Below are 56,845 nucleotides of genomic sequence, written 5' to 3'. Positions count from 1 at the left end.
GCTGCGATCATGCGATCAAAGGCATTTCTGAATACAGAGCGTGTCATCGGAGTTTCCTTTCGATAGCTGAATTGCATTCATTGCTCGAATCCGATCTGGGTTCGAAATGCGGCAATGTCAGGCGCGAAAGTGCAGGCCAGCCGTGCTTGTGTCGCATGGCCGACGGGATCCGAATGTGAAAGGGAAAAAGAAAACGGCGCCTGAACGGCGCCGCAGCAGGTCAGGCTCTGGCCTGACGGAAGGTCGTCTTGCAGTAAGCCTCAGAACGGAAACGGCGTCTTGGCCGAGCGCATCAGCTCTTCCCGGCTGTGGCCGAGCGATTTCAGCGTTGCGTCGTCGAGAGACAGGAGTGCCCCGTGGACATAACGGCGCGCTTCCTTTTCACGGGCGGCGGCAACACGATCGAAAGCATTGCGGAAAAACGACTTGGACATGGGAAAGTTCCTCTTAAATCTTGTTTTCCAATGTGCTGTTGCGGCTATATATACGCCTCGGCCATGGGGTCTGTTAGGTGGTTTTGCGCATGGTAGCCCTGCGTTTGCTGCATATGCGAAATAGTTGCTGCATATGCGGGTAACACACTGAAATTGCGAGGATCATCGATGTTCCAGAGTTTCGACGTCACGGCGCACGCCACCGCAGGCGGTGAACGGCTGGCCAAACTCAGGTCCGGCCTGGACGAAATCGGCATTGACGCGCTGCTGGTGCCCCGCTCCGACCGTTTTCAGGGCGAATATGTTCCCGGCAGCGAAGCCCGGCTCGCATGGCTGACCGGGTTCACCGGTTCGGCCGGCATTGCGTTGATCTTGCGCGACAGCGCCCATGTCTTCGTGGATGGCCGCTACACGACACAGGTCCGGCAGCAGGTCGATCTCGACCTCTACGCAACCGAAGACCTGATCAAGAACCCGCCGCGCCTGTGGATCGAGGAAAACGCGCCGCAGGGACTTCGTATCGGTGTCGACCCGTGGCTGCACACGCTCGCCGATATGCGCCTGCTCGAAAAGGCGGCGGACAGGATCGGCGGCACGATCGTGCGGCTGGATGCCAATCCGGTTGACGCGATCTGGCATGACCGGCCCGCCGAACCGCTTGGCAAGATTTCGCTGCAGCCCGAACAGTTCGCGGGGCGGCCCGCCGACGAAAAGCTTGCGCAGATTGCCGGCGCCGTAAAGGAAGCAGCGGCCGATGCCTGTGTCATCACGGACCCCTCGTCGATCGCGTGGATCTACAACATCCGCGGCAGCGACGTGCCGCATACACCGCATCCGCTGGCCTTCGCCATTGTCGACAAGGACGGGGGCAGCCGGCTGTTCCTGGATGACCGGAGGGTCGGCAAGGACACCGCCGGGCATCTTTCCGGGTTGACGGCGCTCGAGGCACCCGGCGCGTTCGAGACGGCTCTGACCGCGCTCGGGAAGGACGGCGCGAAAGTGATGCTCGATCCGAACCTGGCGCCCGCCAGGATCGCCGGCCTGATCGACGGCGCCGGCGGCAAGCTCGTTGAAAAGGCCGATCCGGCCCGACTGCCCCGGGCACAAAAGAACGCCGTCGAACTGGCCGGCAGCCGCACCGCGCATGAGCGCGACGGCGCGGCCATGGTCTCGTTCCTCGCCTGGATCGACCGGCAACAGCCCGGAACGGTCGATGAAATCGGCGCCGTGCGCCGTCTCGAGGAAGCGCGCCGTACGACCGGTGAGCGCTTGCAGATGCCGCTGCTGGATATCTCTTTCGACACGATATCCGGTGCCGGTCCGGACGGGGCGATCATACATTACCGGGTCGACACTGGCACAAACCGCTCGCTGAAGGAGGGCGAGCTCTACCTGGTCGATTCCGGCGGCCAGTACCAGGACGGCACGACGGATATCACCCGCACGGTGCCGGTCGGAACGGTCGGGAAAGAGGAAAAGCGGTTTTTCACGCTGGTGCTCAAGGGCATGATCGCGCTGACGCTCATGCGGTTCCCGGAAGGAACACGCGGCGTTGACCTCGATGCCGTGGCCCGCACGGCGTTGTGGAAGGCCGGCACCGACTATGCCCACGGAACCGGCCACGGAGTCGGCTCTTACCTATCGGTGCATGAGGGACCGCAGAGCATCTCCCGCCGCGGCCTTCAGGAACTGAAGCCCGGCATGATCCTGTCGAACGAACCCGGTTACTACCGCGAGGGCGCTTTCGGCATCCGCATCGAGAACCTCGTGGCGGTCAGCGAGCCATCGCCCATCGAGGGCGGCGACAAGCCGATGCTTGGTTTCGAAACACTAACGCTTTGTCCCATTGACCGGCGGCTGGTGATCGCGGATCTCCTGAGTCCGGAAGAACTCTCCTGGCTCAACGGCTACCACGCCCGCGTGCGCGACGTGTTGGCGCCGCTGATCGGGCTTCAGGAGGACAGGGACTGGCTGGCCGCCATGACGGCACCGATCAGCCAAGACCGGCAGCCCGCAGCGATATAATCGCCGCGGCGCCGATCAGCAGCACCACAATCAGGTTGAAGCGCAGCGCCGCCGCGGCGGCAAGGGCCAGTGTAATGGCCTCGGCCGGCCCGTTGGAAACGGCCGCCGGCGCGACCAGCGTGGTCAGAACGGCCGCCGGCACGGCGTCGAGCGCCGCGCTCACCCTTCGCGGGATGCGTTCGAAACGCGAAAGCACCAGGTGCCCGCCGATCCGCGTGGCGTAGGTCGCCAGCGCGCCGAAGATGATGATCCACGTTATGTCTGAGAGCCCGAACATGTCACACATGCTCCGGGTCGGCCTCGACGGCCTCTGGCAATGGATCGTCGCCGGCAATCAGCGCCGCCAGGAGAACCCCGGCGACGGCCCCTATGCTGATATGCCAGGGCGAGCCGATGGTGAAATAGGCGGCGACGGACGCAACCCCGCTGACGGCGACGACCGGAAGCCAGTTTCGGCGCCTTCGGAAACCCATCACGAGAACAAGGAAGTAGACCGGCAGCATGAAATCAAGACCGAAAGCGTAAGGATCTTTGATAAGCCGTCCGAAATAGCCACCGAGCGCGGCCTCCGCCACCCAGGCCGTATAGATCGGGATCGAAATGCCCATATACCAGTTGAAGCTGATCCGGTAGCCGCGTTCGTGACGTCGCTCGGATTCGGCGAATTGCGGATCGATCAGCGCGAAGAAGGCGATGGTCTTCTGCGCGACTGTGAAATGCGCGATCTTCGGTCCCAGCGACGCCGAATAGAGGATGTGGCGGAAATTCACCGCGAAGATCGAAAGCACGATGATCCACGGGGCGACCGATGTCCCGAACAGATCGATGCCGACCATCTGGCTGGCGCCGGCATAAAGTGTCGCGCTCATAAGCACGGCCTGGCCGATATCCATGCCGTATTCGACCGCGAGCGCACCAAACAGCAGGCCGAAGGGTGCCGCCCCCAGAACGATCGGCACGGAATCCCGCATACCCTGGCGAAATTCGGCATCGAACTTCAGGAACATGAGAATCCTCGTCGGTCAGGTGCTGGGTTTGTCGCGGCGGCATCCGTGGCGCGATGCCGACAAAATAGGTCAGCCATACTGACCCGTCACGCGAATAATAATGATCGTTAGTTCAATCAAACTGATCATTCCCCGATACGGGTAAACCACTCGTCCTCATCGATGACTTCGATACCGAGCTCGGATGCCTTTTTAAGCTTGGAGCCCGCGCCGGGGCCGGCAACCACCAGATCGGTCTTCTTCGATACCGATCCGGCCGTTTTCGCGCCGAGACGCTCGGCCATCGCCTTGGCCTCGTCGCGGGACATGCGTTCGAGCGAGCCGGTAAAAACGATGGTTTTTCCTGAAAAGGCCGTGTCCGTCGCCACCTGTTCGGCGTCCCGGGGCCGGACTTCGCCGAGGAGCCGTTCGACAATGGCCGCGTTGTGTTGTTCGGCAAAGAACTCGACCAGCGCCTGGGCGACGATCGGCCCGATACCGTCGATATTGACCAGATCGTTCCACGCCTCGCTGTCGTGATCGACTGCCGCCTCCATGGCATCCACGAACCCGCGCGCCGAATGGTAGACGCGGGCAAGGATCTTGGCATTGCCCTCGCCGACATGGCGGATGCCCAGCGCGTAGATGAAGCGGTGCAGATCGATTTCGCGGCGCGCCTCGATCGCGGCGAACAGATTGGCCGCGCTTTGCTCGCCCCAGCCGTCGCGGTTCTTGAGCTTGGTCATCGACGCCGCGTCGCGCGCTTCGAGCGTAAATATCTCGGCCGGGTTCTTGACGAGATCCGCGAGATAGAACGCCTCCGCCTGTTTGGCGCCGAAGCCGTCGATGTCGAAGGCGTTGCGCGACACGAAATGCTTCAGTTTCTCGACCGCCTGCGCCGGGCAGATCAGGCTGCCGGTGCAGCGGCGCACCGAATCCATGCGGCCCGTCTTCTCGTTGACCTCGCGCGTCGCCGGACTGCCGCAGACCGGACAGGTCTCGGGGAACACATAGGGCATGCTATCCTTCGGCCGCCGGCTCAGATCGACATCCATGACTTTCGGGATGACGTCGCCGGCACGGTAGATCGTCACCGTATCGCCGATGCGCAAATCCCTGCCCTCGCGGATCGGCTGGCCGTCGCTGCCGATGCCGGCGATGTAGTCCTCGTTGTGCAGTGTCGCGTTGGAGACGACGACGCCGCCGACCGTCACCGGCTCGAGCCGTGCCACGGGGCTGAGCGCGCCGGTTCGTCCGACCTGGATCTCGATGTCCTTCAGGACCGTCGTGGCCTTCTCGGCGGGAAATTTGTGGGCGATCGCCCAGCGCGGGCTGCGCGAGACGAAACCGAGGCGCTGCTGCAGCGAAAGATCGTCCACCTTGTAGACGACGCCGTCGATGTCATAGGCGAGTTCGGCGCGTTCCGACTCGATCAGCCGGTAGTGCTCAATCAGTCCTTCGACCGTATCGAAACGCTTCATCAGCGGATTGACCACCAGGCCCCATTCGGCAAAGCACTCGACAACGCCGAGCTGTGTATCGGCCGGCAGGCCGCTGGTGTCGCCCCAGGCATAGGCGAAGAACTTCAACGGCCGGCTCGCCGTGATCGCGGTATCGAGCTGGCGCAGCGAACCGGCGGCCGTGTTGCGCGGATTGACATAGGTCTGCTTGCCTTCCGCCTCCTGCCGCCGGTTGAGTTCGGCGAAATCGGACTTGGTCATGTAGACCTCGCCGCGCACCTCGATCACGTCGGGAACGGAACCCTTGAGCGTGTGGGGAATGTCGCCGATGGTCCTGGCGTTAGCGGTGACGTTTTCACCGACCGTGCCGTCGCCGCGCGTCGCCGCGGTGACCAGCCGTCCCTCTTCGTAGCGCAGTGCAAGCGACAGTCCGTCGATTTTCGGTTCCGCGGTGAAGGCCAGTGGCGCCTTTGTATCGAGTTTCAGGAACCGGCGCACGCGCTCGACGAAATCCCGCACATCCTCCTCGGAAAACGCGTTGTCGAGCGACAGCATGGCAACCTTGTGGGTCACCTTCTCGAATTTTTCCAGCACGCCGCCGCCGACGCGGTCGCTGGGTGAATCGGCGCGTTTCAGATCCGGAAACCGCGCCTCGATCGCCAGGTTGCGCCGTTTGAGCGCGTCGTATTCGGCATCGGATATGACCGGTGCGTCCTCGGTGTGATAGCGCTGGTCGTGGCCGCTGATTTCCATGGCGAGCCGCGCCAGCTCCCGTTCGGCCTGCGCGCTGCTCAACTCTTCGACCGCTGTGGTTTCGTCGGACATGCATTATCACCCGTGAATCATCGATTGAGTTTTAGAGCAAGCGGAGGCCGGCTGACAGGGGTTTGTCCGCCTCAGGCGCTTTCGGAAAGCAGGCGCCCCGCGGCTGCGCGGGCCTCGTCGGTCACCGAAGCCCCGGCCAGCATGCGGGCGATCTCTTCCTGGCGCGAGGCGTTGTCCATCGTGCTCACCCGCGTCGTCACGGTTTCGTCGCCGCCCGGCCCCTTGGCGATGAGCATATGGGTCGACGCCCTGGCCGCCACCTGCGGCGCATGCGTCACCGAAAGGACCTGAACATCCGCCGCCAGCCGCTTCAGGCGCTTGCCGATGGCGTCGGCCACCGCGCCGCCGACGCCCGTATCGATCTCGTCGAACACCAGTGTCGGCGCCGAGCCGCGATCGGCCAGTGCCACCTTCAGCGCCAGCAGAAACCGCGAAAGCTCTCCGCCGGATGCGACCTTCTGGATCGGTCCCGGCCGGGTGCCCGGATTGGTCCGTACGTGAAAGGCCACCTGGTCGATACCGTCCGGCCCGCCCTGTTCGGCATCGCTGTCGATATTGACGATGAATGCGGCGCGCTCCAGCTTCAGCGCCGGCAGTTCCGCCATCACCGCATCGGCAAGAACCTGTGCCGCCTCATGCCGGTGCCCCGACAGCAACTGCGCCGCATCGCGATAGGCGCTCTCCGCCTCGGCGGTACGCGCGTCCAGTTCCGACATCTTTTCTTCCCCGGCATCGAGTTCGGCAAGGGCCGCGACCATGCGCTCGGCGAGTGCCGGCAGTTCGGAAACGGGGACATTGTACTTGCGCGACGCGGCGCGCAGCGCAAACAGCCGCTCCTCGCAGTTTTCCAGTTCGTTGGGATCGAAATCGGCGGCGCGCATCGCCGCCTCGGTTGCCGTCTGGGCATCCGACAGCCGGTCCACGGCAACGCCCAGATGGTCGATGACCTCGTCCAGGAGTCCCGGCGCCTCGGCCGCCTTGCGCTCCAGCCGCCGCAGCAGTGAACTCAGCATCGGCAGCGGGGCACCCTGCCCCGAAAGGATGTCGTTGGTTTCGTTGATATCCGCGGCGATCTTTTCCGCCTTCATCATGAGCGCGCGCCGATCGGCAAGCTCATCCTCCTCCCCGTCGACAGGAGACAGCTGCTCAAGTTCCTCCACCGAGGACCGCAGGTAATCGGCCTCTCGGGCCGCATCCTCGACCCTGGCGCGATGATCCGCCGCTTCCTTCACGCATTGGCGCCAACCGCGATGCAGTAAGGCCACGTTGGCGGCCTCGTCCTGCAGACCGCCGAAGGCGTCGAGCAGTTGCCGGTGGGCATCGGCCTCGACCAGCGCGCGGTCGTCGTGCTGGCCGTGGATCTCGACCAGCATCCTGCCGGCCTGCCGCATCAGCGCGACGCTCGCAGGCTGATCGTTGATATAGACCTTGGTACGCCCGTCTGCGCTTTGCGTTCGCCGGAAGATCAGATCGCCTTCATCGTCGAGGTCGTTTTCGCGCAGGAACGCGCGCACCGGGTGATCGGCGGGCACATCGAAGGCGGCCGTGACCTGCCCGCGGTCGGCGCCCTGCCGCACGAGCCCGCCGTCGCCGCGCGCGCCGAGCGCCAGCGACAGGCTGTCCAGAAGGATGGATTTTCCGGCGCCCGTTTCGCCGGTCAGCACAGACAGTCCCCGTTCGAACCCGAGATCAAGCCGTTCGATCAGAACGATATCCCGGATCGAAAGGTGTGAAAGCATCCGTTTCTCTTGTCAGCTCTGGGAGCCGAGTAAGCGCGCCCCTGCCCGTGTTATCCAGGAGCCGCGGTTCTCGCGCGGCTCGAGCCCTTCGGACTGCAGGAGCTTGTAGGAATCCGCATACCACTGGCTGTCCGGGAAGTTGTGGCCGAGCACGGCCGCAGCCGCCTGCGCATCCTGGGTCAGGCCCATCGCGAAATAGACCTCGACGAGGCGCGCCAGCGCCTCTTCCACCTGGCGCGTATTGGGATACGTCTCGACAACGACACGGAAGCGGTTGACGGCCGCCGCGTATTCCTTGCGTTCCTGGTAGTAGCGCCCGATCTGCATCTCCTTGCCGGCGAGCTGATCGCGGGCAAAGCGGATCTTGGTCTCCGAATCGGTGACATATTCCGATTCGGGATAGCGCTGGATGATCTCCGAGAAGGCCGCAATGGCGCGTTGCGCCGATCCCTGGTCGCGGGTGACCTGCGGGATCTGCCGGTAGTAGGAAAGGCCGATCAGATAATAGGCGTACGCCGTGTCCTCGGATTCCGGATAGAGGCTGATATAGCGCTGCGCGCTATTGATCGAATCCGGATACTTGCCCATCCGGTAATTGGCAAAGGCGTTCATCACCATGGCCTTGCGGGCATATTCCGAATAGGGATGCTGCTTGTCGATGGCTTCGAACTTGCGCGAGGCCTCGCGCATCTTGCCGGCCTTGATGTTGGCGAGCGCCTGGTTATAGAGGACATCCGCCGGCTCGGTTTCGATATCCAGCGCCGTAATATCGATATCCCTGTCGCTCTGGCAGGCGCCAAGCGCCATCATGCCGCCGAGGCTTGCAGCCACAAGCAACCCGCGCAGGCATTTGTTCACCGGAACCAGTCCCCTATTCAACATTTCGGTCATTACCCCAATTTCCGCCGCGACTCGGGCGAAAGATCGCTCCGAACGTCGGAATACCACATTAACGCGGCGGAACGGACCAAAAATTATAACAACCCGTTTACCGGCCGCACCCGAAACAATGCACGCTGTCATAGCGCCAAACGCACAAAGACCGCAACGTCATGCGCATGTTTTGGTACATTTTTGTGGCAGCGGAGATGGCTCGCAAGCGGCTTGCGGTGCGTCGGCCGGATATGGAAAACGCTACAGCGTCCAGGGAGCGAACATGGGTCCGCTGACCGCGACCAGCTCACCGCCCCGCGGGGTCTCGCGCGGTTGCGAGGTCTCGACGACCTCATAGGCGCTGGCATCGTTCAACAGAGCCTTCAGCGCCAGTGAATTGAGCTTGTGACCGCCCCGGTAGGAGCGATAGCAGCCGATGAATTTCGCGCCTGCGAGTGCCAGGTCGCCGACCGCATCGAGTGTCTTGTGACGCACGAATTCGTTCTCGAAGCGCAGGCCCTCGAGATTGATCACCGTATCGTCGTCGCTGATGACAACCGAGTTTTCCAGCGACGAGCCCAGCGCGTGGCCCGACGCCCACAGAAACTCGACGTCGCGCATGAAACCGAATGTCCGGGCACGGGCCAGTTCCCCGCGGAAGGTTTCCGCCGAGATGTCGCCCTTCCAGGACTGCCTGCCGATCAGCTTGCAGTCGAAATCGATATCGATCTCGAAGCGCGTGCCCTCGTAAGGAACGAATTCGGCCCACGACGCACCGGCCTCGATGCGGACCGGTTTCACCACCCGCAGGTAGCGCCGCTTGGAGCTGAGAATGTCGACGCCGGCGCGGTCAAGCGCTTCGATGAAGACGATCGAGCTGCCGTCCATGATCGGCACTTCCGCACCGTCGATTTCGACGATGATATTGTCGATCTCCATGGCATAGAACGCCGCCATGAGGTGCTCGACCGTGGCGACGCTGGCGCCGCCCGCGTCACCGAGCACGGTGCAAAGGTCCGTCGCTGCAACCTGTGAGGCGATCGCCCTGATGAGATGGGTTTCGCCGTTGTCGAGTGTTCGCTGGAAAACGATGCCGGTGTCGGCATCTGCGGGCTTGAATGTGACGGAGACCTTGGAACCGCTGTGCACTCCCACCCCCGAGAGCGTCGCTTCGTTCAGAATCGTCGTCTGATAGCCAAAGTAGTTAATACTCATACATTCAAGCCTGATATCTTCAGTCAAGGCCATTGGAAAACCCCTGCGCTCACACACGGCCGTAAAACCGCGTATAATCTCAGCTTTTTCGGATGACCTTTTGTCCCGACCAAATCCCCACGGCTGAAAGATACGTGCCGTCCGGAGACAAACCAAATCACGGTTTTTTACGGAATGTTACGATGGAATAAGCATGCGCTTTCAACGGCTTAACGAATTTAATATTCGTTAATGAACCGTTAACGTGATCGCCTTTTCAGCATCTTGTAACAGAACCGGGGCAATTCTGAGATCTTTGCCCCGATTAATTGTCAAAGTGAGTCGCGCGGCACCTTCCCTACAGCGCCTGACGGCGCAGGAAAGCGGGAATCTCGAGCTGGTCGTCCTCAGACTGGGTCTTCGTCGCCGGCTGCGCGCGGCCCTGGTTGTCGAGGCTGCCCTTGCGCGGTGCATACATGCTGGCTTCCGCTGAGAGCTGCCGGCGCTGGTTCGTCGGCGCCGGCGCTGCAGGCTCCGAAGCCGCACCGTCTTCGTCCTCACGCCGGCCAAGGCTGTTCGAGATGCGCTTCAGCAGTCCCATCGGGCCGCGTTCGTCCTGGCTCGGGGCCTGACGGTGCTGACGCTCGACTTCCGCTTGCACCACCGGGGGAAAATCCTCGATGCGCGGCATCTGCGGAACCGGTGCCTCCTGCTGGGGCTCGGCGGCTGCGACGGCCGGTGCGGCGGCCGGTGCGGCCTGCGGCGCGGCCTGTGGCGCGGCCTGCGGCGTTGCCCTGCTCTGAATGACAGGCTTCTGTGCTTCGGAATTGGCGAACAGCTTGCTCTGCGGGTGGAATTCCTCACCGTTTCCCGCTTCGGCACCTTCGGGAACCGCAATGCTGAGCTCCTGCTCCAGTTCGGCCTCCGCCAGCTTGATGGTCGCCTCGACCGGATCGCCCGGAGCCTGCTGGGCGGCAACCGAGGCTGTCGCGGTCGCGGCCGGCTGAGCCGGAGCGGCGGCAGGCTGCGCCGGCTGGCTGACCGGCTTGGGCGCAAGCGTCGGGGCGGCGACAGGTTCCTCCGCGGCACCGTCCTTGTCGATGCCGGTCGCGACGACAGAGACGCGGATGAGTCCCTCGAGGTCCTCGTCGAAGGTGGCGCCGAGGATAATGTTGGCGTCGGTATCGACTTCCTCGCGGATGCGGGTCGCCGCCTCGTCGACTTCAAAGAGCGTCATGTCGCGGCCGCCGGTGATCGAGATCAGCAGGCCCTGCGCGCCCTTCATCGACGTCTCGTCGAGCAACGGATTGGAGATCGCCGCCTCGGCTGCCGCCATGGCGCGGCCGTCGCCGGAGGCCTCGCCGGTGCCCATCATCGCCTTGCCCATTTCCCGCATGACCGAGCGTACGTCGGCGAAATCGAGATTGATGAGGCCTTCCTTGACCATCAGGTCGGTGATGCAGGCAACGCCCGAATAGAGCACCTGGTCGGCCATCCCGAAGGCGTCGGCGAAGGTGGTCTTGTCGTTGGCGATACGGAAGAGGTTCTGGTTCGGAATGACGATCAGCGTGTCGACCGCCTGCTGCAGTTCCGTGATTCCATCCTCGGCGATACGCATGCGGCGCTGGCCTTCGAAATGGAACGGCTTGGTGACGACACCGACGGTCAGGATCCCCCGCTCGCGGGCCGCCTGTGCGACGACCGGCGCTGCACCGGTACCGGTTCCGCCGCCCATCCCGGCAGTCACGAAACACATGTGCGTTCCGTTGAGATGGTCATTGATCTCGTCGATGCATTCGCGGGCCGCTGCGCAACCGACCTCCGGCTGCGAGCCGGCGCCGAGGCCCTCGGTGACGGCGACACCCATCTGGATGACCCGGTCGGCCTTTGTCATCGTCAGCGCCTGGGCGTCCGTGTTGGCGACCACGAAGTCTACCCCCTGGAGCCCGGCATTGATCATGTTGTTGACGGCGTTGCCGCCACCACCGCCGACACCGAACACGGTGATCCGCGGCTTGAGCTCGGTGATGTCCGGCTTCTGCAGATTGATAGTCATGGCACCTCGTTCCCTTTTTCACTCTGGCCGCCTGCCGCGCCGGCCAACACAATTAAAAACTTTCTTTCAACCACTGTCCTACACGGGCAAATCGTCCGCCGCCGCCCACGGCCCGGTAGCGCCCGGCCCGTTCCACGCCACGGCTCTCGAGCGCGGCGATCTGCGGATAGATCATCAGTCCCACGGCGGTGGAAAAGGCCGGCCCCTTGGCCGCGGCCGGCAACCCGGCAACGCCGAGCGGTCGGCCGATGCGCACGTTTCGGGCCAGGATTCGCCGCGCTGCGTCGGCGATGCCGGTCAGCTGGCTGGCCCCGCCCGTCAGCACGATGCGCCGCCCCACCAGGGGCGCATAGCCGGACCGCTGTATGCGGTCGCGGATCATCTCGAGTGTCTCGTCGATGCGCGCCCTCACGATCCGCCCGAGCAGCGCCTTCGGCATCTGCACCGGCAGATCCGACTCGCCGTCGCCGATCGGCGGAACGGAAACCGTGTCGTGCTCGTCGCCGGTCATCGGCAGCGCCGATCCGTGAACGACCTTGAGTCGCTCGGCGTCCTCGAGGCGCGTGGAAAGCCCGCGCGCAAGATCCATCGTCACGTGGTGCCCGCCGAGCGCGATCGCGTCCGTGTGGACCATGCGCCCTTCTGCAAACACCGAAATCGTCGTCGTGCCGCCGCCCATGTCGATGCAGGCACATCCGATTTCCGCCTCGTCGTCGACCAGCGCCGAAAGACCGCTTGCATAGGGCGTCGCAACCATCGCCTCGACCGTCAGATGGGCCCGGTTCACGCACAGTTCGAGATTGCGCAGCGGCGCCTGTTCGGCGGTGACCACATGCATGTTGACGCCGAGATGGTCGCCGAACATGCCGAGCGGATCGCGGATCGACCGCTCGCCGTCGAGGCTGAACCCGGTCGGCAGCGCGTGCACGGTCGAACGGTCCGCCCTGTCGATCTGGGCGGCCGCCGCGGCCAGGACCTTGCGCAGGTCCGAACGCTCGACCTCGTGGCCGCCGAGGTCGATTTCGGCCGAATGGACATCGCTGCGCAGGCGTCCGGCGGAGACGTTGACGATCAGGGACTCGACCGTCAAACCGGCTCTCTTCTCCGCTGTATGGACAGCCATGCGCACCGAGCTCTCGACCGCGTCGAGATCCGCAATCACACCCGCCTTGACGCCGCGCGACTTGTGGTGGCCAACGCCGATGATCTCGACATCGTGCGTGCGACCGGGCAGAAGGCGGCTTTCGGCCCGCGGCTCAAGCTTGCCGATCAGGCACACGACCTTGGTCGACCCGATATCGAGGACGGTCACCACGCTGGACCGCTTGGCCGGCAGGGCCCTCAGATGGGGAACGGTAAAGGAGGCGGACCGGAAGACGTTCATGAATTGCGGCCCCGCTTCTTCAGCAGGCGTTCCCGTGCCTCCATTGCGTTCTGACGTCGCACGACGGCATTGTCCGACAGTCCGATGGTCACCCGATCGTCGAGCCGCAGGTCGACACTCATGATGTCGCGCGCCAGAAGGTCCTGTTCGACGTCCATGCGGCGCAGCCTGTCGAGTGCGTCGGCCGCACCGGTCTCGGGAAGGCGTACCGTGACACCGTTTTCCAGGCGAATGTCCCAGCGGCGGTCGGCGACCCGGATGCGGGCCCTGATGCGCGGCTTGAGCTCCGGCCAAATGTCCAGCAAGGCATCGAACGCCTCCGCATGGGCATCCGCGCCAAGGCCCACGAACAGGGGCAACCGGGTGAATTTTTCGTCGGCCAGCGGCGCAATCACGCTGCCGTTGCGCTCGATCAGCGACAGTTCCCGGCCGTGCTGCCAGATTCCGAATGCGCGTTTCTCGGCGAGTTTGACGTCGATCGCGTCCGGATAGATCTTGCGGACATCCGCGTCCAGCACCCACGGCAGCGCCATGACGGCAGCCCTTGCCTCGTCCACATCCATGGTGATCAGAGAGGTGTGCCCGTCAAGCCCGAGTTGCTGAAAGATATCGATCGGCGATGTTTCGACATTGCCGGCGATGTTGACCGACTCGACCGCGAAGCCGGCCGCCGACGTCGTGCTCTCCGCGAGCGCGCGCAGATGCCCGCCCTCGACGACGCCGTAAAGGCCGGTGATTGCGAACAAGGCTGCCGTGGCCAGGGTCCCCGTGTGCGGCGGGATGACGGCGCGCCCGTCGATGAGCGCGGAAAACAGCCGCATGGGGCGGCGCAGGATGCGCGGCAGGACAACAGAGGAATCGGGCACGGCGCTATCGAAGCGGTCCGCGGCCGTCTGCCGTCTTTTTACCCACCTGCCTTTCAACGCATGCACGAAGCATCCTCCACCATCCAGGTCAGCAGCTCGCCGAAATCGTACCCGGCAAGTTCCGCCAATTCGGGCACCAAGGATGTCGGAGTCATGCCTGGCTGCGTGTTGATTTCCAACCAGACAACTTCACCGTCTTCGGAAAAACGGTCGTCATACCGAAAGTCAGAACGGCTTACGCCGCGACACCCGAGAGCTTGGTGCGCCATCAGGGACAGTTTCTGAATTTTTTGGTAAATATTTGGTAAAATTTTCGCCGGATATTCGTGTTTTGATCCGCCTTTTACATATTTTGCTTCATAATCGTAGAAACTGTGGCCGACGGGGAAAATTTCTGTGACCCCAAGGGCTTGATCGCCCATCACGGCGCAGGTCAGTTCGCGTCCGTGGACGAATCGTTCAACCATGACATGATCGCCGTACGGCCAGTCGTCGGAACCGATGCTCTGGGGTGGATGCGTATGCTCCTCGCGCACGATCACGACCCCGAAGCTGGACCCCTCGCTGACCGGTTTGACGACATAGGGCGGCTCCATCGGGTGGATGAGTTCGATTTCGAGCCGGTGCATGACCAGCTCGTCGGCGACCGGTATGCCTACACTGGAGGCGATCCGCTTGGCCTGTTGCTTGTGCATGGCGAGCGCCGATGCCCCGACACCCGAGTGCGTATAGGGTATTTCCAGGTATTCCAGGATACCCTGGATCGTGCCGTCCTCGCCGAACGGCCCGTGCAGCGCGTTGAACGCGACGTCGGGTCTGAGGTCATCAAGGACACTGGCAACGTCCCGCCCCACATCGACACGCGTCACCCGGTAGCCGACATCCTCGAGCGCGTCGGCGCAGGCATTGCCGGAGGAGAGACTGACCGGCCTCTCGGACGAAAACCCGCCCATCAGCATCGCCACGTGTTTCCCGCTCATCACTGTCCCCTTTTTCACACCGTCGCCTTTGTGGCGGATTGAGCACGAATCTGACTGCAGGCGCGGTGCCAGCTAGATCGACTCAAAATACGGAAACTCTAAGGCCAGTAGAATCAGAGCGTTGCGCCGTTCGCAACAGATTTTGCTGCAAACGGCGTCTTTTTTGATTTTCGGCGGTTGTCGGATCAGTCGATGGCCGGCACGGCACCAAGCCAGCGGTGGACATTCGGAAGTCCGGGCGCGGTGCTCATCTCCCGTTCGTAGAGGTTCTGCTGTGCGCCGAAGCGGAACTTCAGGCCGGCGTAGATGCCCTGGTCCATGAGGCTTTGTGAATCGATGATTGGGAACTGCTGGGTTACCTGGATACCCTCATAGGAAACGAAGACGGTGGCAGCAGCATTGCTGCTCGAAAGCATCGCCAGCTGGTGCTCGAGGACAATCTCCCAGGCCCACATATACGCCGGATCTGAAGTCGGTCCGTCGTCCTCATCCTGCGTACCGTCGGCGTAGGCGACGCTTCCCTCCAGCATCGTAGATCCATTGTTGAAGAATACCTGCGCTATGGCGCGGACGAAATAGGTGTCGCTCAGGGTCTCCATGTCGCCATTGTCCGAACGGGTATCGAAATAGCCGGCTTGCACGGCCAGCGAACCGCGTTCGTTGAGGTAGCGCGCCTGTCCGCCGGCCAGCCACTGCGTCACATCATAGCCCGGTCTAAAAGAGTCAAAAAAGTATGTCCGGCCGGCGCCGCCAAAGGCGCCGATCAGGAAATTGTCGCGGGTGTAGCCGAGATGCCCTCCTCCGGTGAAACCGCCGGAATAGCTTTCATTGGCCGGAACACCGTTGACATCTTCATTGTCAAAAGCCCCTTCACCATCGAACTCGAGCTGGACCAGCCCGTAGTCGAAGACCGGAGACGCGAACATGGCACCGCCGCCGGCAAGCGGGAGTTCCTCGACTTCGTGAAGTGATTTAACTATTAAATTTCCGCCCCGCCACATATAGCCGCCCCAGGCATTGACCTCGAAGACCGCACCCAGATCCCTGGGCGGAACATCCACGGGATCGGCCCTTGCCGATGTCGAGGCTAAAGCGATGCCGACGCTGATTGCTGCAATGGAAACCGAATGAAGAAGCGTTGCCATCGCGCCATTTCGTGACCCGCCGCGCAATATGCTGTCAATATCCACGATGACTCCCCCGCCGCCAAAGTGTTCCCTATTCGTCGTTATCAAAAAGCGGGAATGCAATCAATTCATTTCGATCATTGGTGCGTACAGCGGCTAATTGAGCACGAATCTCGCCGCAGACCCGGCGCCAGCCAGATCGACTCAAAATACGGAATCTCTAAGGCCGGCAGAATCAGAGCGTTGCGCCGTTCGCAGCAGATTTTGCTGCAAACGGCGTCTTTTTTGGTTTCTAGGGTTGTCGGATCAGTCGACGGCCGGCACGGCACCCAGCCAGCGGTGGACTTTCGGAAGTCCGGGCGCGGTGCTCATTTCCCGCTCGTAGAGGTTCTGCTGTGCGCCGAAGCGGAACTTCAGGCCGGCGTAGATGCCCTGGTCGACGAGGCTGTCGGTACCGCCGCCTGTGCTGTCCTCGTTGACCTGCACGCCCTCGTAGGACACGAAGACCGAGGCGGCCGTGTTGCCGCCGGAGAGCATCGCGAGCTGATGTTCGAGAATGACTTCCCACGCCCACATATCCGTTGGATTGGAGGGCGTGTCATCCTCGTCCTGGGTCCCGTCCGCATAGGCAACGCTTCCCTCGAGCATCGTCTGCCCGTTGTTGAAGAACACCTGCCCGACGGCGCGGACGAAGAACGCGTCGCTGAGTGTTTCCATGTTGCCGCTGTCGGCGTGGGTGTCGAAATAGCCCATCTGCAGCGCCACTGAACCGCGTTCATTGAGAAGGCGCGCCTGGCCGCCCGCAATCCATTGCGTCACGTCGTGATCGGTGGTCGTCTCGTGAAAGAACGTCTCACCGCCACCCAAGAAGGCGCCTGCCAGCAGGTTATTGCGCGTGAAGGCGAAATGACCGCCACCGGTATAGCCACCGGAATAGGTGTCGTTGGCCGGAACACCGTTGACGCTGTCATTGTCGAACGCGCCCTCGCCGTCGAACTCGAGCTGTACCAGCCAGTCATTCAGAACCGGCGCTGCGAACATCACACCCCCGCCGGCAAGCGGGAAATCCTCGATCTCGTTCGGCGGGCCGGCCGATGAGTTGATGGCGTCGCCACCCCGCCACAAATACCCGCCCCATGCATTGGCCTCGAACACCGCGCCCAGATCCCGCGTCGGAAGTTCCGCCGGGTCCGCCGCTTTCGCGGATGTCGACGCAACGGCAAGGCCGATGCCGACCGCCACGACGGAAACCGAATGAAAAAGCGCAGCCTTCAAGCCGCTTTGCGATCCGCCGCGTGAGCTGGTTTTCATAAACATTTCTGATATCCCAATTCCGACATGCCCCAGCTATGAACTATCAAAACATCGGAATTCGAACAATTATTCCCATATCAGAAAATCGAAGTGTGGCGGATGGGCCACAGTTGATTGGCTCATCCGGTTTTGCGCGCTTGCGGATCGTTTTCAGTTGTTGGCCGTTGCCTGCGTGAGCGGCGCCGGGGCGGATACGTGCCGCCAGGCGGGCAGTGCGATGATCTGCTTGTCGCTGACAACGGCCTCGTCGCTGCTGACATTTGCATCGATCGGATTGGCCCACGGAAACTGCGAAACCAGCGCCCGCGCTTCCCACGGTGATTGGGGCATGTCGGAAAAGGCACGCGCCAGTGCATCAAGCTCTTCGTAAGCTTTGACCGATACCGCCTTGTTCCTGCTGAACTCCTCTGCAACGCCCCAATAGTCGGAAGGCAGCGGCTCAACACCGCAAAGCGTTGCGATGTCCTTGAGAATGTTGGTGGCCGGCAGCCAGGCACCGCGAATGCCGGAATGGTAGCGTCCGCATTTCGCCGCCTTGATTTCCCCGGAGCGGATGGCCAGCCACAGGTCGCCGCCGCTGAGGAACCGGCTGCGCGGCACGTCGTGGATGGGAAAGCTGATGCCGAGCGCCTGCCGGGCCCGCCAGCCGAGTTGCGCGTCGAACAGCCGCCATCCGCAATCCGTGCGGTATTCGCACAGCCAGTGGTCTTCCCAGTGGCCCATTCGAAAATAGTCGGCGAAGCCAACCCGCACACGCGCCTCGATGCCGCTGGATCTGAACACGCTGGTGGCGATCAGCGCAAAGTCGCGGGCGCTCACATGCAGGTAAGCCGGAATGTCCCGCGGCACCAGGAGCGAGCGGCGATCGCGCCGCAAGGCTGTGCTGAGCATGCGTTCGACCGTCCGCATATTGTGATCGGACATGGCATAACGCGGCGTTCCAAGCTGCAGCAGCCGCACTACGTCGTGATGAATCATGAAGTTCTCGAGAACATCCGCCAGGCCCTGCGGGTCGAGGGGAAGTTCGTCCAGCCTGCGCCTGAAAAGCCCTGGATTGGACCAGGCCGTGTGTGTCGCGTAACTGATATCCATAAAATTTCCGCCCATAAAATGTGTTCCACTCAACGCGAAATGCGTACGCAATTCGGCAATAGGGCAACTGGATTGACGAATTTGGGGGACAGTGAGGCCCCTGGGATCAAATACGGCTCCCAGCCGTTAACGAAATTTGACGCCCGGCGGCCACATTCCGTCGAGCGGGATCGGTGTCAGCGCGCAACCCCCTCGCCCGCAATGGTTTTTCCCTTGTTCGCCACGGTCGCGACGGCTCGCAAGGCGCGTCTGTTTTCAACGGAATTGGAATTGTGCCCTGTTGGCATCTTGTGGATAATACAGGCCCGTTTTCCCGCGCTCCGATAACCGTGCGTCGACTTCGCGCATTGGGCGCAGCCGGCGGCCGCAAACGGACGTATTTACGGGTCCTGTCTCGGGTGTCGGGGCAGCGCTTTGCGAATCAGCGGCGCCAGGATTCCGGCACCGGCCTCCAGCTCTTCCGGCATGAAAGCGCAGAAACCCAGCACCAGCCCCTTGCGGACCGACCGGCCGGCGTAGAAGGACGACAATGCCGCCACGCTCAGCCCCTTTGCCGACGCGGCCCCGGACAATGCGGTATCGTCGCAGTCATCCGGCAGGCTGACCACGAACTGCATTCCGGCCTGGTGGTCCTCAATGCTGATCAAGGACCCCAACTCCGCGTTCAAGCGGTCGATGAGCACGCGCCTTCGTTCGGAATAGACACGCCTTACGCGTCGCAGGTGCCGATAGAATTCGCCGTCCTCGAAGAATACCGCGAGGGCCCGTTGCGGCATGATCGATGCCTTGCCGCCATACCGGCGCAGCGTATTGCCGAAGCACGGCAGGAGCGCCTCCGGAATCACCAGGTAGCCGATGCGCAGATTGTTGGAGAAGATCTTCGAGAAGCTGCCGGCATAGATGGTGCGCGAATGCCGGTCGAAGCCGGAGAGCGCCGGAATCGGCCGGCCCGCATAGCGGAACTCGCTGTCGTAGTCATCTTCGATGATCCAGCCACCGGCACGCTCGGCCCAGTTGAGGTACTCCAGCCGCCTGCCCTGGGTCATCGCACCGCCGAGTGGATACTGCTGTGACGGCGTCAGCACAACAAGTCGCGGCCTGCGGCCATCCCCTGGCGGCAATTCGGCACCATCGGCACCGACCTGCAGCCAAAGCGGCCGCATTCCAAGGCTGGTCACGAAGTTCCTGATTTGCGGGTATCCCGGGTCCTCCAGTCCGATACGGTCACCCGGCTTTGCCAGTGTGCGGATGCAGATTTCCAGGGCATCGCCGGAACCGGCCGTCACCAGCACCTGTTCGGGATCTGCACGCACGCCGCGCCACTGCAGGATGTGTTCGCACACGGCCTTTCGCAGGCGCGTATCGCCAAAGTCGTCGTCGCGGCTCACGAGTGCCTCGGGCTCGTTGCGGGCGACCCGCGCAACGCTGCGCGCCCACTGCCGGTGGGGAAAATGCCGCATGTCCGGAACACCCGCGCTGAACGGCTTCGGTCCGGAGCGGTTCGGTGCCGCGGCCGGGACCCTGTCCGGCTTCGGGACCGCGGCGAACTCGACTTCGCCCATCCGGCACACCGCGAAGCCGGAGCCTTGCCGCCCTTCCGCGTAGCCCTCAGCCACCAACTGATCGTAGGCCGTCACCACGGTTGAACGGGACACGCCCAGTTCCACCGCCAGCGCCCGGGTCGGGGGCAGGTGCCCGCTGTTGCCGAAAGCACCGGAAACGATCTGCTCGCGCAGGCCCTCATAGACCTGCTGAAAGATCGGAACGCCGCTGTTGCGATCCACGCGCACGGCAGCGGAGGACCCGGCGCCTGTCTTTATTGGTTTGTTCATTTTCGCAGCAATGGGCTGTTTTCAACAGCTCAATTCTGGCACGGCACAAGGCCGGAAAACAAGCGTCGCGGTCAAAGCGCATTCAGGCGCGCGAGATTGGCCGCACGCAGGTCCTCCTCGGTGTGGCCGATATCGTAGGCCGGCGACAGGATCAGTTCCGCTTCACTTACCGAAATCGAAACGAAGGCCGACATCAGCGCCAGGTAATCGCCCCAGGCCTCCTCAAAGGCGGCGATCATGCCGGCACTCGCCTTCGACTTGGAGATGATTGAAGCGGTTCCCTTGATCCGCACCGCCTTGCGGGCCAGCACGTCGATGAAACACACCTCGACCGCGGCGTTGCGCCTGATATTGGCGAGCGTGCCGGGCGACCGCAGATTGCCGAAGGCTAGCGTCTGCTCGTCGAAAACAACGAACGTCGCTTTCGGAGACACCGCGGGCGTGCCGTCCTCGTTGACCGTTGCGACCATGCCGGCGGTGTGGTCGCGGATGAGCCTGGTCATTTCCCCGGTAAGCATGCCGTCTCCTCGGCGATTATTGTCGCGGAGCGATCTCCACGAAGGTTTCGTTGTAGCAGGCACCCTCCTCGATATCGGCACGGATGTCGGCCGAAATGAGCGCGTTTACGGTGTGCCCGGTTTCGCTCGATCGCAGCCATGTGCCCTTCGGACTGTAGAGGACGCCCGGACGGACCTTGTCGGAGACCAGGACCTTGAGAACGACTTCCGCCCGTTCGTTCGAGACGATGGCCATGTCGCCGCTCGCCAGGCCACGCACGGTGGCATCGGCCGGATTGATTTCGACGATTTCCGGACCGTCCGATTCGGAGCAACCGCCGAAGGTCGCATTGGTGCGCTTGTCGGATGACGGTGATATCAGGACCAGCGGATGGCGACGCGCGACAGGCTCGTAGCGCGGCACGCCGTAGCCGAAACGCGCTTCCAGGTCCGGCGAAAAGAGCTCGATCCTGCCGGATGCCGTTGCCGGGGCGACCGTGTCGCACATGATCGGTTCGCCGCCGTCCGCGGCGGTCATCTCCAGCGCGCGGTCGAGCGGCACTTCGCTTGGCCGGTATCCCTGCATCAGCGGGTCGGCGGCGTCGAATGCCGCGTCCATCAGCGCGGTGTCATCCTCCTTGAAGATCGGCTCGTCGAAACCGAACCGGGCTGCCAGCCGGCGGAAGATCTCCGTGTTCGGCAGGCTCTCGCCGACGCACGCAATGACGGGCGCGGCCCGCTGCACATAGTTCTGGCCGTAGGCGCCGTATATGTCGTCGAACTCGAAATGGCTGGCCGCCGGCAGGATCACGTCGGCGAAGGCAAGACTGTCGGTCATCACCACATCGCAGCCGGCGATGAACAGGTCCTCGCGCAAGAGCGCCCGCATCAGGGTCTTCTGGTCCGGATGGGTGCAGACCGGATTGTGATTGTAGATCATGGTCGCCATGACCGGCGGATCCAGGTCCTTGTCGAGGAGCTTGCGGGCGACATCGACGATATTGAACGTGCGCGTGCCGTCCGGAATGAGGTCCGGCCTTTGCAGCCGGTCCGTGGTCTTCGGCGCCGCAAGGCCCGGCTTGGCGATGACGCCCGCGCCGCGCCGGCCGTGATTGCCGGTAAGCGCCTGCAGCGCCATGCCGGCCCTGAGCCCCGAGCCGCCGCTGCGCCCGCGCTCGATGCCGTTGCCGAAGGATGCCGCAACCGTGTCGGCATCCATGTAAAACGCGATGAACCTTTCGAAATCGGCAGCTTGCAGGCCGCAGATGTCGACAACATCGCCCGGCGCGTATTTCCGCGCCTCTTCCATGTAGCGATCGAAACCGCTCGTCCACCGGGCGATAAACGCGTCGTCCAGCGCACCGCGTCGTTCCAGCTCCGCGGCAGCCGCCATGGCGAGAACGACATCGGTTCCGGGGTTGATCTGAAGGAGGAGATCGGCGCGCTCGGCGATCTTGGTTCGTTTCGGGTCGATGACAACGAGACGCGTGCCGGTCCTGCGCGTGTCCTTGAGCACGCGCATGAGGTGCAGGTTGGACACGGTGACATTGTTGCCCCAGACCACCACGAGATCCGCATGGCGTGCCTGCTCGGGCGGCATTCCGGGGGCGGAGCCGTAAAGGCTGGTATAGGCCGTGCCGCGCACCGCGCCGCAGAGCGGCCCGCGATTGAGCAACGTGGCGCCGAGCTTGTAGAAGAAGCGCCGATCCATGGAGCCGCCGGCCAGTTCGCCGTGCGGACCGGCATAGTTGAACGGCATCACGGATTGCGGACCGTGCCGGTCGATGGCCCGGGCAAAGCCGTCATGGACCATGTCGATGGCCTCGTCCCACGAAATCGGTTCGAACCGGCCCTCGCCGCGATTGCCGACCCGTCTCAGCGGACGGGTCAGCCGCCCGGGACCGTGCACGAATTCCGGGTAGGACCGCGCCACCTTGTTGCAGATGACGCCGTCGGTGAACGGATTGACGGACGAGCCGCGGACGGCGTCGATCGTTCCCCCGGTCACGGTAACGGTGAGCGAGCAGGTGTCGGGGCAGTCCAGCGGACAGACGCTCGGCTTGGCGGTCGCTCTGACGATCTCGTTCATGATGTGCTTCGGACCTCGCTGATCGGTGCACTTGACCGCCGCGGATGATACAAACGGCGCGGACCATGAAAAATGGCCATTTACGGAGAATTTCGGCATACCAATCCGGACGCGCGCACCCCGGCCGGCGTTTTGGCATGTCGGAAATATTGAGAAAGCGTGCACGACACGGATTGACATCGCGCTCGCATGGGTCGCTTGTGGCGGGTCGGGAAAATCAAAAGCGGAGGAGTGCGCGTGAACTGGCTGTTCCTGTTTGTCGCCATTGCCGGCGAAGTCATCGGCACATCAGCCCTCAAGGCATCGGAAGGTTTCACCCGCCTCGGGCCGTCGACTGTTACGGCGATCGGATTTGCCGTGGCATTCTACTTTCTGGCGCTTGCGCTGCGGACAATCCCGATGGGCATTGCCTACGCCATCTGGTCCGGCGCCGGCATCGTCGCCATATCCATCATCGGGTATTTCCTTTACCGCCAGACGCTCGACCTGCCGGCCCTCGTCGGCATCGGCCTGATCCTTGCCGGCGTGCTGGTAATCAATACGCTCTCAAACGCAACGGCCCATTAAAGCAACCGGCCGAGGAACTCCTGGACCATCTGCCCCTCGCGGAAACTGCCGAGGCGCTTGATTTCCCATTCCAGCCGGATGCCGGATTTTTCGAGAACCCGGGCTCTGACCGTCTCACCGAGCGTTTCGAGGTCGTAGGCCGTCGCATTGCCGGTGTTGATCATGAAGTTGCAGTGCATGGGTGACATCTGCGCGGCGCCGATCATGAGGCCGCGGCATCCGGCCGCGTCGATTTCCTTCCAGGCGGATGTGCCCGGCGGGTTCTTGAATGTCGAGCCGCCGGTCTTTTCACGGATCGGCTGGACGGTTTCCCGATGGTGCTGGACCGCGTCCATCTCCTGGCGGATGGTCTCGCCATCCTCGCGGTAGCCCTCGAAAACCGCATGGGTGAAGATCAGTTCCTGTGGCGCCGCACTGTGGCGGTAGGCATAGCCCATGTCCGCATTCGAAAGCACGTGCTCCGCGCCGCTGCGGTCGAGCGCATGGACCGCGACCACCCGCTCGCGGGTTTCCGTTCCGTTGGCCCCGGCATTCATGCGAAGCGCGCCGCCGATGCCGCCCGGAATACCGTGATAAAAGTGGAAGCCGCCGATACCGGCCTTGTGGGCGGCTGCCGACAGCCGTTTATCGAGACAGGCGGCACCCGCCTCGAGGCGTGTGTCGGAGATCTGCTTCACGTCACCGAAGCCTTTCGCCGACAGGCGGACGACAACCCCCGGAACGCCTCCGTCCCTGATCAGAAGATTCGAGCCGACGCCGACGACGAGCAGCGACACATCCTCGGGCAGTTTCTTGAGGAACGCCGCCAGGTCGTCGCGATCGGCCGGCTGGAACATCACCTCGGCAGGACCGCCGACCCGGAACCAGGTCACATTCGCCATCGGCGCGTTGGGCGTCACCTTGCCGCGCAGGCCGTCGAATACATTCGGCATGGTGTCCAGCAATGTCCCGGCCGATTGGTCGCTCATAGATCCGCCCCGTCCGTCGCCTCGAGCTGAGTTTGCAGCGCTGCTGCCCAGTTGGTGATGCTGCCCGCTCCGAGACAGACGACAAAATCGTCGGCTTCGGCGAGGGCCGCGATCAGCGGCGCCAGGTGATCCTCTCCCTCGAATGTCCGCGCGTCGCGGTGTCCGCCGGCGCGAATGCGCTGCACCAGTTCCTCAGAGGAAACCCCGTCGATGGGCTCCTCTCCGGCGGCAAAGACCGGCGCGATGGCGACGGTGTCGGCATCGTTGAAACAGGCGGCAAATTCGTCGAACAGGCTTTCAAGCCTCGTGTATCGATGCGGCTGGGCCACGGCAATGACACGCCCGGAACAGGCCTGCCGGGCAGCCGAGAGCACCGCCTTTATCTCCACCGGATGGTGCGCGTAGTCGTCGAAGATATCGACGCCGCGCCAATTGCCCACATGCGTGAACCGCCGCTTGACCCCGCCGAAGGCGGCAAGGCCGCGGGCGATCGCCGCCTCGTCGAGGCCAAGCTCGTGGGCAACGGCGATCGCCGCCGTCGCGTTCGCCACATTGTACTGGCCCGGCATCGGCAGGGTCAGGTCCCTGACTTCCGTGAAGTCGCCGCTCTTGCGGTTGCGGATCGAGACATCGAAGACCGAGCTCGGCCCGTTCATGCGCAGGTTGTGGTAGCGCACGTCCGCCTGCGGATTTTCGCCGTAAGTCACCACCCTTCGATCATCGATGCGGCCGACGAGCGCCTGCACCTCCGGGTGGTCGACGCACATGACGCCGAACCCGTAAAACGGCACGTTCTCAACGAACTGCGCGAAGGCCTCCCGAACATTGTCGAAGTTGCCATAGTGGTCGAGATGTTCGGGATCGATGTTGGTGACGACGGCGACATCGGCGGGCAGTTTCAAAAACGTGCCGTCGGACTCGTCCGCCTCGACCACCATCCACTCGCCGCCGCCCATATGAGCATTGGTTCCGTAGGCATTGATGATGCCGCCATTGATCACGGTCGGATCGAGGCCGCCGGCATCGAGAAGCGTTGCCACCATGGACGTCGTGGTGGTCTTTCCGTGGGTTCCCCCGATGGCAACCGCATTGCGGAAACGCATCAGCTCGGCCAGCATTTCGGCGCGCCGAACGATCGGAATGCCCCGTTCGCGGGCCGCGGCAAGCTCCGGATTGTCCTTGCGTATGGCGGTCGAGACGACCAGCACCTCCGCATCGCCCAGGTTTTCGCCGTTGTGACCGATGGCGACCGGGATGCCCTTATCCCGCAGCCGCTGGACATTGGCATTGTCGGAGATATCGGACCCCTGCACGCTGTGACCGAGATTATGGAGCATTTCCGCAATGCCGCTCATGCCGATACCGCCGATACCGACAAAATGGACCAGGCCAATGTTCTGCGGCATTTTCATTCGTCTGCTCCCCGCTCCTCGCTTGGCGTTTGTCCCACCGCCATAAAGGCAACGAGATCGCCGAGCAAGCGCGCCGCCGAAGGTTGTCCGGAAGCCTTGGCCTTCTCGGCCATGTCCGCCAGCCGGTCCGGATCCTCGATCAGGGACACAAGCAGGGACGAAAGCCTGTCCGCATCGAGCTCCGATTGCGGAATGACCTGCGCGCCGCCCTTTTCCTGCAGTGCGGCCGCGTTCGCTGCCTGGTCGTGATCGAGCGCATGCGGAAACGGCACAAGGATAGCGGGGCGGCCGATCACGGAGAGTTCCGACACCGTCGAAGCGCCCGAGCGGCTGATGACGAGCTGCGCGCCGGCGATCCTTTCAGCCATATCGTCAAAGAATGGCGAAATTTCCGCCTCGATCAGATTGTCCCGGTAGAACGCCTCGACCGGCTCCCGGTCTTCCGGTCGGACCTGCTGGGTGATGCGCATCCTGTTGCGCAAGGCTTCGGGAACGGCGACCAGCGCCTCGGGCATGATTTCGGAAAAGAAACGGGCGCCCTGGCTGCCGCCGAAGACAAGCAGGTGGAAGGGTTCGGTGCCGGTGGCCGCGCGATAGGGCGTTTCAGCCGCCTCGAGCACATCCGGACGCACCGGATTGCCGGTTTCGACGACCTTGTCGCCGAACGGTCCCCCGCCCGCCGGCAGGAACCCGCCGGCTATGGCCCGCACCCGCGGAGCCAGGAACCGGTTGGCGCGTCCCATGACGGCATTCTGCTCGTGAATCAGGCTTGGTATGCCGGCACGGCTCGACGCCATCAGCGGCGGCAGCGTCGGATAGCCGCCGAAACCGACGACGGCCGAAGGCCTCAGCCGCGCCATCAGCCTGCCGGATTCGCGCAGACCCTGGAACAGCGCCCATCCGGTGCGTGCAAGGGCAATCGGGTTCTTCGATGTGATGGTCGCCGACCGGACGATGTGTATCTCATCAGCGGGAAAGGAGCCGGAAAACCGTTCCGCACGCCTGTCCGTCACCAGATGCACGGCAAAACCGCGGCCGCGCATTTCATGCGCAAGCGCTTCGGCCGGGAACAGGTGACCGCCGGTGCCGCCGGCACACAGAAGAACAAGTGGCGCCATAGGCTACACCTGCCCGGCACCGAGCGGCGCGTCGTGATAGGATTCCTGCCTGCCGGTCGCCCGTTTTTCGGGATTGCGCCGCGTCAGCGCAAGCAGGAAGCCGGCGGTGATCGAAATCGCCAGCATGGAAGAGCCGCCGTAGGAGATCAGCGGCAGCGTCATGCCCTTTGCCGGCAGCAACTCGAGATTGACGCCGATATGGATCATCGACTGCAGGCCGATCAGCATGGTCAGGCCGGCAATGGCAAGACGGGTGAATTCATCGCCCTCGCGGCTCGCATGGCTCAACCCGCGCAACACGATATAGGCAAAGACGAGCACCAGCACGAGGCAGAAGATGATACCGAATTCTTCGGCGGCGACCGAGAAAATGAAGTCTGTGTGGCTGTCCGGCAGGATGCGCTTGATGGTCCCCTCGCCCGGGCCCTGGCCTAACCAGTCGCCACGCACAATCGCCTCGCGGGCGGTGTCGACCTGGTGCGTGTCGCCCTCCCCGGTCAGGAACCGGTCGATACGCCCGGCGACATGCGGAAACACGAAATAAGCGGAGACGAACAGGCCGATCGCCGCGCAGGCAAGCAGGATGATCCAGAACCACGGCATCCCGGCCATGAAGAACAGCGTGCCCCAGGCAATGGCGACGAGGATCGTCTGGCCGAGATCGGGCTGCGCCACCAGCAGCGCGACGACGATGCCGAACAGGATGATGGCAAAGAGGTTCCCGGGAATGTCCGGATGGCGCGAATGCTCGGAAAACAGCCAGGCGCAGATGACGATAAAGGCCGGCTTCAGGAACTCCGACGGCTGGACGGAGAAACCGGCAATCGCGAACCAGCGGCGCGAACCCTTTGCCTCGAACCCGTAGAACTGGGTGAACACCATCATGGCGATGGACAGCGCCAGCAGGAGCAGCGCGCCGCGCCTGACCTGCCGCGGTGACAGGAACGACAGGCCGATCATCACCGCAAGCGCCGGAAAGATGAACAGCGCATGCCTCTTGACGAAGTGCAGATTGTCGATGTCGAGGCGCTCGGCAACACCGGGGCTGGCGGCGAATGACAGCATGAAACCGGTACCGATCAGGATGACGAAGATCGCCAGCAGATACCGGTCTATCGTCCAGAACCAGTCCGAAATCGGTCCCCGTTCAGCGCGGCTTACCATCTTCAGGCCTCCTTCGGGTCCACGAGCATGGTGATATCCGGCAGTTGCGCGACGCAGTCGACAAAGGCGTTTCCGCGGATTTCGAAATTCTTGTACTGGTCGAAGCTGGCGCAGGCCGGCGACAGGAGGACAACGGGTTCCTCGTCACCGTCCTCGGCGGCGTCCGCCGCCGCCCTGGCGACAGCGCGATCCAGCGTCTCGGTAATCTCGTAGGCGACATCGTCGCCCAGCGTAGCAGCGAATTGCGGCGCTGCCTCGCCGATCAGATAGGCTTTCGCGATATGGGAAAACCAGCTTGAGAGCGGCCGGATGCCGCCATCCTTCGGCAGTCCCCCGGCAATCCAGTAGATGCGCTTGAAGCTCGACAGCGCCGGCGCCGCCGCGTCGGCATTCGTGGCCTTAGAATCGTTGACGAATAGCACCCGGCCGCGACGCCCGACGGGCTGCATCCGGTGCGCAAGGCCAGCGAAGCTCCTGAGGCCGGAAAGGATTTCCGTTTCCGAAAGACCAACAGCGATGCAGGCGGCGATGGCGGCCGCCGCATTCTGGGCATTATGCGCGCCGCGCAGCGTCGCGATGCCCGACAGGTCGGCAACGGTGTGCGCCGTGCCGCCGGAGGCTCGCATGATCTTCGATCCGTCAGCGTAATAGCCGTCCGCGAGGACATTGCGCTTGGAGATCCGAATGACGTCGGTCGAGGCCCGTTCCAGGCGGTCCGCGATCAGCGCGCACCAGTGGTCGTCCGTCCCGACGATCGCCACGTCGCTTCCGGCAACCAGGCGTTCCTTCACATCCGCATAGTGCTGCATGGTCCCGTGCCGGTCGAGGTGATCCGGCGACAGGTTCAAAAGCACACCGGCCGAGGGGTCGATCGAGGGCGCCAGGTCGACCTGGTAGGACGAGCACTCGACGACGAAGAAACGGCCGTCCTTCGGCGGCTCCAGCGTCATAACAGCGGTGCCGATATTGCCGCCCATCTGCGTGTCGCGGCCGGCCTCCTCGAGGATGTGGGCGATCAGCGCCGTGGTGGTCGATTTGCCGTTGGTGCCGGTGATGGCGATAAAGGGGCAACCCGGCGCCTGCATGCGCCGCTGACGCACGAAGAGCTCGATGTCACCGATGATCTCGACCCCGGCGGCGCGCGCCAGATCGACGCTCCAGTGCGGCTTCGGATGGGTCAGGGGAACGCCCGGCGCCAGCACCAGCGCCGCCTTGCCCGCCCAGTCGATCGTCCGCAGGTCTTGTGTGGGGATTCCGGCTTCGGACGCCTCTGCGACCCGGTCCGGATTGTCGTCCCAGGCGACGACCGCGCAGTCGCCGGCAATGAGCGCAAGGGCCGTGGCGATGCCGGACCCGCCCAGCCCGAAAAGGGCTACGGTCAATCCCGAAAAAGCGGTCGCCACGATCATCGGCTCACCGCAGCTTGAGCGTAGCAAGGCCGAGCATGGCAAGACCGACGGCGATGATCCAGAAGCGGATCACCACCTGGCTCTCGGTCCAGCCGAGGCGCTCGAAGTGGTGATGGATCGGCGCCATGAGGAAGACGCGTTTTCCGGTGAGCTTGAACGACGCGACCTGGATGATGACCGACAGCGCCTCGGCCACGAACAGGCCGCCGATGATGATCATGACCAGTTCGTGCTTGGTGGCGACGGCCACGGTGCCGACGAGGCCGCCGAGCGCCAGCGATCCGGTGTCGCCCATGAAGATGGCGGCGGGCGGCGCGTTGAACCAAAGAAAACCAAGCCCCGCGCCGATCACCGCGCCGAGGACGACGGAGAGTTCGCCCGTGCCCGGAACGAAATTGATCTGCAGGTAATTGGCAAAAAGCGCGTTGCCCGCAAGATAGGCAATCACGCCGAAGGACGCAGCGGCAATCATGATCGGCACGATGGCAAGCCCGTCGAGGCCGTCCGTCAGGTTGACCGCGTTGCCCGCGCCGACCACCACGAATGCGCCGAACGCGATGTAGAACCAGCCGAGATCGACGACGAAATCCTTGAAGAACGGAAAGGCGAGCGAGGAGCCGAAATTCGCGCCATTGCCACCGCCGGCCGCCAGGGACGCGATCATGATGGCGTAGACCGCCAACCCGGCGATAATGAACTCGACAAGCAGGCGCATCTTGCCCGACATGCCGCGATGCGTCTGCTGGGTCACCTTGAGATAGTCGTCGTAAAACCCGATCGCGCCGAAGCCCAGCGCCACGAGCAGGGTCGTGACGATGTAGATGTTGGAAAGGTCCGCCCAAAGGACCGAACTGACGATGATGCCGGTCAGGATCATCAATCCGCCCATGGTGGGCGTGCCGGCCTTCTTGAAGTGGGTTTGCGGCCCGTCCGCGCGAATCGGCTGTCCGCGCCCCTGGCGCACCGAAAGCGAGGCGATGATTCGCGGCCCGAACAGAAAGACGATCATCGCGGAGGTCAGGGTGGCAGCGCCGGTCCGAAACGTTATGTATCTGAAAAGATTGAAGATCTGAAATTGATCGGATAGTTCGACGAGCCAGATGAGCATTAGGCGGATACCCCCTCGCGCATTGTTTGTCCCGCTCCGCTGTCGGACACAGCCGGATACTTGTCAACCAAGGCCGAGACGAGCCGGGAAAATCCGATCCCGTTGGACGATTTGATCAGCACGACATCGCCCGGCCTCACCGTCTCCAGCAGAACCGGCTGCAGCGCCTCGACGGTGTCGAAATGCCGGTGTGTGGGTGTGTCGCCGAGTGAATCGTTAAGGGCAGCCATCTCCGGACCGCCGAGCAGTACCAGGTCGATTCCGGCTTCCTCAAGGGGCGCCTGCAACCCGACATGCAGCTTTTTCGAGAAGGATCCGAGTTCCAGCATGTCGCCGAGCACCGCGATGCGCCGCCCGCCCGCCGCGACCGGCGTGTCGCGCAGCAATGCGATGCCGGCACGCATCGATGCCGGATTGGCGTTGTAGCTGTCGTCGATGACCGTGAGTGCGCCGCCGCCCATCTGCAGCACATGGCGCGTGCCGCGGCCCTTCGATGGCGCAAGGTCCGCCAGGGACTTCACCGCCACCCTCAGATCGGCGCCGGCCAGCTTGGCGGCGCCGGCCACTGCCAAAGCGTTCTGCACGATATGCCGCCCCGGAACGCCGACCGACACCGAAATCTTCTCGCCAAGGACATTGAACTCGGCAGTCGAACCGTTTTCCTGCGGCTGCCAGTTCAACAGCCTGATGTCGGCCTGCCTGTGCTGACCGAATGCGTGGATATTGGCAATGTCCAGCGCTGCCGCCGTCTTCTTGAGCTGGGCGAATTTCTCGCTGTCGCGGTTCAGCAGGACATGGCCGCCCGACCCAACGCCCTCGAATATCTCGGCCTTGGCGGCGGCGATTTCCGACAGGTTTTTGAAGTGACCGAGATGCGCCGCGGCGATTGCGGTGACGATGGCGATATGCGGTCGCACCAACTTGACCAGCGGACGGATCTCGTCGGCGTGGTTCATGCCGATCTCGAATACGCCGTACGCCGTGTCCCTCGGCATGCGCGCCAGGGTCAGCGGCACGCCCCAGTGATTGTTGAAAGACGCCACGGAGGCGTGGACATTGCCCTGTGCGGACAGCACGTGCCGCAGCATTTCCTTGGTCGTCGTCTTGCCGACCGACCCGGTCACCGCGATGATCCGCGCCTTGGTTCTGGCCCGCGCCGCGACGCCCAGCCGGGCCATTGCCTCAAGGACATCGTCGACGACGATCATCGGCGCCTGCACGCGTCCGAGCGCGGGAAGCCTGGACTCCGAAACCACCAGCAGCGCCGCACCGTTCGCCACGGCGGAACTGGTGAAGTCATGGCCGTCGAAGCGATCGCCCTTGATGGCGAAAAAGGCCTCGCCCTGCCCGATCGAGCGGCTGTCGATGGATATGCCGTCAATGCCCTCCGGAAGGTTGCCGACGGGGCGGCCGCTCATGGCATCGATCATGTCGGCGGTCGTCCAAAGCCGGTCCCGCGGCGATTGCCTGGCGATCGCCTTGCGGATCTCCTCGTGGTCGGAGAACGGCAACACCGTATCGCCTACGGTCTGGCCCTCTTCGTGCCCCTTGCCGGCAACCACCAGCGTATCGCCTTCGGCAACCATCGCCACGGCATCGGCGATCGCCTGGGCGCGGTCGCCGATCTCCAGCGCGCCGGGCGCCTCCGCCAGGATTTCGGCACGGATGCTGCCCGCATCCTCGCTGCGTGGATTGTCGTCGGTCACGATCACCATGTCGGCAAGCCGTGTCGCGATCTCGCCCATGATCGGCCGCTTGCCGCGGTCCCGGTCGCCGCCGCAGCCGAACACCACGACGACACGCCCGGTGGTAAAGGGCCGCACGGACTGCAATACCTGCTCCAGCGCCTCGGGCTTGTGGGCATAGTCCACATAGGCCGGAACGCCCCTTTGCGTGGTGCCGACCAGCTCGAGCCGCCCGGACGCGCCGTGCAGGTGCTCAAGTGCGGCGATCGCCGCCCCGGCGGCCACGCCTGTCGCGATCGCCAGGCCTGCGGCCACCAGTGCGTTGGAAAGCTGGAAATCCCCCGCCAGCGGCAGGGTAACCTGGTAGATGGCGCCGCCGTGATGGATTTCGGCAATCTGCTGGCTGCGCTGGTGCTCGACCCGCTTGAGCGTCAGGAATTCACCGTTGCGGCCGACGGTCAGCACCTCCAGCCCGCGCGCCTTGGCCCGTTCGATCGCCCGTCCGGACCAGGCATCGTCGGCAAAGATGACAGCCGGTGCGCCGGGCCGCAGGAGCGCCTCGAACAGGCGCATCTTGGCGGCAAAGTAGTCCTCCATGCTCGCATGGTAGTCGAGGTGGTCGCGGCCGAGATTGGTGAACGCCCCGGCGCTGAGCCGCACCCCGTCCAGCCGGTGCTGGTCGAGACCGTGGCTGGACGCTTCCATGGAGCAATGGGTGATGCCCTCGCCGTCAAGATCGGAAAGCAGCCGGTGGAGGACCACCGGATCGGGCGTCGTCAACTGACCGTATTGCTTGCGCGTCGGCGTTTCCACGCCCGTCGTGCCGATCATGGCCGCCGGCATGCCCGCCCGCTCCCAGATCTGCCGGGTGAAAGAGGCGACGGACGTCTTTCCGGCGGTTCCGGTCACCGCCACCATGGTCTGCGGCTGCGCGCCGAAAAATCGCGCCGCGGCCTTGGCCAGGAACAGGCGCGGATCGGCGACACGGATGACCGGCACGCCCGGATCGTCGAACTCGCTTTGTGCCGAGGCGACGGCCGCCACGGCGCCGTTCTGCGCCGCATCGGCAATGAATTGCGCACCGTCCTGCGACTGGCCGGCAATCGCCACGAAGAGATAACCCGGTCGAATGTCCCGGCTGTCGGCCGAAAGGCCTGCGATCTCCAATTGGGTCAGGTCCGCCGGGATAGTGGCGAGGTCCGCCGCCAGTTCATTCAGCTTCATCTTTCGGTGCCAACGTTCCCTTGACTTGCGGAACTTCCGGGAAATCGGAAGTCCGTAGAATTAAACGTGCTTATGTCAGACTCAATATGACACAAGCAAGGCGGCATCGCCTTCACCGAATGACGGCCGGACGCCGAGAAGCGCCGCCGAGCGCCGGATGATCGCCTTGACCGTCGGTGCGGCATTCAGGCCCGCGGTCGCTGATTTCTGTCCCTCCGCCGGTTTCGGTTCGTCGATGATCACCAGCACCACGAATTGGGGGTTTTCGATCGGAAAGGCGGAAAGGAAGGCGTTGAACCGCACGTCCGACGAATAGCGGCCGTTGACCACCTTTTCCGCCGTGCCGGTCTTGCCGCCCACCCGGAAACCGGGGACCTCGGCGCGCCTGCCGGAACCCTTCTCGACATTCAGCCGCATGAGATAGCGCATCGCGGCACTCGTTTCCGGCCTGATGACCTGGCGGGCGACGGTCTGCGCCTCGGCTTCGCTGCGCGGCAGGAAGGTCGGCGGGATCAGGAGACCGCCATTGAGCATGGCCGCTGCCGACATCGCCGTCTGCAGCGGCGTTGTCGCGACACCGTGGCCGAAGGAGATGGTGATCGAGTTGATCTTCTTCCAGACCTTCGGCTGGCTCGGCTTGGTCACCTCCGGAAGCTCGGTCTGCATGCGCGTCAGCAGGCCGATGCGCGTCAGGAAGTCCCGCTGCCGCTCGATTCCGACCACGTCGGCCATCCGGGCCGTGCCGATATTGGAGGAATAGATGAAGATCTCCGGGACCGTCAGCACCCGGTGCTTGCCGTGAAAATCGCTGATCGTGTGGCCGGCGATGCGGATCGGACGCCGCGCATCGAAACTGTCTTCCATGGTCACCAGGCCGGAATCCAGCGCCATGGCCGTCGTGAACGCCTTGAAGGTCGAACCCATCTCGTAGGTTCCTGCGGACATGCGATTGAGCCGGTCCTTTTCGAGCGCCTGTGCCGGAAGGTTCGGGTCGTAGTCGGGCAGGGACGACATCGCCAGGACTTCGCCGGTCTTGGCGTTGAGCACGACGGCGCCGGCGGCGATCGCCTGATAGCGCTGCATCGCGGCCGCAAGCTCGTCTCGGACGATGTGCTGCACGCGCAGATCGACCGACAGGCGCACCGGTTCCAGTTGCTGCTCGATGGTCAGGCCGGCGGCGGCCAGGTCCGCAAGACCCTGCCCGTCGACATATTTCTCCATCCCGGCAATGCCCTTGTTGTCGATATTGACATGGCCGACGATATGCGAGGCGGTCGGGCCGCCCGGATAGAAGCGCCGCTTTTCCGGGCGGAAGCCGACGCCCGGAATGCCGAGCGCCAGGATTTCGCTCTGCTGCTTGGGCGTCAGTTGCCGGCGCAGCCACTGGAACTGCGATTGCGACCTCAGCTTGCGGTACACGGTGCGGGCATCGAGCTCGGGCAGGACGGTGGCAAGGGCTTCGATCACCTCGTCGGGATCGGTAATCTTGTGCGGCTGGGCATAAAGCGAGACCGTTCGGATATCCGTCGCCAGAACCTTGCCGTTGCGGTCCAGGAGGTCCGGCCGCGAGGCAAGCAGCTCGCTGCCGCGGGCGATGCTCGCTACGGTGGCGAGGTCACGAAAACCGTACTGGACCAGCCGTCCGGCGATCACGGCATAGACCACGCACACGCCGATCATCACCAGAATGATGCGGTTGCGTGTCTGGTGGCCGGACGATTTTCGGGCGCCGTCGACGACGATCGCGGCGCCCGATGCGGATCTGGGAACGCCCATCCGCCGTCGCAATCGCTGCCTTGTGCGCTTGAGGAGACGGTTCATTGCGCAACCGATCCTGTCACGGTGTTGGAATCGGGGGCGTCGGCCAGCATCTCGCGCACGGGCTCGGGCAGGTCGCGCACGCGCGCGGGCAGCTCTTCGGGAAGCACCATCTGGTGCGGCTCGGTGATTTCCAGCCCGAGCTCCTCCCGGTGGGCGTCCACCAGCTCCTGCAGGCGCCCCGGCTGAACGAGGAGGCTCCAGTCTGCGCGCAGAAGATCGATCGTGTCTTCCTCGAGTCGGATTTCGGCTTCCAGGCGCTTGATTTCCGCGAGCTGTTCCTCGGCCCGGTACTTTACGTGAAATGTCAGCACGGCCGCTGCCGCCATCACGCCGATAATGATGAAGTCGATGGTCCGCAGCACCGCAGTCAGTCTCCTGTGGAAGTGACGGCCGGCAGGTCCGGCAGTCCGAATAGCGAATAATCGGCGGATCGCGCCGCCGCCGCGGTGCGCCGTCCGGCCCGCAGCTTGGCCGAGCGCGCACGGGGATTTCTCGCCGCTTCCTCTTCGCTCGCCGCGACAACAGGCTTGCCGACAGGCTCGAAGGTGGCGGGTTCCGCGACGGCTGCCGGCAGGTGCCTGGACGCGCCGCCGCCCTTGCCGAACCGGTCCTGGAAGAAGCGCTTGACGATCCTGTCTTCAAGCGAATGGAAGGTCACGACGGCAAGGCGGCCGCCGGGCTTCAGGGCGCACTCGGCGGCAAAGAGCGCCGCCGCGAGTTCCGCCAGTTCTTCGTTGACGAAAATCCTCAGCGCTTGGAAAACCCGGGTCGCCGGGTGAATCTTGTCGCGCGCCCTGCGCGGCTTGACCGCTTCGATCAGCGCGGCGAGGTCCCGGGTCGAGGAGAAACGCTCCTCCTTGCGCCGCGCATCGATGGCGCGGGCGATACGGCCGGCCTGCTTTTCCTCGCCCAGCAGTCCGAAAACGCGGGTCAGGTCGGAGACCTTCAATGTGTTGACGACATCGGCCGCACTGGCGCCGCTTTCCGACATGCGCATGTCGAGCGGACCGTCCTTCTGGAAGGAAAAGCCTCTTTCGGCCTCGTCGATCTGCATGGACGAAACGCCGATATCGAGCACCACGGCGTCGAGACCGCCGTCGGGCGCATGGTCAGCGAGCCCGCTGAAACGTGCTTCGATCAATTCCAGCCGGCCCGGGTAAGCCGCGGCCAGGTCTTGGCCGCCGGCGATCGCATTCGGGTCGCGGTCAAGCGCAATGACCTTCGCGCCCTTGTCCAGAATGGCCCTTGTATAGCCGCCGGCGCCGAATGTTCCGTCGAGGACGACCTGTCCGCGCTCCGGCTGCAGCGCGGACAGGACCTCGTTAAGGAGAACCGGGATGTGGCGCACAGGTCCGCCACCGGCGTCATGGTCCATGCCGCCAGAGTGCGCTGTCATCCCGCCTCTCCTTGACCGGCGCGAGGCTGTACCCCCGCCATGCGCCGGCTCAGGGCTTCCTGTCGTTTTTCCTCGTATCGAACAGGATCCCACAACTGAAAATGGTCCGACCGGCCGACAAAGGTCACCTGGTCGGAAATGCCCGTGTAGTCGCGTATGAAGTCGCTCACCATCAGACGGCCCTCGCCGTCCAGCTTCAGGAACACGCCGCCCCCGTGAATGAGCAGCGACATGTCGTTGGCATCGACGGAGAACGGGTCGCCCTCGTCGATCTGCCGCTCGTAGCGGTCGAGCAGGTCCGGTCCGCCGACCGTCACTGCCGGATAGATGAAGTCCTGGATGGCATAGAGTTCCTGAATGTCGAGACGCGTCAGAACGTTGCGAAACTGGGCCGGTACGGACACCCGACCCTTCGCATCGATCTTGTTCGTCGCATTCGACAGGAACCGGTTCATAACGCAAAACCGCCGTTTCCAGGCCTGAAGACCATAACATGCCGCCTCCGGAGATTTCTGACCGCAAGCTGCGCGGGCTGACCGGCGCCGCGTTGCAACGCCTGGACCGGACCCGCTGTCGGGCTACGCCTGAACACCCCTCTCTCAGTCCGTTTGGGATATCATGGGATGATTTGGGCGTCAATGGGACAAGCCTGTTCAAAACTGGTTTCACGGACCCCACAAAACCGCCCTTATGGTTAATGAATCGCTAATTTTCAGGGGATTGCACCAACGCTTAGGCGGATTCGCTTAGCCGGCAATTCGAACTGATTCGTTGTCTATGTATCGGGAAGAAAGGTGCCAGCCGGCCTGTAAGCCGGGTTCTGTACCGCGCACCAAGGCGGCGGCGACAGCCATTCCTCTGGGACAGGACTTGCACCCTGCCTCTAGCGACCTACCCGGATGACCTGCCCGGAAACGGGGTGGGGCTTGCGCCCCGCGTCATCCCTATTCGGTCTTGCTCCCGGTGGGGTTTGCCGTGCCGTTCCTGTTGCCAGGAACGCGGTGGGCTCTTACCCCACCCTTTCACCCTTACCCCGCCGGTATTCGGGTCCGGCAACAGCGGGACCGGAATACTGGCGGGGCGGTTTGCTTTCTGTGGCACTTTCCCTGGGGTCACCCCCGCCGGACGTTATCCGGCACCGTGTTTCCGTGAAGCCCGGACTTTCCTCACCCCGCGCCTTTCGGCCTTTGCGGAGCGCGGCTGTCCGGCCGGCTGGCAGCTTCTGATAGCGAAGATGGGCACGAATTGCCAGTAAATCCAGCAATTTGGGAGTACAGCTTTACCACCCGATTTTGCGGCCCGATGAACGCCCGCCTATCGCAATAATTGCATCGCGCATATTCGCTGCCCCTGATCCGTGCTTAAATGCCGGCGATTCCCCCGTCTCCTCCTTCCAGTTCGCTGACCCGAGCCGCCATGTCGATATCCGATTTCGTGTACCGCCGCATCGAGACCCTCGTCCGCCCGCTGGACATTCCCTTTGAGCCCCTGCCGGCGCGCGGCCCGTTCGCGCTCGTCCTGCATTTCGCGAGCATGTTTCGCGGCGTCCTGGCGGCCATCGTCATCTTCAGCGTCATGGTCGAGAGCATCAATCTCGCGGTGATCTGGGGTATTTCGGTCATCGTTGACGGGGTGGCCCAAAAGGGTGCGGCGCTGTTTCTGCAGGAGGACTGGCCCCTGCTCGTCGTTCTTGGCTTTCTGTTCTGCCCGCTGCTGCCGCTTTTCATTTTCCTTGCCAACGCACTGCGCTCGCAGGTCGTCTCCGTATGCATGCCCGCCGCCATGCTGTGGCAGGGCCACCAGGCCGTCGAGCACCAGGACCTCGCCTTCTTCCACGATCTTTATGCCGGCCAGATCGCGGCGCGCATTTCGCAGGTGGCCTTGGCGGTCCAGCAGCAGATCGTCGTCGCCTTCCAGAGCGTCCCGCACTTCTTCGTCCAGTTTGTCGGCGCGCTTATATTGCTGGCCGCGCTCTCCTGGGCATTGGCGATCCCGGTTCTTATCTGGATCGTTGCCAACGTCGTCATTGCCGTGAAGGCGGTGCCGCACTTTTCCGAACGCGCCCGCCGGTCCGCAAAGGCGCGCAGCCTCGTCGTCGGCGCCATGACCGATCTCTACGGCAACATCCAGATGGTGAAGCTGTTCGCCGCCGAAGACAGCGAGGCGGGTGCCCTGCGCTCCATCATGGGCAAGGCCATTGACACCCAGCAGAAGGAAGGGCGCATCTTCCTGACGACGGACAGCTACGTCATCCTTCTCAACGTTTTCCTGGTGTTCAGCAACATGGCCATCGGGCTTTGGGGCCTGGTCGACGGCTTCGTCACGATCGGCCAGTTCGCCGCATCGATCGCGGTCGTCCAGCGGCTCTCGGGCAACGCGCGTGCGTTCCTGCAGATGGGGCAGCAGATTTTTCAGGCCGTGGGCACCATCCGCGACGCCATGCCCGTGGTGACAACGCCGCCGACCATCACCGACGCGCCCGATGCCGCAAGGCTGAACGTGACGGACGGCGCGGTCGCGTTCAGCCATGTCCGCTTCGCCTACCAACATAGTCAGAAGGTAATCCACGACCTGTCCCTTACGGTTCATGCCGGCGAGAAGGTCGGCCTGGTCGGGGTTTCCGGGGCGGGAAAATCCACGCTGGTCAGCCTGCTCTTGAGGTTCTTCGAACTGAAGGACGGAGCGATCTCCATCGACGGCCAGGACATCCGCAGCGTCACCCAGGAAAGCCTGCGCGACAGCATCGGCGTCGTCACCCAGGACGTCTCGCTGCTGCACCGATCGGTCGGCGACAATATCCGCTACGGCCGGCCCGGCGCATCGCAGGAGGAGATGGAACACGCGGCATCGATGGCCGAAGCCGACCGTTTCATCGCCGATCTGAAGGACAGCGAGGGGCGCACCGGCTACGGGGCCTTCGTCGGAGACCGCGGGGTGAAGCTCTCCGGCGGACAGCGCCAGCGCATCGCCATCGCCCGCGTCCTCTTGAAGGACGCGCCGATACTCGTGCTCGACGAGGCGACCTCGGCGCTGGACAGCGATGCCGAGGCAGCGGTGCAGGACAAGCTGGCGCTGCTGATGGAGGGCAAGACGGTGATAGCCATTGCCCACCGCCTGTCGACGATTTCCAGCATGGACAGGATCGTGGTGCTGGACGATGGCCGTATCGTCGAGGAGGGAACCCCGGCGGAGCTTCTGGATCGCGGCGGCATCTACGCCCGGCTCTGGCAGCGGCAGACCGGAGGCTATATCGCCGACGCCATCGACTAGAGCAATACTGAGTTAGGTTGGAACATGTGACGGTGGAAAATCGGTCCGATTGGCTTAACCAGGCCGCCTTAGACCTGCAGCGAGCATTCCGTTTGCCCTCGACTCCGACCCCCGGCGCGCGGCCTTATGGTTTTCTGGCAACAAGCGTAACAAAGGGCTGGTGACCATAAAGCGCTCCAGCGCTTTCGCGGCGCTTGTATTCGGCTGCCAAGGCGTCTGCGAGCTCCTGACCAATCAAGCCGCTTTTGACCATATGCATGCTGGCCATACCAACCCAGGTCATTCCACCCATGCCCGCCGTGATGGTCCGGCTCGTGATGCGGAATTGCTCAACTGTTAGTCCGGCAGCCTTCACCAGCCCACGCAATTTGCCTGTGAGAAATTTGTCGGTAACAAAATGCTCCGCGAAATATTTTGCGCAGGCATCGAGTGGGTCGGCCAGTGCATTGGCGAGGGAAGTCTTCTCAAAGTCGGCATCACATACGGCCAGACGCCCGCCGTGTTTCAATATCCTGAACGCCTCGTTCAGAAGAACAGCCGGTTCAACGACATGGCTGAGAACGGTGTGCATCACAACATTGTCCACCGAGCCGTCCTCGAAGCGCAGAGCTGCTCCGTCACCAGTCTCAAACTTCAAGTTAGATGCGCCATCCGCCAATTTGCGCGCCGCTTCGACCAGACCGGCAGACGGCTCTGACGCAATAACCTGACCATTGACGGCACGCGTGGCTATTCTTCGTGCAATAGCGCCTGTACCCGCGCCTATTTCCACGTGCAGTCCGCCATCTATAAAGTCGAGTTCGTCCAAATATCGTTCAACGATTTCAACCATCACCGGCTCGCCGGCACGAGTTTCCAGGGCGCCAACGACCGTTTCAATAAACTCCGCGCCACCCGCTTCCACATTTTGAAATGGATCCGTCATAAGAAACTCCGCTTGTCGTGGCCCACCGGTCTTGTGGGCGAGTTTCCGCAATTGTGCCTCGACACCGATAGGTTAGCAGATGCCCCGCACATTTCCATGGACACCAAGTGAACCGTTTGCCTCCTGGTTACCATTCAAAACAGTTGTTGAATATCAACTCCGGGCTCTCTTCAGACGATAGCCTGCGGAGTGCAAGGTGCAGTTCTGAAGCGGATGCCAACATTGGGCGCAGACTTGTCGGCGTGATTCAAGTTTCCTGAAAAGGAGGCGTTCTTGGCGCGCTATACCCTCACGGATGCCGCTGGCTTGCGCGTATCCCAGACCCAGGTCTCTACACCGATAGCTATTTCACCGTAGCTGAAATGCCAATATTACGAAAAATCGTATTTCCCAGTGAATAGAGACGGTTTGTATTTGCGAACCGTATGACGCTTAGTTAGGTTTCCAGTTCCACGAAGTACAAAAGGGAGAAATAGTTCATGGCAGGTAAATTTGAGCTTTACAAGGACAAGGCTGGCGAGTTCCGTTTTCGCCTCAAGGCGGGAAACGGCCAGATCATCCTGGCGAGTGAAGGCTACAAGCAGCGCGCCAGCGCCGAGAACGGCATCGAGTCGGTCCGCAAGAATTCCGCCGAAGATGCGCGCTTCGATCGCACGGAGACAAAAGGCGGCAAGCACCGCTTCAATCTCAAGGCGACCAACGGTCAGGTCATCGGCACCAGCGAGTCCTACGAGAGCGCCTCGTCACGCGATAACGGCATCGCGTCCGTCAAGAAGAACGCACCCGGCGCCAAGCTCGAAGACCTGACCTGATCCATCATTGCCGAGTCCCGTTGGGCTTCAATCCCAACGCGGTCCGGCGCACCGGAGAAAACTGCCTGCGGCCGTTCCGTTACCGGACAGAACGGCTTGTTTGATCGCGGCATCTGGATGCCGAAGGCGGATGTCAGATATCCCGCTGGACCTTGATGAGCAAATCCACGCAGGACTGCCGCACGAAGTATTTCAGATCGTCGGTACCGACAGCCGACTTTGCATCCCGGGGATTGTACTTGCCCAATTCCTTCAGGTGTTTGCGCAAGTTCAGGTTCATGCGGATCCATTTGATCCAACCGGGTTTGTACCGCACGGTATGAGCGCAAATCGTGTTGTTGGAACCTGGCGCGTAGACGCGGGCCGTCATGATAACTTCCGGCCGCCAGACCAGCGGAACGCTGAACTGGTGGGCGTATAACAGCTGGAAACAACCCAGATCATAGTCGGAAACGGTGATATCAATCGCCAGGTCATCGGCATTGGCCGAGCCCCTTTGCGACAGATTCGGCAACGACAGTATTTCCAGCAATGAATGCTCAATCAGCTCAGCAGCGGATTCGCTGTTCGGCATCCAGATCGAAGAAATTCCCTTCTTCAGGCTGGGACTCGAGGCCACGGTTACACTGCCGAGAAAGAGCGAGCGCCCGGCTTCTTTCCTCCGTTTCCAAAACATCGGCCCTCACCTGTGCTGCTTTGCGCACCACTACATATAGTGACTGAGGGTACGAATTACCCGGAGGATCCGGACGGCCTGACCTGAACGACAAGCGTTCAAGGACCGGTTACAATGACCTCGCGGTGCCGGAGGCGTATCAACGGACAGATCATGGGAGGACCTCATGGACAAGGATCGGATTGGAACGTTCGCCAACACCGTCTATCGCGACATGGCCGGCGCAATGGCCATTGGCATGGGCTATCTGGGACTCAAGTCGGGCCTGTTTGACGCCATGAAGGACGGCGCTCCGGTCAGCGCCCCGGATTTGTCGAAAAAGACCGGACTCACGCCCCGATATGTCGAGGAATGGCTGAACGGCATGACGGCGGCCGGCTGGCTGGAACACGACGAGGCGGCCGGCACTTTCTCGATGCCGGCCGAACATGGATTCCTTCTGGCTTCGGAGGGAACGGATCACTACATGGGCGGGCTTTTTCTGGCCGGCCCGTCCCTGTTGTCGCAGGCACCGGAGGTGGCGCGGGCATTTCGCGAAGGGGGCGGCGTGCATTTCGGGGCATTCGACGATGACTGGATCGAAGCGCTCGACCTGATGAATGGCGGAGCTTACAGGCACCGGCTGGCAAGTTATTGGCTGAAACAGTTGCCTGAGATCGACCAGCGGCTTGCCGAGGGCGGAAAGGCGCTGGATATCGGCTGCGGCGTCGGCAAGGTCTCCCTCGCCCTCGCCGAGGCGTACCCGAATGCGCACATCACGGGGTTCGACCCGGATAGCAATTCGATCGCCAGGGCGCGCAAAACCGCGGCCGAGGCCGGAACGGATCGGGTGACGTTCATCGAAGGCTTGATCGCGGATCTGGAGCCGGATCCGGTCTTTGATTTTGCCGGCATGTTCGACTGTCTGCATGATCTGGCCGAACCGGAGGCGACCCTGGTCGAAATACGCAGCCGCATGGCCCCCGGCGGTGCGCTGATGGTGATGGAGCCCCGCGCCGCTGACAGGCTTGCCGACAATGCAAACCCGCTTGGCACGGTCTATTACGGCTTCAGCCTGTTCCACTGCATGACCCAGTCGCTGGCCCAGGGAGGCCCCGGTCTGGGAACATGCATGGGTCCGGAAAAGACAACGTCCCTCCTCCGCGACGCGGGATTTTCAGAGGTCAGCGAACTGCCGATCAAGAGCCAGACGAACATGTTTTTCGTGGCGCGAGCGTAGCGTCCGTCAAAGGCCCAAAGCCGTTGCCCCGATCGCTGGCACTAGGTCCCCGCCGGCAGATAGGCCAGGAAGAAGTCGATCTGGTTCTGGCCCATCACCTTGCGGACCGTCTTTTCGTCCATGCCGAGATCGAGCAGCGCATCGGTGATCAGCGCCATCTGCGACGCATCGATCTTTGTGGTGACGGCGCCGTCGAAATCGGAGCCGAGTGCGACGTGGTCGGGGCCGACCAGCGACACCGCCGCCTGCAATGCCCTGGCGATCCCTTCCGGCGAATAGTCGCATATCGCCGCATCCCAGTAGCCGATACCGATCAGCCCGCCCTTTTGCGCGATTTCAACCATCAGGTCGTCTGCGATATTGCGGTGTGTATCGCAATGGCCGCGAATGCCGGTATGGCTGACGATCAGCGGACGGGCGGTGATCTCCAGCGTCTCGCGCACGACATTCTCGGAGGAGTGCGAAACATCGATCATGATGCCCGCCTCTTCCATCTTCTTCACCGACTGCCGGCCGAATTCCGTCAGGCCCTTCTTGCCGGAGCCGTGCAGCGATCCGCCCAGCGCATTGTCGAAGAAATGCTGCAGGCTCATCATCCGGAAGCCCGCATCATAGAGCCGGCCGATATTGTCGAGGTTCCTTGAGAGCGCGTGCGAGCCCTCGGTTCCCAGCAGCCCGCCGACCACCTGCTCGCCGTTTGCGCGCCGCGACAGCAGCGAATTCAGATCGTCCCTGTTCTTGATGATGACCAGGCGGTCGGGCGCACGGTCGGCGAATCCGTGCAGTTTCTCGGCCTGGTACAGCGCCCGCTCGGTCAGGTTCTGCCAGGTGCGCGGCGGCCACATCTGGGCAAGCGCCAGCAGCGTGATGTTGTCCGAGGCCTCGGCACTGTTTTCTTCGTAGTTCTGGCCCTTTGGCGACTTGGTGACGGTCGTGAAGACTTGTAGCGCCACATTGCCCTCGACCATGCGCGGAATGTCGACATGGCCGCGGTCGGACCGCTTGAGAAGGTCACGCTTCCACAGGAGCGAATCGGCGTGCAAATCAGCAACGGTCAGCGTCTGATGCAGCGCCGCCGCGCGCTCCGACACGTCTCGCGCCGCATGGCCTTCGACGCCATTGCGCCCGTTTTCCACGATGGACGGCACGATGAAATGCAAGGCCGCGCCGCCGGCAACGATGAGCGCCAGCGGAACGATCCAGAACAGATGGCGTTTTCTCAAGACAATCCCTCCCCTCGAATTGCCATGTGTCTAGCAACTCGCGAAGCTCCTTCCAAGGACTGTCTTGAGACGCCTTGGGGATGAATCAGCCCAGGATATTGCGCACTTTCTTGCAGTAGCGCGAGGACACCGGATTCATCCGCTTGGCACCGTGACCGGCATTGTAGCGAAGGATCGTGCCGCAGGTGTCGCCGCCACTCAGCTTGTGCGCCTTGCCGAGATACTTCATGCCGTATTTGATGTTGGTTTCGGGGTCGTAGAGGCCCTTGCTCGAACCGCGATAACCCATGAGCCGCGCCGTCGCCGGCTTGATCTGCATCAGGCCGATCTCGCCGGCCCGGCCGCGCGCCTTCGGATTGAAATTGCTTTCGACCTTGACCACCGCATGTGCCAGCGAGGACGGCACGCCGTGCTTGCGTGCGTAGCTGTTGATCAGCCGGGAGAATTTCGGGTGCTTCTGGACAGCCGGGTCGGCCGGTTTGAAGATGGACGATGTGATGGTGCTGAAATCGACCTTGATTTTGGTCCGTTCTTCTTCTTCCGCATTTGCCGCAGTCGAGAGGGAAACCAAACCGGCGCAAAGAAGCGCGCGGAAAAAGGCTCCTGTTCTTGTCATTCTTTTTCACTCCAAACGAAAGTGTTGTTTGATCCAAACAAAAGACCGCCTACGCAGTACCGATGGCGGCCGGTCAAATCCGGGAGAGTCCTAGAGATCAATTTTGGTGAATGGTGGCGGCGCCGTAACGTTCCGTTACAGCGTGTAACGATCGCCGTTGTTGCGCTGCACTATTCAGCGTGCCTACTGGCTTTCAGGCAGCGCTGAGAGCAGCCTGTGAAGTGTCTCAATGGTCGAGACATCGGCAACACCATCAACCCTTGCGGGTCGGAAATGGCGTTGGAAGGCGCGTATGTTCGCCTCCAGGACTTCGTCGAATGAACCTGTTATTTCAACGCCGTAACCGTATGTGGCCAGCATCGCCTGGAGCGCTTCGACCGGCTGGCCCTGGTCGCCCCTTTGCAGGAATCTGCCGCCGGTGGCCGTCGACGGTTCGACCCAGTGGCCGATGCCGGACTCAAAAAGTGATTGCCAGGGGAATTTTTCCCCGGGGTCCTCTTTGCGCTGCGGTGCAATATCGCTGTGCGCCACCACTCTTCGTGGCACGATTGCCCACCTTTCGACACATTTTCGACACAATTCGATGACCGCGGCGATCTGTTCCGGCGGGAAATCGGGGTAATCGCCCTGATGTCCGGGATTGGCGATCTCGATTCCGATGGAACGCGAATTGAGATCCTGCTGCTGGCCCTGCCATGAGCTCACCCCCGCGTGCCAGGCGCGCTTGTGCTCGGGCACCATCTGCACGATCCGCCCGTCCTCGTAGACGAAGTAGTGCGCCGAGACCTTCGATCGCTCCGTGCACAGCCAGTCGAGCGCTTCGTCGGCAACGTCCATGCCGGTGTAGTGCAGCACCAGCATGTCGGCCGGGCCGCCGACCCGCTCGTCGATATTGGGAGACAGGCGGAGCTCGGCTCCGGCAAATTCGGACCGCTCGAGCATCATGCCACCCTCTTTTCCTTCTCGATTTCCGCAAAGGCGGTGTTCAGCGCCGCCATGCGGCTGTTGGCGATGGCAAGGAACTCCTCGGGAACGCCCCGCGCCATCAGCCGGTCCGGGTGCGCCTCGGCGACCAGCCGTCGGTAGTGCTTCTTGATCTCCTCGAGCGGCGTGTCGCGCGACAGGCCGAGCACGGCATAGGGATCGTGTGTCGTCTCGTAGGTGTGCCGGGCAATGATCTGCTCGAAGCTCGCCTCGCTGATCCGGAAGATCTCGGCGATCCGCGCCAGGAAATTGCGCTCCTTTTCGTGCAGTACACCGTCGGCCTTGGCGATGTGGAACAGCCCGTCGAGTATGTCCTCGAGAAACAGCCCCTCGTTGCGGTCGGGGCCGCACAGATCGGCCATCTTGGCGGCGTAGGACTCGAAGCCCGCGACATCCTGCTTGGCCAGGTTATAGAGCCGCGAGACGTTTCGAGCCTCCTTGTCGGGGATCTCGAAGATCTCCTGGAAGGCAACCACCTCGTCCGGCGTCACGATGCCATCGGCCTTGGCCATTTTCGCTGATAGCGCGATCATGGCGACCGAAAACGCCACCCGGCGGCGGGTTTCCGGGTCGCCCTCGAAAACCGTGCGAACCGCCTCGATGACTCCCGATATGGCACCGGTGGTGGCAATGCTGACGAATTGGCCGAGTCTTGCAAATATGGACATGACGAGTCTTTACGCGATTTACCCCGTTAATGCGAGAATGGGCCGGCAACTATAAAGCGTTCGCCCACATGCAAAATTACGCACCGTAACACCGCTTCCGCTGTGACAATAACCACAGACGCAGACGGCAATGGTTCGCACTTGTGCGAAGTTGGTGATAGCGACAGGACGCGTCAGCCGATCAAGTTCAATTCGGGCAACAAACAGGTTGTCGCCGCATTGAGATTCGAGGAACGGAAATGACCCTACTGCACATGTCCGTCAACGCAGGCGATCCCGAGCGCGTCGCCGCTTTCCTGGCGCGGCTCCTCGGCGGTGAAGCCCTGCCCTTCCCGCCCTTTCCGGACTGCTGGATCGCCTTTGCCGGTGCCGATGACGGCACAGCGATCGAGGTCTACCCGCTGACCCACCGGCTGGTCGCCGGCGCCGGGCAGGTGGAATGCCGCGTGCAGGAGGCGGAGGGCGCGCCGACCTTTGCGCATATCGCCCTGGCCACGGATCTACCGGCACGGGGCGTGCTTGCGCTCGCCGGCGACCATGGCTGGACGGCCAGGCGATGCGACCGGGGACCGTTTCACTGTATCGAGGTCTGGATCGAGGATCGGCTGCTCATCGAGGTGCTCGACCCGGACATGCGCGCCGCGTACCGCGCCGGCATGACCGTGCGGAACTGGCGCGCCATGTTCGGGATGGACCGGCCCTGACGGCGTTGGCGCCGTCAGGAGACCTGCTGGCTGCCCGTCGCCGGCCGAAGGTCGTGAAGCATCACCGGCAAGGACCGTATTCGCTTGCCGGACAGGACGAACAGCGCGTTGGCGACGGCCGGCGCGACCGGCGGCGTGCCGGGCTCGCCGGCGCCGCCGGTCTTTTCGCCGCTGTTGATGATATGGACCTCGATTTCAGGCGCCTCGGCCATGTGCACCATCTCGTAGTCGTGGAAATTCGACTGCTCGACACGGCCGCCGTCAATGGTGATGTTGCCGTAAAGCGCTGCGGTCAGCCCGTATATGATGCCGCTTTGTATCTGCGCTTCCACCGCATCCGGATTGACGGCCGTGCCGACGTCGACGGCTGCAGTCACCCGGTGCACGCGGACGGTGCCGTCCTCCGACAATGAGACTTCTGCGACCTGCGCGACAATCGAGCCGAAGGACTGTTCAAGCGCAATGCCCCGGGCCCGGTCGGCCGGAAGCGGATCGCCCCAGCCGGCCTTCTCGGCCGCGGTCTCCAGCACCTTCCGGTGGCGCGGCTGGCCCTGCAGAAGCGCCCGCCGATACGCGAACGGATCCATGCCGGCCTTGTGGGCCAGTTCGTCGACGAAGCTCTCGTTGAAGAAGCTGTGCTGCGTGTGTCCGACACTGCGCCACGGCCCGAGCCGGATCGGCTGCGACATCGAGACCTTGCGGATGCTCTGGTTCGCGATCCCGTACGGAATGTCCGGCGCTTCTTCCGGCTCGTCCTGGCCGACATTGATATAGAGGTTCGACCAGGCCGACGGCAGGCCGTCACCACCGAGAACGGCCTCGAAGCGGTTGGCGACGGCCGGGCGATAGTGGTCGTGCTGGATGTCTTCTTCGCGCGACCATATGAGCTTCACCGGTCGGTCCAGTTGATTCGCGATTCTTGCCGCCTGCGGGACGAAATCATCGCGGCCGCGGCGGCCGAAGCCCCCGCCGAGAAACTGATTGTGGACCGTGACTTTGTCCGGGCTCAACCCGATGGCGTCCGCGGCAAAAGTGCGCGCGGCAAGCGGGTTCTGCGACCCGGTCCAGATTTCGCATTTGCCGTCTTTGACAACGGCGGTGCAGTTCATCGGCTCCATGCATGCATGCGCCAGGAACGGAACGCGATACTCCGAGCGAACGACATCGGCGGCGCCTGAAATGACGCCGGCGGCATCGCCGGATTCGAAATGAGCAGAACTGTCGTTTTTGTCCAACGCATCCGCATAGGACGCGAAAATCGAATCGGAGGTCGCGTTTCCGTCCGGTCCGCCGTCAAACGTCACATCGAGTGCCTCAAGCGCCGTTTTCGCGCGCCAGTATTTGTCGGCCACGACGGCAACAGCGTCGTCCAGGTTCACGACCTTTATGACGCCGGGCATCCCGGCGACGGATCCCTCGTCGATGGACGCCACCGTCCCGCCGAAGGCCGGCGCATGCCTGATCGCCGCATAGACCATGTCCGGCAATTCGACGTCGATGCCGAAAACCGCGGTGCCGTCGACCTTCGCCGGGATGTCGCGGCGCGGTTGCGAAGTGCCGATCAGCTTGAACTCGGACCGCTCCTTTTGCCGCGGGTTCAGCGGCGGCTCAAGACGGGCGGCTTCGCTCGACAGTTCGCCGAAGGTGGCCGACTTGTTGCCGTGGGACACGATGCTGTCCGACACATTGATTGCGGACGGATCGACGTCCCAGCGCTCCGCCGCGGCCTGAACCAGCATGGCGCGGGCCGAGGCGCCCGCCCGGCGCATGCCATATTCGCCGGTCAGCCGGATGGACAGGCTGCCGCCGGTAATCTGCAGGTCCATGGACTTGGCAAGGTTGAAGAACGCGAACTCGACCATCGGCTTGGCAAAGGCCGGAATGGAGGTGTCGCCCAGCACATAACCGCGCCCAAGGCCCGTGTTGGCGAATTCCGGCAAAGCTGGCGCTTCCACGAATTTGACGAGGTCCCAGTCGGCGTCCATTTCGTCGGCCAGCATCATGGCCAGCGCCGTGTTCGCACCCTGCCCCATTTCAGAGTGCGGGGTGATCACGGTGATCCGGTTGTCGGGGCTGATTTTCACCCAGGTGTTGAGCAGGACCTCGTCTTCCTCCAGGACACTGGCTGATCCGATCTTGAGACGATTGGGCGACAGCGTAAGACCCAGGACAAGGCCGCCGCCGACGAGCGCGCCGGTGGCCAGCAATCCGCGGCGGGTTATCTTTCCGATGGAAGCCATTTCGATCTCCCTAGGCGTTGCTCAGTTCGTGGATGGAATCGCGAACGCGCTGATAGGTGCCGCACCGGCACACATTGGTGATCGCCTCGTCGATTTCCGCGTCCGTTGGGCGCGGGTTCTGCTCAAGCAGCGCCGACACCGCCATGATCATGCCCGACTGGCAGTATCCGCATTGCGGCACCTGGTTTCTGATCCAGGCCTCCTGCACGCGGTGCAGTTCTCCGTTTCCGGCAAGGCCCTCGATCGTGGTGATTTCGGTATCGACGGCGGCCTCCACCGGCAGGACACACGTGCGCGTCGCCTCGCCGTCGATGTGAACGGTACAGGCGCCGCAAGCCGCGATCCCGCACCCGAACTTGGTGCCTTTGAGCCCGATTTCGTCGCGCAGCACCCAAAGCAAGGGTGTGTCCGGTTCCACATCGACCGTGTGTTTTCGACCGTTTATGTTCAGTGTGAAGGACATTTGTAGTTTCTCCTACCGCGCAAGGTGGTTGGTGCGTCGGACCTATCGGCCGGTCGCATTGTCTCGGGAAATATCAGCTTTCCGGCAACGGTCCGCGAGCGCGCTGGCAAATATTGAGGACATACGATAGGACCTCACCTTCGGCTGCGTTCGACGACCCCCACCGCCAAGTCTGTTGTCAGGCGTCAGGAAAACGAACTGCCCGACAAACGATGTCAGCTTGATGATGACATTCTGACAAAATAGATATAGTATGTCAATATGTCCAGGGGCGCCCATGACGAAACAGGAAGAAAAACGCGAATTCGTATTCGATGCCGCCGCCGGCGTATTCTCGAACTATGGCTTCCGTCGCACATCCATGAACGACATCGCCAACGCGGCCGGCATATCCCGGCCCGCGCTCTACATCATGTTCGAGAACAAGGAAGATCTGTTTCGCCAACTCGTCGCGCAGCGCCAGGAACAGGCTATCAATGACGCCGTCGAGGTCCTCCAGCGGGACGCGCCCTTTGCGGACCGCATTGTCGAGGCGGTGATCGCCTACGAAAAGCACATTTACGAGGCCGTGTCGGAATCCGCCCACGGCGCGGAGCTTATGGATATCGGCCAGAGCCTCGCCATGGAGGAAATGAGGAACGGTCAGGAGCGCTTCTTCGGTCATCTTGCGCGCGCGGTCGAAAACGCGGTTTCCGAAGCTGAGGTCGACCTTTCACAGGTGAAAATGAAGCCGAAGGACTTCATCGAACTGTTGATGTGGTCCGTCGGCGGCCAGAAGAAGACGGCGACATCGAACAAGGATTTTCGCCGCAGGATCCGCGAAGTCGGCCGTATTTTCACCCATTCCATCGCCTCGCGACCTGGCAAGTAAACGCAGTGCACAGCAGTGCACCGAACATAGCGCAACGCAGTCGCGCCGAACCGGTATCCCTGTGATGTCCTTCCTACAGGCCGGCCAATGTCCGCTCGTTGGCCTTTGAAAGCTTGTGACGCAGGTTGCTCTTGAACCCCGCCTGTAGGGCCAGCTTAATGTCGGGTTTGCGGGCCAGGTGCTTCAGCAATATGTCGCGGTCGAAGACCAGCGCGCGTAGGTCGGTCGTCGCCACCGTGGTCGCCGTCGCCGTGCTTCCCGACAGGATGCCGAGCTCGCCGATGAAGTCGCCGTTCCCGCAATTGGCCACCGGCTTTTGGTTGACTGAGACGTCGACATGCCCCTCCGCGACATAGGTCAGGCGCTCGACGGGTTCGTCCTGCTGTGTCAGCACCGTCCCGGCCGGAATGGTCTTCCAGCTTCCGATATCGATGAACTGGCGCGCCAGCAGCGGCGGCACCAGCACCAGCGCGTTCTGGCAGAAAAGGTATTCCTCGTCTGAGAACTTTACCGTGCGGCTGCGCCACAAAAGCAGCAGTAGCTGTGACAGGTTGGCAAGGACGAACAGTCCCTCCCAGCCGGTCCCGATCGGATCGTGCAGCACGAAACCGCTGTAGCTCATGCCGGCGACGCCGGAGACGAGGGCGATGATCCGAAGCCACATGATGGAATTCATCAGCATCGACAGGACCAGGAGGCCGTAGGACAGATGGCCGGTTATCGCCTGCGGTGCGATGGCGGATTCAATAATGCTTTCCAAGACTACCCCTCACAACTCGACTGCGGGTCCAATTGCGTTTGTATTCATGACATTAGGCACTTTGACCGTGACATCTTTATGGCCCGGCTCTGGTTCGGAAGCGGCCCGGACTGCCTCTGCTGCGCTGGTTTTGGCAGCAAAAAAGGTTTCCTCGCCGCAATGAAGCAACGGTGGCTCATCGCCGTTTCCGCGATAAGATGTCTCCATGACAGAAGTTGAAGCACCCCGCGCGCAGCCCCTTATAGCCGTCAATGACGTGCTGGCAAGCAGTGCCTGGTACGCAAAGCTGCTCGACCTTCAGTGCTTCGGCGATTCGCTCGAGACGACTCACGGCAACACCTATAACCGTCTGCACCGCGCCGGAAGATTGGTGCTTCAGCTCCACAGCTGGGACGACGAGGACCACCCGAACCTGAAAGACGCCGGCAAGGCGCCCGCCGGCCACGGTGTGCTATTGTGGTTCGAGGTTGACGATTTCGATGCTGCCGAGAAGCGGGCGCGCGCACTCGGTGCCAGAGTCGTCCTCGAGCCGTTCGTCAATCCGGCGCCGCGGCACCGCGAATTGTGGCTGCGCGACCCGGACGGATATTTTGTGGTGATTGCCAGTCCCGATTGCGAGGCGGCCTAGCGCGGGCTTGGCAATCCCGCGATGCGACGGCAATCGGACAACGATCATGGGTTGAGCCGGCGCGCAAGAAACATATAAAATAACTTATGTTTGTCGCGACCGGGAGGACGACAATGGAAAACAGCGAGCAGACCGTCACGTACCAGCCGCCGAAGATGCCGGAAGTCAACGCGGTTTCCTTCGCGACGCTCAGGGGCGCGCTGAAGGCGGGCATCGAGGATTTCCTGAAGGCGCCGCTTTTCGGGCTGTTTTTCGGCGGCATCTATGCGATCGGCGGGTGGATCGTCATTGCCTCCCTGATCTACCTGAAGATGCCGTGGATGATCATCCCCGTGGCGATCGGCTTTCCGCTTATCGGACCCTTCATCGCCGTGGGTCTTTATGAAGTCAGCCGCCGCATCGCTGCAGGCCAGCCGCTGGTGTGGAGCGAGGTGCTCCTCGTCATGTTCCATCAGCGCGAGCGGCAGCTGAGCTGGATGGCCTTTGTCGTGCTGTTCGTCTTCTGGATGTGGATCTACCAGGTGCGCCTGCTGCTGGCTCTGTTCCTTGGGTTCAAGAGCTTTTCGTCCTTCCCGAAATTCGTCGAGGTCATCACCACCACCCACGAGGGCCTGCTGTTCCTGGGTGTCGGCACGATCTCCGGGGCGATCCTTTCCTTCGTCCTGTTCTCGGCGACGGTGATCTCGATGCCGCTGCTGCTCGACCGCGAGCTCGATTTCGTCTCGGCCATGATCTGCAGCTTCAAGACGGTGTTCAAGAGCCCGGTGCCGATGCTGTCCTGGGGCGTCATGGTCGTCGTGCTCGCCTTCATCGGCATGGTGCCGGCCTTCATCGGGCTGATCGTCATCCTGCCGATCCTCGGCCACGCGACATGGCACCTTTACGAGGCGGCCATCGGTTCGGAGAATCCGGCAGGGGTGAATTCCGGCTAGCCCTGTGTCGGCCAGACCCGGTGCTCGTCATCGATCACGAAGACATGCCGGTGCGAGTGCGCACCGGTCCGCCGGCCCGTTTCGCGCAGATGCGGATGATCTTCAGGCAGGTCGTCGTGGCTGTGCTCGAGCACGTCCCGGTCGTCGCCCGGCCACAATAGGAGCCCGGCCAGCACCGCAAGGCCGGCAGTTATCCCGAGCAAGACCATCGTGACACCCATGCCGGCGGCGCTGAACAGGAAGCCGGAAAGCGGATAGGTCACAAGCCAGCAGGCATGGGAGAGCGCGAACTGGGCGGCAAAGAGGGACGGCCGGTCCTCGGCATGGGCCGACCGGCGCAAAAGCCGCCCGGACGGGGTCAGGATCGCCGAATAGCAGAGGCCGGCAAACAGCCACACCGACAGCAATGTTGTCCAAGGGGGTACGTCGCCGATTGCCGTGACGGTTCCGAACGCCACGAAAGCCACCGCTGCAAGGACCGCACCCGAGAACATCACGCGCCGGTCCGTCACATGTTCCAGGAGCCGCGGCAATGAGAGCGCTGCCACCATCGACCCGCAGCCGAAAGCGGCGAGTGCGACGGCGACATCGGCCTCCGAACCCGCATAGACGAAACGCACGATGACGACCGTGTTGACGATGACGACGGCGCCGACCGAGGCCGCTGCGAAATTGAGGAAGAACAGCCCGCGCAAGCGCGGCGTGGCGGTGAAGATCCGGCTGCCGCGAGTCAGCCGGTCGAGAAAGCCCCGCTGCTTTGCTGCCCCGACTGCCGGGATGGTTGCCGTGAGGACCAGCAGGGCGGAACCGACAAAGCCGATCGCGGTGCCGGCGAAGAGCCAGCTGAAACTGACCACCAGGAGCAAAAGCCCGGCCGCCACCGGGCTGACGATGTTCTCCAGGTCATAGGCAAGGCGCGACAGCGACAGCGCCTTTGTATAGTCCTCCTCCTTCGGCAGGATGTCCGGTATCGTCGCCTGGAAGGCCGGCGTGAAGGTCGCGGATGCCGCCTGCAGGACGAAGATCAGCGCGTAGATCTGCCAGGCCGTGTCGATGAACGGCAGAAAAAGCGCCGCAGCGGCCCGTACGAGATCGGCGGCGATCAGCACCCGTTTCCGGTTGAACTGGCTCACAACCGCACTTGCGACCGGCGACAGCCCGACATAGGCGATCATCTTGATCGTCAGTGCGACACCGAGCACCACGCTCGCCTGTGCGCCGGCGATATCGTAGGCCGCAAGGCCGAGCGCCACCGTCAGCAGCCCCGTTCCCAGCAGCGCCACCACCTGGGCCGAAAAGAGCCGCGCATAGGTGCGGTTTGAAAGAACATCGATCATGACACTATCTATGTCACGGCGATCGAATTATCGGCAAGCCAGCGCTCACTCGAATACAGTTGCGAGGTTCCGCTCACTGACCGATGAAAGATAAGTCTCTGAAAGCACCCACACCGCCATAATGACGGTGAACACCGTAGCGACGTTGTACGTGAGGAAAAGCACGACGACCGGAACGTTCGGCTGTCCGTCGGCAGAAAACAGCATAATAACGGTGTCCTGAGTCGGGAATCCGTTTGCAGACAGAGCCAGTGCCGCAAAGTACAGACCGAAACTGAGCATGCTGAGCAGGGCGGGACCGGCAAGCATGCGCGGCACCGTGCTCCAGAACGTGGTTTTCCCGCGTTTGAATGCCGCTGCCAGACCCTGCTGTCTCTGTGCCACATAGGCAGGAAGGATGGTCCCAATCAACGAATAACAGATCACATATGCAATCGCGGCCGCCACGGTCCCGATAAGCACCGCAAGCATGTACAATTCATCGAGGGTCTCATACGCCGCGGTAATTGCGAAAACGATGCTGATCGCAAGGACGAAAGGGACAAGGATGAGCACTCCTATGCCGAGATCTCTCAGTGCAAATCCAGCCACCCGAAGAAATGCAATTTTTCGTTCTTGGCTGATCAGGTCCAGCGATCTCGTGTAGGTCACATAGGCCAGTAATGACAGGGACAAAAACGATACTATCGTCGCCGCAATCACCGAATAGCCGTCTACATCCAGATCAGCAAAATACTCAGTGGCTATCTGAACAACCAATGCAAAAATGAAATAGCGGATCACCTTTCTGCAAAGGACAATGGAATCCCGATACACGTTTGAACCCCTAAACTGCGCGCTTTGGTAGCACTTACCGGGAAAGCTGCAACCTGAACAGCGTTAAAATCCATTGTCGTCAATATACATACGGTCTCATTGAATTTGATTTTTACGAACGCATGCGTCCAGTTCCTTTCTAGAAGCTAGTTTCCTGTAGACAGACACCGCTTACCCATGCATCTGTTCGTCCGGACGAAAGGACAAAGGCATGGCGGCAAAATGGGATTTCTGGATCGACCGGGGCGGAACGTTCACCGACGTCGTCGGCCGCGGGCCAACGGGCAACCTTGTCCAGAGAAAACTCCTGTCCGAGAATCCGGAAGCCTATCGTGACGCCGCGATCCAGGGCATTCGCGACGTTCTGGAGATCCCGCAGGGCGCGTCCGTTCCAAGCCATCTCATCGGCGAAGTGAAGATGGGAACGACCGTTGCGACGAACGCGCTGCTGGAGCGCGAGGGCGACCGCACCCTTCTGGTCATCACCCGTGGCTTCCGCGACGCATTGCGTATCGCCTACCAGGCCCGGCCGGACATTTTCGCTAAGGAAATCATCCTTCCGGAGCAGCTTTATGAACAAGTGGTCGAAGTCGGCGAGCGCGTCCGCGCCGACGGCACCGTCGAGGCCTCGCCGCAGCCGGATGAAATCAGACGGAAGCTGGCGGAAGCCCATGACGCCGGCATCGAGGCCGTTGCCATCGTCTTCATGCATTCCTGGAACTATCCGGCGCACGAGGCGCTGGTCGCCGATCTTGCCCGCGATGTCGGTTTTGAGCAGATCTCCGTCAGCCACCGCGTATCGCCGCTCGCCAAGCTCGTCGGCCGCGGCGACACGACGGTCGTCGATGCCTACCTGTCGCCGATCCTTCGGCGTTACGTCGACGAGGTCGCCGAGGAACTCGGTGCCGAAACAGGCGAAGAGACGGGCTCGTCCCCGTCCTTGAAATTCATGATGTCGTCGGGCGGGCTGACGGCCGCAGGCCTTTTCCAGGGCAAGGACGCGATCCTGTCGGGTCCCGCCGGCGGTGTCGTCGGCATGGTCGAGACGGCAGGCCT

At 62.7% G+C, this 56,845-nt stretch carries 50 protein-coding genes and 1 other RNA gene (2 of these 51 only partly in view); 10 read left to right on the top strand and 41 right to left on the bottom strand.

Features of this window, described 5'->3' with window-relative positions; all coding sequences use genetic code 11:
* Both E4M07_RS28990 and E4M07_RS28985 read right to left on the bottom strand, forming a co-directional pair.
* Nucleotides 1-47: the 5' portion of a hypothetical protein gene (locus tag E4M07_RS28990; protein ID WP_169054038.1), read on the bottom strand. It extends 127 nt beyond the left edge of the window; 47 of the gene's 174 nt are visible here — the first part of the coding sequence; the start codon lies at nucleotides 45-47; the stop codon falls past the left edge of the window.
* 213 nt (nucleotides 48-260) lie between these two features.
* Nucleotides 261-434: a hypothetical protein gene (locus E4M07_RS28985; RefSeq protein ID WP_169054037.1), complete on the bottom strand. Its 174-nt coding sequence runs from the start codon at nucleotides 432-434 to the stop codon at nucleotides 261-263.
* Nucleotides 435-602: 168 nt separating this feature from the next.
* On the opposite strand from E4M07_RS28985, the gene E4M07_RS00490 reads away from it, so the two are divergent.
* Complete coding sequence (locus E4M07_RS00490) at nucleotides 603-2,459, top strand: aminopeptidase P family protein (protein WP_136656326.1); 1,857 nt, start codon at nucleotides 603-605, stop codon at nucleotides 2,457-2,459.
* On the opposite strand, the gene E4M07_RS00485 is transcribed toward E4M07_RS00490, so the two are convergent.
* From E4M07_RS00485 to E4M07_RS00410, 16 genes are all read right to left on the bottom strand, one after another.
* Nucleotides 2,428-2,736 (bottom strand): AzlD domain-containing protein, encoded by a 309-nt coding sequence (locus E4M07_RS00485; protein WP_136656325.1) that lies wholly within the window; start codon nucleotides 2,734-2,736, stop codon nucleotides 2,428-2,430. The genes E4M07_RS00490 and E4M07_RS00485 overlap by 32 nt on opposite strands.
* A 1-nt stretch (nucleotide 2,737) precedes the next feature.
* Nucleotides 2,738-3,466, bottom strand: coding sequence for an AzlC family ABC transporter permease (locus E4M07_RS00480; protein ID WP_136656324.1), 729 nt, complete (start codon nucleotides 3,464-3,466; stop codon nucleotides 2,738-2,740).
* A 125-nt stretch (nucleotides 3,467-3,591) separates the two neighbouring features.
* On the bottom strand, nucleotides 3,592-5,730 hold the full coding sequence (gene ligA / locus E4M07_RS00475) for an NAD-dependent DNA ligase LigA (RefSeq protein WP_136656323.1): 2,139 nt from the start codon (nucleotides 5,728-5,730) through the stop codon (nucleotides 3,592-3,594).
* 71 nt (nucleotides 5,731-5,801) lie between these two features.
* Nucleotides 5,802-7,469, bottom strand: a complete 1,668-nt coding sequence (gene recN / locus E4M07_RS00470) for a DNA repair protein RecN (RefSeq protein ID WP_136656322.1) — start codon at nucleotides 7,467-7,469, stop codon at nucleotides 5,802-5,804.
* 12 nt (nucleotides 7,470-7,481) lie between these two features.
* Entirely contained in the window at nucleotides 7,482-8,351 is an 870-nt protein-coding gene (locus E4M07_RS00465; protein WP_136657452.1) for an outer membrane protein assembly factor BamD, read from the bottom strand.
* Between the two features lie 252 nt (nucleotides 8,352-8,603).
* On the bottom strand, nucleotides 8,604-9,557 hold the full coding sequence (gene lpxC / locus E4M07_RS00460) for a UDP-3-O-acyl-N-acetylglucosamine deacetylase (RefSeq protein WP_136656321.1): 954 nt from the start codon (nucleotides 9,555-9,557) through the stop codon (nucleotides 8,604-8,606).
* A gap of 337 nt (nucleotides 9,558-9,894) precedes the next feature.
* Complete coding sequence (gene ftsZ, locus E4M07_RS00455; protein ID WP_136656320.1) at nucleotides 9,895-11,592, bottom strand: cell division protein FtsZ; 1,698 nt, start codon at nucleotides 11,590-11,592, stop codon at nucleotides 9,895-9,897.
* Nucleotides 11,593-11,644: 52 nt separating this feature from the next.
* Nucleotides 11,645-12,976, bottom strand: coding sequence for a cell division protein FtsA (gene ftsA / locus E4M07_RS00450; RefSeq protein ID WP_136656319.1), 1,332 nt, complete (start codon nucleotides 12,974-12,976; stop codon nucleotides 11,645-11,647).
* Nucleotides 12,973-13,908, bottom strand: a complete 936-nt coding sequence (locus tag E4M07_RS00445) for a cell division protein FtsQ/DivIB (RefSeq protein ID WP_169054036.1) — start codon at nucleotides 13,906-13,908, stop codon at nucleotides 12,973-12,975. Before E4M07_RS00445 ends, ftsA begins: the two co-directional genes overlap by 4 nt.
* Nucleotides 13,896-14,822 (bottom strand): D-alanine--D-alanine ligase, encoded by a 927-nt coding sequence (locus tag E4M07_RS00440; protein ID WP_136656317.1) that lies wholly within the window; start codon nucleotides 14,820-14,822, stop codon nucleotides 13,896-13,898. The genes E4M07_RS00445 and E4M07_RS00440 overlap by 13 nt, the downstream gene beginning before the upstream one ends.
* Nucleotides 14,823-15,007: 185 nt before the next feature.
* On the bottom strand, nucleotides 15,008-15,967 hold the full coding sequence (locus E4M07_RS00435) for a hypothetical protein (RefSeq protein WP_136656316.1): 960 nt from the start codon (nucleotides 15,965-15,967) through the stop codon (nucleotides 15,008-15,010).
* 288 nt (nucleotides 15,968-16,255) lie between these two features.
* Nucleotides 16,256-17,260: a hypothetical protein gene (locus E4M07_RS00430; protein WP_136656315.1), complete on the bottom strand. Its 1,005-nt coding sequence runs from the start codon at nucleotides 17,258-17,260 to the stop codon at nucleotides 16,256-16,258.
* Between the two features lie 153 nt (nucleotides 17,261-17,413).
* Nucleotides 17,414-18,355, bottom strand: coding sequence for a transglutaminase domain-containing protein (locus E4M07_RS00425; RefSeq protein WP_136656314.1), 942 nt, complete (start codon nucleotides 18,353-18,355; stop codon nucleotides 17,414-17,416).
* A 380-nt stretch (nucleotides 18,356-18,735) separates the two neighbouring features.
* Complete coding sequence (locus E4M07_RS00420) at nucleotides 18,736-20,187, bottom strand: PLP-dependent aminotransferase family protein (protein WP_136656313.1); 1,452 nt, start codon at nucleotides 20,185-20,187, stop codon at nucleotides 18,736-18,738.
* 71 nt (nucleotides 20,188-20,258) lie between these two features.
* Nucleotides 20,259-20,705, bottom strand: a complete 447-nt coding sequence (locus E4M07_RS00415) for a pyridoxamine 5'-phosphate oxidase family protein (protein WP_136656312.1) — start codon at nucleotides 20,703-20,705, stop codon at nucleotides 20,259-20,261.
* Between the two features lie 16 nt (nucleotides 20,706-20,721).
* Entirely contained in the window at nucleotides 20,722-22,773 is a 2,052-nt protein-coding gene (locus E4M07_RS00410) for a molybdopterin-dependent oxidoreductase (protein ID WP_136656311.1), read from the bottom strand.
* 189 nt (nucleotides 22,774-22,962) lie between these two features.
* Here E4M07_RS00410 and E4M07_RS00405 point away from each other — a divergent pair, with 189 nt between their 5' ends.
* On the top strand, nucleotides 22,963-23,340 hold the full coding sequence (locus E4M07_RS00405; protein WP_136656310.1) for a multidrug efflux SMR transporter: 378 nt from the start codon (nucleotides 22,963-22,965) through the stop codon (nucleotides 23,338-23,340).
* Here the strand turns inward: E4M07_RS00405 and murB are convergent.
* The 12 genes from murB to rnpB all read right to left on the bottom strand — a co-directional run bounded on the left by murB (nucleotide 23,337) and on the right by rnpB (nucleotide 37,861).
* The gene (gene murB / locus E4M07_RS00400; RefSeq protein WP_136656309.1) at nucleotides 23,337-24,308 is read right to left on the bottom strand and encodes a UDP-N-acetylmuramate dehydrogenase; all 972 of its coding nucleotides are present in this window, start codon (nucleotides 24,306-24,308) and stop codon (nucleotides 23,337-23,339) included. The genes E4M07_RS00405 and murB overlap by 4 nt on opposite strands.
* The gene (gene murC / locus E4M07_RS00395) at nucleotides 24,305-25,720 is read right to left on the bottom strand and encodes a UDP-N-acetylmuramate--L-alanine ligase (RefSeq protein WP_136656308.1); all 1,416 of its coding nucleotides are present in this window, start codon (nucleotides 25,718-25,720) and stop codon (nucleotides 24,305-24,307) included. Before murC ends, murB begins: the two co-directional genes overlap by 4 nt.
* The gene (murG, locus tag E4M07_RS00390; RefSeq protein ID WP_136656307.1) at nucleotides 25,717-26,838 is read right to left on the bottom strand and encodes an undecaprenyldiphospho-muramoylpentapeptide beta-N-acetylglucosaminyltransferase; all 1,122 of its coding nucleotides are present in this window, start codon (nucleotides 26,836-26,838) and stop codon (nucleotides 25,717-25,719) included. The genes murC and murG overlap by 4 nt, the downstream gene beginning before the upstream one ends.
* A gap of 3 nt (nucleotides 26,839-26,841) precedes the next feature.
* Nucleotides 26,842-28,002, bottom strand: a complete 1,161-nt coding sequence (locus tag E4M07_RS00385; RefSeq protein ID WP_136656306.1) for a putative peptidoglycan glycosyltransferase FtsW — start codon at nucleotides 28,000-28,002, stop codon at nucleotides 26,842-26,844.
* A 2-nt stretch (nucleotides 28,003-28,004) separates the two neighbouring features.
* Nucleotides 28,005-29,411, bottom strand: a complete 1,407-nt coding sequence (gene murD, locus E4M07_RS00380; RefSeq protein WP_136656305.1) for a UDP-N-acetylmuramoyl-L-alanine--D-glutamate ligase — start codon at nucleotides 29,409-29,411, stop codon at nucleotides 28,005-28,007.
* A 4-nt stretch (nucleotides 29,412-29,415) separates the two neighbouring features.
* Nucleotides 29,416-30,519 (bottom strand): phospho-N-acetylmuramoyl-pentapeptide-transferase, encoded by a 1,104-nt coding sequence (gene mraY, locus E4M07_RS00375; RefSeq protein ID WP_136656304.1) that lies wholly within the window; start codon nucleotides 30,517-30,519, stop codon nucleotides 29,416-29,418.
* On the bottom strand, nucleotides 30,519-33,428 hold the full coding sequence (locus E4M07_RS00370; protein WP_136656303.1) for a UDP-N-acetylmuramoyl-L-alanyl-D-glutamate--2,6-diaminopimelate ligase: 2,910 nt from the start codon (nucleotides 33,426-33,428) through the stop codon (nucleotides 30,519-30,521). Before E4M07_RS00370 ends, mraY begins: the two co-directional genes overlap by 1 nt.
* An 81-nt stretch (nucleotides 33,429-33,509) precedes the next feature.
* Nucleotides 33,510-35,204, bottom strand: a complete 1,695-nt coding sequence (locus E4M07_RS00365; protein WP_246660373.1) for a penicillin-binding protein 2 — start codon at nucleotides 35,202-35,204, stop codon at nucleotides 33,510-33,512.
* A gap of 41 nt (nucleotides 35,205-35,245) precedes the next feature.
* Nucleotides 35,246-35,611 carry a hypothetical protein gene (locus tag E4M07_RS00360; protein ID WP_136656301.1) on the bottom strand — a complete coding sequence of 122 codons (366 nt, stop codon included), beginning with the start codon at nucleotides 35,609-35,611 and terminating at the stop codon, nucleotides 35,246-35,248.
* A gap of 5 nt (nucleotides 35,612-35,616) precedes the next feature.
* Nucleotides 35,617-36,645 carry a 16S rRNA (cytosine(1402)-N(4))-methyltransferase RsmH gene (gene rsmH, locus E4M07_RS00355; protein WP_136656300.1) on the bottom strand — a complete coding sequence of 343 codons (1,029 nt, stop codon included), beginning with the start codon at nucleotides 36,643-36,645 and terminating at the stop codon, nucleotides 35,617-35,619.
* Nucleotides 36,642-37,100, bottom strand: a complete 459-nt coding sequence (gene mraZ, locus E4M07_RS00350) for a division/cell wall cluster transcriptional repressor MraZ (RefSeq protein WP_136656299.1) — start codon at nucleotides 37,098-37,100, stop codon at nucleotides 36,642-36,644. The genes rsmH and mraZ overlap by 4 nt, the downstream gene beginning before the upstream one ends.
* Nucleotides 37,101-37,438: 338 nt before the next feature.
* An RNA gene (rnpB, locus tag E4M07_RS00345) (RNase P RNA component class A) lies at nucleotides 37,439-37,861 on the bottom strand.
* A 200-nt stretch (nucleotides 37,862-38,061) separates the two neighbouring features.
* Here rnpB and E4M07_RS00340 point away from each other — a divergent pair.
* Nucleotides 38,062-39,915 carry an ABC transporter ATP-binding protein gene (locus E4M07_RS00340; RefSeq protein WP_136656298.1) on the top strand — a complete coding sequence of 618 codons (1,854 nt, stop codon included), beginning with the start codon at nucleotides 38,062-38,064 and terminating at the stop codon, nucleotides 39,913-39,915.
* A 124-nt stretch (nucleotides 39,916-40,039) separates the two neighbouring features.
* Here the strand turns inward: E4M07_RS00340 and E4M07_RS00335 are convergent, their stop codons facing one another.
* Nucleotides 40,040-40,840, bottom strand: coding sequence for a methyltransferase domain-containing protein (locus E4M07_RS00335; protein WP_136656297.1), 801 nt, complete (start codon nucleotides 40,838-40,840; stop codon nucleotides 40,040-40,042).
* 479 nt (nucleotides 40,841-41,319) lie between these two features.
* On the opposite strand from E4M07_RS00335, the gene E4M07_RS29990 reads away from it, so the two are divergent.
* Nucleotides 41,320-41,652, top strand: a complete 333-nt coding sequence (locus E4M07_RS29990) for a YegP family protein (RefSeq protein WP_136656296.1) — start codon at nucleotides 41,320-41,322, stop codon at nucleotides 41,650-41,652.
* A 133-nt stretch (nucleotides 41,653-41,785) separates the two neighbouring features.
* Here E4M07_RS29990 and E4M07_RS00325 read toward each other — a convergent pair whose 3' ends face one another.
* Nucleotides 41,786-42,226: a hypothetical protein gene (locus E4M07_RS00325; protein WP_136656295.1), complete on the bottom strand. Its 441-nt coding sequence runs from the start codon at nucleotides 42,224-42,226 to the stop codon at nucleotides 41,786-41,788.
* 268 nt (nucleotides 42,227-42,494) lie between these two features.
* Here E4M07_RS00325 and E4M07_RS00320 point away from each other — a divergent pair, with 268 nt between their 5' ends.
* Nucleotides 42,495-43,547, top strand: a complete 1,053-nt coding sequence (locus E4M07_RS00320) for a class I SAM-dependent methyltransferase (protein ID WP_136656294.1) — start codon at nucleotides 42,495-42,497, stop codon at nucleotides 43,545-43,547.
* 41 nt (nucleotides 43,548-43,588) lie between these two features.
* Here E4M07_RS00320 and E4M07_RS00315 read toward each other — a convergent pair whose 3' ends face one another.
* The 4 genes from E4M07_RS00315 to E4M07_RS00300 form a co-directional block, all read right to left on the bottom strand.
* The gene (locus tag E4M07_RS00315) at nucleotides 43,589-44,770 is read right to left on the bottom strand and encodes a membrane dipeptidase (RefSeq protein WP_136656293.1); all 1,182 of its coding nucleotides are present in this window, start codon (nucleotides 44,768-44,770) and stop codon (nucleotides 43,589-43,591) included.
* 85 nt (nucleotides 44,771-44,855) lie between these two features.
* On the bottom strand, nucleotides 44,856-45,386 hold the full coding sequence (locus E4M07_RS00310) for a lytic transglycosylase domain-containing protein (protein ID WP_136656292.1): 531 nt from the start codon (nucleotides 45,384-45,386) through the stop codon (nucleotides 44,856-44,858).
* Nucleotides 45,387-45,569: 183 nt separating this feature from the next.
* Nucleotides 45,570-46,331, bottom strand: a complete 762-nt coding sequence (locus E4M07_RS00305; protein ID WP_136656291.1) for an N-acetylmuramoyl-L-alanine amidase — start codon at nucleotides 46,329-46,331, stop codon at nucleotides 45,570-45,572.
* A complete protein-coding gene (locus tag E4M07_RS00300) occupies nucleotides 46,328-47,038 on the bottom strand; it encodes a DnaJ family molecular chaperone (protein ID WP_136656290.1) in 711 nt (236 codons plus the stop codon). Before E4M07_RS00300 ends, E4M07_RS00305 begins: the two co-directional genes overlap by 4 nt.
* A 239-nt stretch (nucleotides 47,039-47,277) precedes the next feature.
* On the opposite strand from E4M07_RS00300, the gene E4M07_RS29290 reads away from it, so the two are divergent.
* Nucleotides 47,278-47,742 carry a hypothetical protein gene (locus tag E4M07_RS29290; protein WP_206057148.1) on the top strand — a complete coding sequence of 155 codons (465 nt, stop codon included), beginning with the start codon at nucleotides 47,278-47,280 and terminating at the stop codon, nucleotides 47,740-47,742.
* A 14-nt stretch (nucleotides 47,743-47,756) separates the two neighbouring features.
* On the opposite strand, the gene E4M07_RS00290 is transcribed toward E4M07_RS29290, so the two are convergent.
* On the bottom strand, nucleotides 47,757-49,982 hold the full coding sequence (locus E4M07_RS00290; RefSeq protein ID WP_206057147.1) for a xanthine dehydrogenase family protein molybdopterin-binding subunit: 2,226 nt from the start codon (nucleotides 49,980-49,982) through the stop codon (nucleotides 47,757-47,759).
* Nucleotides 49,983-49,992: 10 nt separating this feature from the next.
* Complete coding sequence (locus tag E4M07_RS00285) at nucleotides 49,993-50,445, bottom strand: (2Fe-2S)-binding protein (protein WP_136656289.1); 453 nt, start codon at nucleotides 50,443-50,445, stop codon at nucleotides 49,993-49,995.
* Between the two features lie 277 nt (nucleotides 50,446-50,722).
* Between E4M07_RS00285 and E4M07_RS00280 the strand changes: the two genes are divergently transcribed.
* Nucleotides 50,723-51,316: a TetR family transcriptional regulator gene (locus E4M07_RS00280; RefSeq protein WP_169054035.1), complete on the top strand. Its 594-nt coding sequence runs from the start codon at nucleotides 50,723-50,725 to the stop codon at nucleotides 51,314-51,316.
* Between the two features lie 73 nt (nucleotides 51,317-51,389).
* On the opposite strand, the gene E4M07_RS00275 is transcribed toward E4M07_RS00280, so the two are convergent.
* Complete coding sequence (locus E4M07_RS00275) at nucleotides 51,390-52,076, bottom strand: cyclic nucleotide-binding domain-containing protein (protein ID WP_136656287.1); 687 nt, start codon at nucleotides 52,074-52,076, stop codon at nucleotides 51,390-51,392.
* A 205-nt stretch (nucleotides 52,077-52,281) separates the two neighbouring features.
* Here E4M07_RS00275 and E4M07_RS00270 point away from each other — a divergent pair, with 205 nt between their 5' ends.
* Both E4M07_RS00270 and E4M07_RS00265 read left to right on the top strand, forming a co-directional pair.
* Entirely contained in the window at nucleotides 52,282-52,704 is a 423-nt protein-coding gene (locus E4M07_RS00270; protein WP_136656286.1) for a VOC family protein, read from the top strand.
* A gap of 113 nt (nucleotides 52,705-52,817) precedes the next feature.
* A complete protein-coding gene (locus tag E4M07_RS00265; RefSeq protein ID WP_169054034.1) occupies nucleotides 52,818-53,636 on the top strand; it encodes a DUF2189 domain-containing protein in 819 nt (272 codons plus the stop codon).
* On the opposite strand, the gene E4M07_RS00260 is transcribed toward E4M07_RS00265, so the two are convergent.
* Both E4M07_RS00260 and E4M07_RS00255 read right to left on the bottom strand, forming a co-directional pair.
* A complete protein-coding gene (locus E4M07_RS00260; RefSeq protein WP_136656285.1) occupies nucleotides 53,633-54,973 on the bottom strand; it encodes an MFS transporter in 1,341 nt (446 codons plus the stop codon). The genes E4M07_RS00265 and E4M07_RS00260 overlap by 4 nt on opposite strands.
* Nucleotides 54,974-55,018: 45 nt before the next feature.
* Nucleotides 55,019-55,756, bottom strand: a complete 738-nt coding sequence (locus E4M07_RS00255; RefSeq protein WP_136656284.1) for a hypothetical protein — start codon at nucleotides 55,754-55,756, stop codon at nucleotides 55,019-55,021.
* A 244-nt stretch (nucleotides 55,757-56,000) separates the two neighbouring features.
* On the opposite strand from E4M07_RS00255, the gene E4M07_RS00250 reads away from it, so the two are divergent.
* Nucleotides 56,001-56,845, top strand: partial view of a hydantoinase B/oxoprolinase family protein gene (locus tag E4M07_RS00250; RefSeq protein WP_136656283.1) — the 5' end (the start) only. 2,791 nt of this gene lie beyond the right edge of the window; 845 of the gene's 3,636 nt are visible here — the first part of the coding sequence; the start codon lies at nucleotides 56,001-56,003; its stop codon lies off the right edge, out of view.

It is taken from the genome of Nitratireductor sp. XY-223 (genome assembly GCF_004959855.1).
Lineage (GTDB): Bacteria > Pseudomonadota > Alphaproteobacteria > Rhizobiales > Rhizobiaceae > Hoeflea_A.
The sequence above is the reverse complement of the archived record's forward strand: the minus strand, read 5'-3'. Positions and strand labels throughout refer to the sequence as shown.

What these genes read in the sequence shown, in the direction of transcription:
- E4M07_RS28985 (WP_169054037.1), bottom strand. Translation starts at nt 434, where the DNA reads ATGTCCAAGTCGTTTTTCCGCAATGCTTTCGATCGTGTTGCCGCCGCC.
- E4M07_RS00490 (WP_136656326.1), top strand. Translation starts at nt 603, where the DNA reads ATGTTCCAGAGTTTCGACGTCACGGCGCACGCCACCGCAGGCGGTGAA.
- E4M07_RS00485 (WP_136656325.1), bottom strand. Translation starts at nt 2,736, where the DNA reads ATGTTCGGGCTCTCAGACATAACGTGGATCATCATCTTCGGCGCGCTG.
- E4M07_RS00480 (WP_136656324.1), bottom strand. Translation starts at nt 3,466, where the DNA reads ATGTTCCTGAAGTTCGATGCCGAATTTCGCCAGGGTATGCGGGATTCC.
- ligA (WP_136656323.1), bottom strand. Translation starts at nt 5,730, where the DNA reads ATGTCCGACGAAACCACAGCGGTCGAAGAGTTGAGCAGCGCGCAGGCC.
- recN (WP_136656322.1), bottom strand. Translation starts at nt 7,469, where the DNA reads ATGCTTTCACACCTTTCGATCCGGGATATCGTTCTGATCGAACGGCTT.
- E4M07_RS00465 (WP_136657452.1), bottom strand. Translation starts at nt 8,351, where the DNA reads ATGTTGAATAGGGGACTGGTTCCGGTGAACAAATGCCTGCGCGGGTTG.
- lpxC (WP_136656321.1), bottom strand. Translation starts at nt 9,557, where the DNA reads ATGAGTATTAACTACTTTGGCTATCAGACGACGATTCTGAACGAAGCG.
- ftsZ (WP_136656320.1), bottom strand. Translation starts at nt 11,592, where the DNA reads ATGACTATCAATCTGCAGAAGCCGGACATCACCGAGCTCAAGCCGCGG.
- ftsA (WP_136656319.1), bottom strand. Translation starts at nt 12,976, where the DNA reads ATGAACGTCTTCCGGTCCGCCTCCTTTACCGTTCCCCATCTGAGGGCC.
- E4M07_RS00440 (WP_136656317.1), bottom strand. Translation starts at nt 14,822, where the DNA reads ATGAGCGGGAAACACGTGGCGATGCTGATGGGCGGGTTTTCGTCCGAG.
- E4M07_RS00435 (WP_136656316.1), bottom strand. Translation starts at nt 15,967, where the DNA reads ATGGCAACGCTTCTTCATTCGGTTTCCATTGCAGCAATCAGCGTCGGC.
- E4M07_RS00430 (WP_136656315.1), bottom strand. Translation starts at nt 17,260, where the DNA reads ATGAAAACCAGCTCACGCGGCGGATCGCAAAGCGGCTTGAAGGCTGCG.
- E4M07_RS00425 (WP_136656314.1), bottom strand. Translation starts at nt 18,355, where the DNA reads ATGGATATCAGTTACGCGACACACACGGCCTGGTCCAATCCAGGGCTT.
- E4M07_RS00420 (WP_136656313.1), bottom strand. Translation starts at nt 20,187, where the DNA reads ATGAACAAACCAATAAAGACAGGCGCCGGGTCCTCCGCTGCCGTGCGC.
- E4M07_RS00415 (WP_136656312.1), bottom strand. Translation starts at nt 20,705, where the DNA reads ATGCTTACCGGGGAAATGACCAGGCTCATCCGCGACCACACCGCCGGC.
- E4M07_RS00410 (WP_136656311.1), bottom strand. Translation starts at nt 22,773, where the DNA reads ATGAACGAGATCGTCAGAGCGACCGCCAAGCCGAGCGTCTGTCCGCTG.
- E4M07_RS00405 (WP_136656310.1), top strand. Translation starts at nt 22,963, where the DNA reads ATGGGTCGCTTGTGGCGGGTCGGGAAAATCAAAAGCGGAGGAGTGCGC.
- murB (WP_136656309.1), bottom strand. Translation starts at nt 24,308, where the DNA reads ATGAGCGACCAATCGGCCGGGACATTGCTGGACACCATGCCGAATGTA.
- murC (WP_136656308.1), bottom strand. Translation starts at nt 25,720, where the DNA reads ATGAAAATGCCGCAGAACATTGGCCTGGTCCATTTTGTCGGTATCGGC.
- murG (WP_136656307.1), bottom strand. Translation starts at nt 26,838, where the DNA reads ATGGCGCCACTTGTTCTTCTGTGTGCCGGCGGCACCGGCGGTCACCTG.
- E4M07_RS00385 (WP_136656306.1), bottom strand. Translation starts at nt 28,002, where the DNA reads ATGGTAAGCCGCGCTGAACGGGGACCGATTTCGGACTGGTTCTGGACG.
- murD (WP_136656305.1), bottom strand. Translation starts at nt 29,411, where the DNA reads ATGATCGTGGCGACCGCTTTTTCGGGATTGACCGTAGCCCTTTTCGGG.
- mraY (WP_136656304.1), bottom strand. Translation starts at nt 30,519, where the DNA reads ATGCTCATCTGGCTCGTCGAACTATCCGATCAATTTCAGATCTTCAAT.
- E4M07_RS00370 (WP_136656303.1), bottom strand. Translation starts at nt 33,428, where the DNA reads ATGAAGCTGAATGAACTGGCGGCGGACCTCGCCACTATCCCGGCGGAC.
- E4M07_RS00365 (WP_246660373.1), bottom strand. Translation starts at nt 35,204, where the DNA reads ATGGGCGTTCCCAGATCCGCATCGGGCGCCGCGATCGTCGTCGACGGC.
- rsmH (WP_136656300.1), bottom strand. Translation starts at nt 36,645, where the DNA reads ATGACAGCGCACTCTGGCGGCATGGACCATGACGCCGGTGGCGGACCT.
- mraZ (WP_136656299.1), bottom strand. Translation starts at nt 37,100, where the DNA reads ATGAACCGGTTCCTGTCGAATGCGACGAACAAGATCGATGCGAAGGGT.
- E4M07_RS00340 (WP_136656298.1), top strand. Translation starts at nt 38,062, where the DNA reads ATGTCGATATCCGATTTCGTGTACCGCCGCATCGAGACCCTCGTCCGC.
- E4M07_RS00335 (WP_136656297.1), bottom strand. Translation starts at nt 40,840, where the DNA reads ATGACGGATCCATTTCAAAATGTGGAAGCGGGTGGCGCGGAGTTTATT.
- E4M07_RS29990 (WP_136656296.1), top strand. Translation starts at nt 41,320, where the DNA reads ATGGCAGGTAAATTTGAGCTTTACAAGGACAAGGCTGGCGAGTTCCGT.
- E4M07_RS00325 (WP_136656295.1), bottom strand. Translation starts at nt 42,226, where the DNA reads ATGCCGAACAGCGAATCCGCTGCTGAGCTGATTGAGCATTCATTGCTG.
- E4M07_RS00320 (WP_136656294.1), top strand. Translation starts at nt 42,495, where the DNA reads ATGGACAAGGATCGGATTGGAACGTTCGCCAACACCGTCTATCGCGAC.
- E4M07_RS00310 (WP_136656292.1), bottom strand. Translation starts at nt 45,386, where the DNA reads ATGACAAGAACAGGAGCCTTTTTCCGCGCGCTTCTTTGCGCCGGTTTG.
- E4M07_RS00305 (WP_136656291.1), bottom strand. Translation starts at nt 46,331, where the DNA reads ATGATGCTCGAGCGGTCCGAATTTGCCGGAGCCGAGCTCCGCCTGTCT.
- E4M07_RS00300 (WP_136656290.1), bottom strand. Translation starts at nt 47,038, where the DNA reads ATGTCCATATTTGCAAGACTCGGCCAATTCGTCAGCATTGCCACCACC.
- E4M07_RS29290 (WP_206057148.1), top strand. Translation starts at nt 47,278, where the DNA reads ATGACCCTACTGCACATGTCCGTCAACGCAGGCGATCCCGAGCGCGTC.
- E4M07_RS00290 (WP_206057147.1), bottom strand. Translation starts at nt 49,982, where the DNA reads ATGGCTTCCATCGGAAAGATAACCCGCCGCGGATTGCTGGCCACCGGC.
- E4M07_RS00285 (WP_136656289.1), bottom strand. Translation starts at nt 50,445, where the DNA reads ATGTCCTTCACACTGAACATAAACGGTCGAAAACACACGGTCGATGTG.
- E4M07_RS00280 (WP_169054035.1), top strand. Translation starts at nt 50,723, where the DNA reads ATGACGAAACAGGAAGAAAAACGCGAATTCGTATTCGATGCCGCCGCC.
- E4M07_RS00270 (WP_136656286.1), top strand. Translation starts at nt 52,282, where the DNA reads ATGACAGAAGTTGAAGCACCCCGCGCGCAGCCCCTTATAGCCGTCAAT.
- E4M07_RS00265 (WP_169054034.1), top strand. Translation starts at nt 52,818, where the DNA reads ATGGAAAACAGCGAGCAGACCGTCACGTACCAGCCGCCGAAGATGCCG.
- E4M07_RS00260 (WP_136656285.1), bottom strand. Translation starts at nt 54,973, where the DNA reads ATGATCGATGTTCTTTCAAACCGCACCTATGCGCGGCTCTTTTCGGCC.